Raw genomic sequence first — 57,671 nt, 5'->3', positions numbered from 1 at the left:
GCAGATAGAGCTTCCATTGCCTCTGATAAGGCACTTGCATCTTGAACCGTTGCTTCATCAAATAAAGAAAATGGCATATCGATACTCAACTCGCCAAACTTGCCTTTTAGATCCAAGATCATTTGTTGTGCTGTTTTTTTACCTACACCTGGGAACTTCGTCAAGTAAGTGACATCGCCAGTTTCCACCGCTTGGATCAAGCCAGAATGATCGTCACTCGCCATGATCGCTAATGCACTTTTCGGTCCGATCCCTGAAACACTGACTAATCGTAAAAACAATTGTTTCTCTTCGAGTGAATCAAAACCGTATAGTAAATGTGCATCTTCACGGATGACTTGATGGACATAGATTTTTACTTCTTTATCTAACTTACTACTATAGCGATAAGGGTTACCTAACGCAATTTGATAGCCCACCCCTTGCGTTTCTACAACGATATAATACGGACTGATAAAAGTCACCATGCCTCTTAGATATTCATACATTGAAATTTCCTCTTTCTTTCGCACACATACGTTCCCATATTTCTATCCATTGTAGCATACTTTGCGATTTAAAAAAAGTGTTCCCAAAAACAGAACTACGAGCTTAGGTCTTTGATAAAGACCCAAACTCGTAGCATATTTTCTCTGTGTATTAGCGATTGATAGACGCTTGACCAATCATTTCTTCATGTTGTACTTGGCCTGATTTACTTAATGAGAAATCAGCCACTTTGTCCGTATTCGTTAGAACAACTAAGACATCTGTTTGTTTACCTGCTTGTTCAACGGCACTGAGATCCATCTCTGCTAGTTGTGTCGTTGGCGAGACCTGATCGCCTTCTTTCACAAGAACATTGAACGGTGCACCCTTTAATTCGACAGTATCAAGTCCCATGTGAACAAGAACTTCCACACCGGTTTCACTTAGAATACCGATGGCATGTTTTGTTTCAAATACACTAGTTACTTTACCATTTACTGGCGAATAGATTTTTTGATTGTCCGGAACGATCGCATAGCCCTCACCCATCATTTTTTGTGAGAAAACTGGATCATTCACTTCTGTAATTGCTTTGATTTTTCCGTCTGCAACGGCGAATAACTCTTCATTGGCAGTGGCTACAGCAGTTGTTCCTGCGGCTTCAAAGTTTTGTGTAGGAATAGATACGCCTTCTGCAGTTTGTAATACACTTACTTCTTCTGGATTGACTGGATCTAATTTGTTCAAGATCCCTTTACGTCTAAATACTACAGTTAAACCAAATGGTACGATGATTGCGATGATCATTGCAATCGTGAATGGTAACCACGTTTGTGCTTGGATTGCTAAGATTCCTGGCAAACCACCGACACCGATCGCATTTGCTCGAACATCCATCAAGTTCGCAAACATTCCTGCTACACCAGAACCGATCATTGCAGCTACAAATGGATACACATATTTCAAGTTGATCCCAAACATTGCGGGTTCCGTTACCCCTAGATAACAAGAAATCATCGCTGGGATAGAAACTTGTTCTTCTTTTTTATTGCCACGATGCAAGAAGATGATTGCAAGTACAGCAGATCCTTGCGCAATATTTGACAATGCGATCATTGGCCATAAATTGGTTGAACCAAAGTCAGCAATCAACTGCATATCGATGGCATTTGTCATATGGTGTAATCCTGTAATAACTAGTGGTGCATATAAGAAACCAAATAACGCACTGAATAACCAGCTGATCGATGAAGTCAAGCCAGTATTCACGATTGATGAGATCCAGTTACCAATTGCCCAACCGACTGGACCTAACACTACATTAGCCGCGATAACAGTTGGTAATAGTGAAAACAGTGGGACAAAAATCATTGAGATCGATTGTGGGATATACTTACGGAAGAAAATCTCTAAATAGGCAAGTAAGAACCCGGCAAGCATCGCTGGAATGACTTGCGCTTGGTAACCAATCATTTGTACTTGTGCAAAGCCAAAGTCCCAAAATGGGATATCTGCAGCGGCAGTTGAAGCGACACTATAGGCATTTAATAATTGCGGTGAAACCAAAGTAATCCCTAAAACAATTCCTAAAATCTGTGTCGTTCCCATTTTCTTTGCAATACTCCAAGTGATCCCTACAGGTAGGAAATGGAAAATCGCTTCCCCAGGTAGCCATAAGAATGAATTCACACCATTCCAGAATGTTGAACTTTCTGCAATCGTTCCACCTAAACTCTCGAACTGAATGCCTTCCAACACGTTACGGAACCCTAAAATCAATCCCCCAACAATGATTGCTGGAATCAATGGTGTGAAGATTTCAGCTAGAACTGCAATTGCTCGTTGCAACGGATTAAGATTCTGTTTTGCAGCAGCTTTACTTTGTTCTTTTGAAACGCCTTCAACTCCTGATACCGCAACAAAGTCGTTATAAAATGTTGAGACATCATTTCCGATGATCACTTGGAATTGACCGGCATTGGTAAACATTCCTTTTACACTGTCGATGTCTTCGATCTCAGCTTCATTTGCTTTTGCAGGGTCATTTAAAACAAAGCGCATACGTGTCGCACAATGGCTGACCGCAGCAATATTTTCTTTCCCGCCGACTCCCTTTAACAGCTTCTCGGCATCTGCTTGATATTTCCCCATAACATAAACCCCTTTCATTTGACTTGTTTATACAAGTTACTTTGTACTCACACTATAATGTTTTTCTCAACAAATTGCAAACGTTTTATGCTAAAAACATAAATAACTTGTAATCGTTATTATCTTTGTCGTAGAAACATCTTCCTTCTATCCAAGTCCAGTTTGAAATCTCCATATAGCTGTAGTATAGTTTATAAGCGAAGAACGAACGATTGCACGTTAAACGCACATCGGACACCAAAAAATCGAAAATATTATACGGAAGATCACTATTTAACTTACATCAAAGGCGATAATACAAGTGGCAAAAAGCACATTGCTTACGCTCGAGTGTCTAATGTCGGACAAACAGATGACTTGAAAAATCAAGTTGAGTTTTTGAGAAAATATGCAAATGTAAAAGGCATAATTTTAGATGATGTAATCGTGGATATTGGCAGTGGTCTTAATTACAAGTGTAAAACATGGAATCTGTTGTTAGACGAAGTAATGGCGAAGAATGTAGACGCCATTTATGTCACATTTAAAGATAGATAAGTATAATAAAGAGATTGAAGGTGATAAAGATGTTAGTGGCGTACAAAACAGAAATTCTTCCAACAGAAGAACAAAAAAAATCATTAATCGAACCATTGGTGTTGCTCGTTTTGTAAAGAACTTTTATATTTACCACAACCAAGAAGTCTATAAATCAGGTGGGAAATTTGTCTCAGGTATAGATTTTTCAAAGTGGTTGAATAACGACTACATTCCCAACCATCCAGACAAGCTGTGGATCAAAGCTGTTTATGCGAAGTCAACGAAACACGCGATTATGGAGACAGAAAAAGCCTTTAGAAATTTTTTTCAAGGAAAAGCTAATTTTCCTAAATTTAAAAAGAAGAAGCACCAAGATGTATCGATGTATTTCGTGAAGAACGATAAAAAGACAATCATCCGTTGTGAGCGTCATCGGATAAAAGTTCCCTCTTTGAATTGGGTAAAACTGAAAGAAAAAGGCTATATTCCTAAACACGATGACAAACATAGCATAAAGAGTGGCACAATCAGCCAACAAGCAAACCGGTACTACCTGTCGGTCATCGTGGAACAGGACTGTACCGCTCAAGTACTGAACGATACTCCTACCGAAGGCGTGGGTATCGACTTAGGATTAAAAGATTTTGCGATTCTTTCCACGGGGAAAACCTATAAAAATATCAATAAATCAGGAAAAATTCGTAAAATCGAAAAACAATTAAAACGACAACAACGCAAGCTGTCGAGGAAATACGAAAGCGAAAAAAAGCGTGTCAACGAAAAACAATCAAAGAGAGGAGAAGCTACTCGCAAAAATATTGAAAAACAAGTCTTGAAAGTACAAAAACTTCATAAACGGTTGACAGATATCCGTAGGGACAGAGTGAATAAAATTGTGTTAGAGCTAGTAAAAACCAAACCAGCTTATATCACAATTGAAGATTTGAATGTCAAGGGGATGATGAAAAACCGGCATCTTTCAAAAGCTGTGAGAGAGCAATCTTTCTATGCTTTTCGTAAAAAATTAGCAGACAAATGTAAAGTCTCTACTATTGAGTTAAGACTGGCCGATCGATTCTATCCTAGCTCGAAATTATGTCATGAATGTGGGCATAAGAAAGTAGCTTTAAAGCTATCAGAGCGTACCTATCGTTGTGAGAACTGTGGGTACGTAGCAGATAGAGATTATAACGCAAGCATGAATTTGAAAGATGTGAAGGAATACAATGTGATTGCATAAGCACGCAACTTTGTATATGTACCGATGGCTTAGTCGGGAATCAACGACTGTGGAGAACGAGACAAACCGTAGTAGTGTCGAAGTGACGAGGCGGCGTTCGGTGAAACAGTAATTCTACCTACGTGAGTGGTAGAGAAATCTCGATATAGGTATTTTTGTCTATATTTTGAGTAGCAGAGGAACGATGAACAAATTCAATGAAATTTTTTTAGACTTAGAAAAGAAAATCTTAGACAAAGAGTATCCTCCTCATACTTTACTACCCAGTGAAAATCAATTGATCAAAATTTATGGTGTTTCACGGGAAACAATTCGTAAAGCACTTAATCTATTGACGACAGAAGGATATATTCAAAAGAAACAAGGAAAAGGATCGATCGTTTTAGACCGAAATCGTTTTGATTTCCCGATTGCTGGACTAACAAGTTATAAGGAACTTCAAGAAAATCAACATATCCCGAGTGAAACGATCGTAAAAACACTTGAAGAAACTGTAGTCGACAACGAATTACACAAAGTAACTGGCTGGGCAGTCAATACACCTGTCTGGCATTTAGTCCGCCAAAGAAAAATCAATGGCGAAGTCGTGATTTTAGATCGGGATTATTTATTAAAAGAAACCGTACCTACTTTAACCAAGGAACAAGCAGCCAATTCGATTTATGAATACTTTGAAAATGAGCTAGATCTCTCCATTGCCTATGCCCAAAAAGAAATCACTGTCGAACCAATCGATGCCAGTATTTCAGAGTCGATGGACCTCCATGACGATCCTTATGTCGTAATTGTCCGTGGCCTCGTTTATTTAGAAAATACTGAATGCTTCGAATACACTGAATCGATCCACCGCCTCGACAAATTCCGGTTCGTGGAATTTGCACGAAGAAGAAGGTTGTGAGAAAGCCGTTCAGCTCCGAGTAGTAAGACGGAACGTGAGAAAATAGCTTCTCATATTTTTTCACGTTTTGACTTACTATTGAAGGAGTTGGCTTTCGAACACCGTTTATCTAGGTTGTGAAAGAAGCGATTAACACTAAGGCAGAAGACAGAAAAATCGAAAATGGCTGTTTCATTTTTGATTTTTTTGGCTTGTGACCGAAGTGTTGCTTCTTGAACACCGTTTATCAAGGTTGTAAGAAAAGCGTCCTGACCTGAACAGTAAGATAGGAAATTGAAAAATAGCTTCTCATATTTTTCAAATTTTTTAGCTTAATGTTGAAGGTCAGCTTTTCGAACACCGTTTATCAAGGTTGTGAAAAAGCCCAGTAGCTCAACGTAATTAGGTAGCAAGTAAAACCTGTTCGTTAAATTTCCGCTAAATTGCTAGGCTATCCTCCCTACTTAAAGCAGATTGTTTGCTTCTATTTCAGATGGCAGTATGATTAGGAGACAAAGGGGGCTGTATCAATGAGTAAACCAACCGACACAAACAAAGAGGACTTAAAAGAAACATTATCTCCGATTTCTTATGCAGTGACACAAGAAAACGCCACAGAACGTCCATTTACTGGAGAATACGACGATTTTTATGAAAAAGGGATCTATGTCGATATTGTCAGCGGCGAACCGCTTTTCAGTTCTGCAGAGAAATATGATGCAGGCTGTGGCTGGCCAGCTTTCAGCCAACCCATCAGCAGAAAAGACGTCAAAGAAAAAGCGGATTTTTCTCACGGGATGCACCGAGTCGAAGTAAGAAGTAATGAAGCCGACTCCCATCTTGGACATGTTTTTAATGATGGACCCGCAGATAAAGGTGGCTTACGCTATTGCATTAACTCTGCTGCCTTGAAGTTTATCCCTTATGAAGAAATGGATGCTGCTGGTTACAGTGAATATAAATCAATTGTCGAATAAGTCGAATGTGATAAAATCACATCGCTCCGAAAAATAAGCCTGAACCTCCGGAAATTGTTCTAATTTCTGGAGGTTCAGGCTTATTTTTGAAGGTGCGCTATAACTTTTATATGATCAAGATCCTTAATACTCGTGCCCATGGAGATTGCCCACTTCTTCAAAACCAGCAGCCTTCCCCTTTTGATGAAAGATTTCTTGCTTGTTTTCTCGGACAATCAAGGTCATCTCTGTACTCGCTTTTTCACGGATGATCCGACTCATTTGACCTTGTTGTGGCGCCATCAACGCATGCCCTTCTTTTGCTAACACTTGCATTTCTAGTTCAATATTTTTTTGCTGTATTCGAATGATCAGATGCTCCTCTTCACGGAAAATCTCCGAAATTTTAGCTCCATCATACGTGGATAAGCGATATTCTTCCCCACCGACTTGCAAAATCGAAATGATTCCTAAAAAACGAAAACCTAAAAACGGGATCTCTGCTGCGGAAAAGAAAAAGCGAGCATCCGAATCGCTAAACTGATTGCATTGGACCCATAAATAGGTTGCGGGAAAGGAACTTCCCCAGTCCTTTTCTAAATATCCGATTCCATTTGTAAAATCAATCAATTGACCGTTCCAACTCAACGTTCCTTCTAACGAATGCTTCATGCTTAAAATTCCGTGATAGCATTCCATAAAAGATAAATAAGAGAAAGGTCCCATGATACTCGGGGCATAGCGACTCCTTTTTAACGGAGTAAACTCTCCATAAGAAATCGTTCCTTCAATCGTCAATGAGGGGCTACGTAAAGCTAGTGTGATTCCTTCCTCACTAAATGTATTCTCACCGATTTTCACAAATAAACGATCTTCGCTTGCCATGAAGACTTCACGATCAAAATGAAAGACTTCCGAAGACTCATGATTGATCACTTGGATAAACGGGCACTTTTCTCCTTGTTCTCCAATGGAGTAACCCGGAATAAATGCGTAGACTTCATCGCCGATTTGATGCTTAAAATACCAACCTTCAAAGAACGGCGCTTTTTTCGTTTCACCATGATAAAACTTATCTGTTGTAATCACCTCGTCCACTCCCTTCAGCTAGATTAAGTTTACCATGTTTTTTTATAGCTTCTAGCCGATACGCTTGACTCTAGGTCATGAACTAATGTAACCAGAAAAAACACATGATCCGTTTCTTGCTACTCGGATCATGTGTTTTTAATTTTATTCACCTAGATACAGATGTCCACGATTTTAGGACAAAAGATCTGGCCATTTTTTCAACGCCTGATTGACTGCGCCAATCGGAAAGCCGACAATACTATAGTAATCGCCAGAAATCGACTCTACGAAAGCCCCTGCGTAACTTTGAATGCCGTACGCCCCAGCTTTATCACGGTGATCGCCAGTTGCTAGATAGCGCTCGATCTCTTCATCGGTCAATTCATAAAAAGTGACTGATGCTTGGGAAAGGATGCACTCTTCTTGCGTCCCATCAGTTATTACGACGGCTGTGTAGACGTCGTGTGTCGTACCACTGAATTTGCGTAACATCCGTTTTGCCTCTTCATCATCCTCCGGTTTACCAAGGATTTCGTTTCCTAGAACTACGGTAGTATCACTAGCAATGACTAACGTTTCTTCATTATTTTGTACAGCAGCTGCTTTTTCTGCTGCCATTCGTTGGACATAAGCAACTGGGTCTTCTTTTGGCTTAGGCGTTTCATCAATATCTGCCGGTTGGATCGAAAATGCTGGCACTAATCTTCCGAGTAATTCTTTTCTTCTAGGCGACTGTGAAGCCAATACTATTTTCATCAAAAACTTCCTTTCCAAATCTCGCGGATCAATGCGGATCTTGGATTCGTTTAAACATTCGTTCCATGTCGGAATTCGTAAAGTGGATCAATACCGGACGACCATGAGGGCAGTTGAATGGATTCTCACATTTTGCTAAGTCTTTTAATAAGACCCTCGCTTGTGCTTCGTTCAAGTAGTGATTCGCTTTGATCGAGCGTTTACAGCTCATCATGATTGCTGTGGCTTCTCTGAATTTCTTCACACTTACTTCACCCGTTGTCAATAACATGTCGATCATCCCTTGAATGATCGATTCTTCTTCCCCACTTGGATACCATGTCGGATGCGCTCGCACGATAAAACTATTCTGACCAAATTCTTCCAGATAAATGCCTGCCTCTTCCAATAGTTCTTTCTTCTCTTTTAGCTTGATTGCATCACTATTAGGATAGTCTAAAACAAAAGGCACGAGTAATTCTTGCAAATCATCTGAAACATCGCCGATTTTTTCACGGAAATATTCATATTTGATCCGCTCTTGCGCAGCATGTTGGTCAATGATGTATAAGCCTTCATTGCTTTGAGCAAATAAATAGGTTCCATGCATTTGGCCAAAATATTCAAGATGTGGGAAGCGTTGTGTTGGTACTTCCTGCTCGACTTTACTGATTGCTTTCTCCAACATTCGGCTATCTTGACTCATGTCAAACTCGGGATGCAACTTGGTTTCTTCTTGCTCAAATCTTGGTTCTTCCTCTATGCTTTTCTCTTCTACTGATGCTGTTCGTTCTTCTTGTACTGAGTAGTTATCAACAGTGGATAAATGATTTTGTTGAAAGTTATCCACTAGTTTTTCTACAAAGTTATCAACACTTTCACCAGAGTTATCCACCGTTTTTTCCTCTTTTTCTGGATAATTCAGTGTATCTTCAGAAAAAACAGAAGAGTTTTCAACATTTTCCACAGACTTATCAACAGGATAGGTTGATTTTTGTGGATTTTCTTCAACGTAAAATGTACCTGTCTGGCGATCGAAATTTAAACTTTGGGGTTTCTTTGGTGGTTCCTCAAACGCATAAGAAAGATCGATTTCGATTTGTTCCGTTTTAGGTTGATCGGCGATTTTTTTCTTGAAACGTAAATTGTCTGCTGCACTAGGAATCAGATTTTCTTGACTTAGTGCTTGTTGAATCGCTTGTGCAATCAATTCAGTCAATTCTTTTTCCTTCGATAGACGAACTTCTTGCTTCGTTGGATGAACATTCACATCGACAAGCAACGGGTCCATTTTGACTTCTAAAACAGCGATTGGAAAACGACCAACCATCAGTTTAGAACCATAACCTGCCACGATTGCTTTGTTCAAGGAAAAGTTCTTGATAAAACGACCATTGATGATCGTTGAAAGATAATTACGACTCGCACGAGTGACTTCTGGTAAAGAAATGTAACCAGAAACTTCAAAATCTAGATCTTTTGCTTCAACCTTCAACATTTTTTTCGCTGTCGCCAAACCATAGATTCCGGCAATCGTTTGTTTCAAATCTCCGTTACCAGCTGTTGCTAACATCTTGTTGCCATCATGGACTAAGCGAAAAGCGATGTCGGGATGGCTCAATGCTAGTCGATTGACGATATCGCCTATATTTGCCAATTCCGTTTGTAATGTCTTGACGTATTTTAACCGTGCAGGCGTGTTAAAAAACAAATTGCTCACTGTGATTTTCGTACCTTGTCTCAATGGAGCAGGGCGATGTGTCAACACTTCCCCACCTTTTAATTCAAGATAGGTCCCTTGTGTTTCATCTTGATTGGCTGTCTCGATCGTCAATTCAGAGACAGAAGCAATACTAGGAAGAGCTTCCCCTCGGAACCCTAATGTCCGAATGCGGAACAAGTCATCACGGTTATGGATTTTACTCGTCGCGTGACGTTTGAACGCATTTTCAACGTCTTCTGCTAAGATTCCTTCACCGTTATCGATGATTTGGATTTTTCGTAAACCGGCTTCTTCTACGAGAATATCGATTTGAGAGCTATGGGCATCAATGGCATTTTCAACAAGTTCTTTCACCACAGAAGCAGGTCGTTCAACGACTTCTCCTGCGGCGATTTGATTGGCCAAGCGTTCGGATAATTCTTGGATCTTCGCCATCGATCAGCACCTTCTTCCTATAATTGTTTTTGCAGTTCGTACAATTTATTCAACGCATCCATTGGCGTCATTTCTAGTAGGTTCAACTGTTTCAATGCAGCAATGATTTGCGTTTCAGCTTCCGTTGCTTCACCAAATAAAGATAGTTGTTGACTCTCTTCATTGACCTGCTGGCTTGGTTGGTTGGTTTGTGACTTAGGGTAGTCGCTTTTTTTCGTGACAGATGCTTCAAGTGCCGAGACATGGTGTGTCGTTTCTCCTGATTCTAAAAAGGCTAAGATCGCAGAGGCACGTGACAATAATTCATCTGGTAGACCCGCAATCTTAGCTACATGGATCCCGTAGCTTTTATCTGCTGGACCGTCCATCATCTTGTGTAAAAATACCACATCGCCATCTTTTTCGACTGCACCAACATGGACATTTTTCAATTGCGGCAATTCCGTATCAAGCACTGTCAACTCATGATAGTGCGTAGAAAACAATGTCTTGGCTTCAACATGTTGATGGATATACTCAATGATAGCTTGTGCTAATGCCATACCATCGTAAGTGGCTGTTCCTCGACCGAGTTCATCAAATAAAATCAAACTGTTCGGTGTCGCATGGCGCAACGCTTGGTTGGCTTCCATCATTTCTACCATAAAGGTACTTTGTCCTGCAATCAAATCATCACTTGCACCGATTCGAGTAAAGATTCGATCAAAAATCGGCAGCACTGCTTTTTGCGCCGGAACAAAACAGCCCATCTGTGCCATCAATACCGTCAATGCCAACTGTCGCATATACGTACTTTTACCAGACATATTTGGCCCAGTGATCAACAAGATCATTTCTTCTTCCGACATGATCACACTATTTGGAATGTATTCTTGATGTCCTAATACTTTTTCTACCACCGGATGACGTCCTTCTTCGATCACCAATGTTTTTTTGTTCGTTAATTCTGGACGAACATATTGATAACGTTCACTGATCGTTGCAAAACTTTGTAAGACGTCTACAGTACTCAATGATTTTGCTAAGGTTTGCAATGGCTGGATTGCTTTTTTCACTTCTTCTCTAACAGCTAAAAAGAGTTGGTATTCTAGATCTACTGATTTTTCTTCCGCTTCTAGAATCTGTGTTTCTAATTCTTTTAATTCAGGTGTGATAAATCGTTCTGCATTGGCTAAGGTTTGTTTACGTTCATATTTTTCCAGTTCAGCATTCATCAAATTCGCTTTCGTGATTTCAATATAGTAACCAAACACTCGATTAAACCCAACTTTTAAATTTTTGATCCCTGTACTTTGGCGTTCGCGCGCTTCTAATTCTGCTAACCACTGTTTGCCATTTCTCATCGCAGAACGATAGGTGTCTAGCTGTTCATTGAAGCCATCTTTGATGACGTTTCCTTCAGTGATTTGTAAAGGTGCATCCTCTTGGATCGCTTGTTCGATCAGTTCCACTAATGAATCCATTGGCTGCATATCTGTTAATAACTCTGACCATTGTCCTTGATCGATGCCTTCAATCAACCCGCGAATCATCGGTACTTGCTGCAATGATGTTTTTAACTGGATCAAATCTCGACCATTGACGTTACCAAATGCGACACGTCCAGCTAAACGTTCTAAATCATAGACTTTCGTCAACGCACTCTGTAAATCAAGACGTTCAAAATAACTATTGATCAGCGATGCCACCATTTCTTGCCGAGCATTGATTTGATGGGATTGGATCAGCGGACGATCAAGCCATTGTTTTAGCAAACGTCCCCCCATTGCTGTTTTGGTTTCATCTAATAACCACAGAAGCGTGCCATGTTTTTTTCCAGTACGGATCGACTGGCTTAATTCTAAATTGAATTTAGAATAATAATCCATCTTCAAGAAATGATCTGGTTGGTATTCGACCGCTTTTTGGATATGTGCCAAACTTCTTTTTTGGGTGACTGCTAAATAAGTAAGTAACTTTCCAGTCGCTTCCTTTTCTAATTCATCCGTCAACTCACTCGTTAGAAAATTGAATTCTGCATTTTCTTCTACACTTTCTTGTTTTGAGAAGACTAAGCCAAGTCTTGTGCTTAGTTGTTCATATAACGTTTCACTGATCTCTGTTCCTAGAATCAATTCTTTTGTTTGTAACGCGGAAGTTTCGTTCAAGACAGCTTCTTCATCAAGTAAGCGGGCTGTTTTTAATTCACCTGTACTCAAATCAGCATAAGCAAACCCAAAAGCGGAACCTTGATTAACTACTGCCGTCAGAAAGTTGTTGTCTTTGGCTGATAATCCTTTACTATCCATCACTGTTCCAGGAGTCACTAATTGCACGACTTCTCGTTTGACCATGCCTTTGGTCGTCTTTGGATCTTCGACTTGTTCACAAATCGCTACTTTGTATCCTTTTTCGATCAAACTGTCGATATATCCTTGTGCAGAATGATGCGGTACCCCACACATCGGAATTGGATCATCCGCATTACGATTTCGACTAGTTAATGTCAGTTCTAAGATTTGTGCTGCTTTGACAGCATCTTCATAAAATAATTCATAAAAATCTCCGAGACGATAGAACAAAAAAGCATCTTGGTATTGTGCCTTGATGCTTAGATATTGTTCCATCATTGGAGTGTTCTTAGTTTTTTGAGGCATTATGCTCCTCCTCTACATACTCATTGATTTCATTTTGGATCATTTGAGTCAAGTGTTGCAATAACTCATTTGCTTCCATCAATTGACGGCGGTAAGCGATCACTAAAGGATATTCGTCGATAGATTGCGTCAAGACTTCGATCCGTTTGATCGCTTCTTTTTCTGCTTCTTTTTGTCCATAATGCGCATATTGTGCGGCATCTTTTTGCGCTTGCTTCAATGCTTCTGTTTGTTGATTCAAGTAACGACTATGTTTCACTTTATGTTCCAATTCCTGATAACGTGTGATCGTTTCATTCTTCTTTAAAAGAGTCGCCAATTGGTCGACTTCTAATTGGATCGTCGTTTTGTCCTGCACATTCCCTCTCGCTTTCTATTCTCTGTAAGGGCGGTCATCGTTGATTTGGATCAATTGGATATCTTTTGCCTGTCCCGTCTGGTCGTCGATGTCCAAGATACAACCACTTAAAAGCCCTCGACCTTGTTCCACCACTTCAAAACGCTTTGGTAAAGCCGTTAAAAATTTTTCAATCACTGGTTCACGGCGCATCCCTAAAATTCCATCATATGGACCCGTCATACCGACATCCGTCAAATACGCCGTTCCTTGTGGCAAGATTCGCGCATCGTTCGTTTGAACGTGCGTGTGTGTACCGACTACAGCAGATACTTTTCCATCTAAAAACCAGCCCATTGCTTGTTTTTCACTCGTCGTTTCTCCATGAAAATCAACAAAAATGATCGGTGTTCTTTTCCGAGCTTCTTCGACTAACTCGGTCATTTTACGAAATGGATCATCTAAATCAACCATAAATGAACGAGCTTGCATATTGATGACCGCCAGTTCCAATTGATTGACTTTGACAAAAACGATTCCTTGCCCAGGCGTTCCTTCTGGAAAATTTGCTGGACGAACCATTTTTTTCGCATCATCGATAAATTCAAAAATATCACGATTGTCCCACGTATGATTCCCCATCGTCACGACATCTACGCCATCTTGCAGAAACTTTTTATAGATTTTCTCTGTGATCCCACGACCTGAAGCCGCATTCTCACCATTCACGATCGTCATTTGTGGACGATATTTTTTCTTCAAGCGAGGGAGATATTCTGTGATCATTTCTCTACCCATCGCACCTACTACATCACCAATAAACAATACCCGCACACGATTTCCTCTTCTCTTCTAACGTATCTTATATTATAAGTGTTTTAGTAAAGAAAGGAAAGAGGTTGTAAAAGAAGCTCTTTTCTAGAATATCAAGAAAGGGTATTTTGAACTAACTAGCATCAGCTTTTTATAACTTTATTCTCTAACTATGTAAATTGATCAAAATTTATTTTTTAATTCTTTTTACTAAGTAAACAATAGACAGGGCTAAACCTATGAAGAACATGAACCAAAACAGCAATTTCAAAACCAAAACGACGTGTACGATGATGGCTCCCATGATATCACCTCCTATTTTAAAGAAGTCGGATAGTACCTATATGATAATATGATGGCCTATCGTTTATGTATCATACAAAAACCATAAGAAGAGAGGGCATTCCATCAGAAAAATCCTGTTGCATGCCCTCTTTTTAACTAAAATTATTGTTGTATGATGTTTATGACCTAAATCAAAGCTAACTCTTTCAATGCCTTCCAAATACCATCTTGATCATTCGTATCTGTCACCATTTTTGCTTCCGCTTGGACTTCTGGTACGGCATTCCCCATTGCCACCCCAATGCCAGACATACGAAGCATTTCGCGATCATTTTGTCCGTCACCAAAACTGATGACGTCTTCTGGCGCAATCCCTACTCGATTGGCTAGGTTCATGATCGTTACCGCTTTGGAACCATCGTGTGGCACCACATCGACACTATTTTCGTGCCAGCGAACAAAACGGATACGATCGTAAGCGCTGAATTGTTGGTCATAAGAGTGATCAAAGAAAGCTAACGCTTGATACACATCCTGTTTTTCAACAAAGTATTCGTCCAATTCTGGTAAGTGTGCACCAAATGAATGCATCGCATCTTCCATCATATCGATACGATTAGATGAAAAGCGTTTGATTGAATCTAAACTAACAAATGCGGTATCAATAGCCTTTTCTTGTGCTTCTTGAATAAATTTGTGTAATTGTTCTTGATCCAGCAAATTTTTATAGACTTGTTCATGATCCAAAAATCCGGCTGCACCGTTACATAGAATATAATTGCTAAATGCTAGATCACGGATAACTTCTTGTGCGTGAAAGCGACTACGCCCTGTAGCAATCGTCACTAAATGTCCATCTTTACGTAGTTTTTCCAAGGCTTCCCTTGTACTATCCAACGCCTGTTTGTTGGAATCTAACAACGTGCCGTCGATATCAAAAGCAATTAATTTGCGTGTCATTCTATCTCGCCTCTCTATAAATACTTACTTGCTTCTCTCGTTGCAAGCTTGCTTAATTCTTTTGTCAATTGTTCTTTTACCCAAAGTGGATTTGTTTTGCTATAGTCCCGCAACGCCCAACCAATAGCCTTTTGAATAAAAAATTCCTTTGTTGAACGATCTGCATCAATCGCTCGTTCGAGTAGAGCGACATCTGTCTGTTCTTTAAACCCTAGTTGCAAGGTGATCGCAATTCGTCTTAACCAAAAGTCTTCTTGACCTTCAAATAATTTGAAAACCGCCTCAACTTCTTGGTGAAGTTTTCCCCACGTGCTGTAGACTTTTTGCCAAGAATCGATACTGTCCCACCATTCCTTCTGTGAGACAAGCTCAAGTAACCATACTAAGTTATCAAAAGAAAGACGTTTGACGTTCTTTTGGACTAAATCGATCGCTAAATACTGATACTCACGTTCTTCCTGCATATAATAATCTTTTACTAATAAAAGTAAGTCTGAAATAGGTATCTTCTGGCTTTCTTTTAAAAGAGCCTTTTGTAGTAACGCTCTTTCTGGCTTAGGAACTCCTGCAAATCGGAAATGATGCTTCATGTAAGCTTCCATCTGCTGAGCTTTTTCTTTATTATTCGGGAAAACAATTGTCTCCAAGGGATGGCCTCCTTCGATTTTTAAAGGAACGAACTAGTCAACATAGGATGATTTTGATTGATTCAACCATGCATAACCTAAACCAATGACTAAACCACCACCAACGTAATTCCCAATCAACGCAAAGGATAGATTGTGGATCACATTACCAACAGTCATCGCATCCATCTGCCCACCTGAAACAAAATAAGCTAATGTAAATGCCGGGAAGTTGGCAATAACGTGTTCATAGCCTAAAAAAGCAAAAATGAAAATAATGAAAACAATCGCTAAGACTTTCCCTGCATCATCTTTCATTCGCATACTAATCAATACCGCTGTATTTACTACAATGTTGGCAAACATTGCCTCCACCAAAATAGTTGTTGTCGGTTTCGTCAATTTGACTGCAATCGACTCTAACATATAATTATCCATGGGCAGATCTTGGAATGGTGTTGTCAAGGAAATTAAAAAGCCAAATAATACCCCACCAATCAAGTTAAATAAAATACAAGTAAACAGAATTTTTGCAGCTAGACCTAATTTTAACCGCTTACGTTGGACCCCGACCGACATATAAAGCATATTTGAGGTACCAAGTTCAGCATTCATGTATAAAATCATGACTAACGACCAACTAAACATAAACGCATAAAGTATCTTTCCAAATCCATGAGCAATATGCTCACCTTTGATCGCAATCGAAAAAGCAACAGCAGTTCCAAGTGTCAAGAACAAACTGGCTAATAAAGCACGCACGGCATACCGGGCGTAACTATTTCCGATCAAATCAACTTTCTTTTCGATTGATGCCTCAATCTTTTCAAACAACGGTGATACTGGGTTCATCTCTTTTCTCCTTTAAGATTTGTTCAATTATTTTCATGCTTTTGGCATATACCCTCTTATTCTATAGACAGAACTGGGGTTTGTAAAGCTTTTTTGCTACTTATTCTCTTGACATTGATAGGTCATATCGCTTATACTGTAATTCGTGTAAAATAATGCAGCAGAAAAATAATAACTCGTCCCTAGTTTGTTGCCCCGCTTCGGGTTCAATTGTGTAACCGCGGCTGCAAAGGTGAAGATTGAAGAACAAACTATACGATTATGAATTTTTTAACGGATTATTTTACTCCAAAAAATATAGTTATCTATTGGAGGAAATTTTAATGTCTCGTTATACAGGACCATCATGGAAAATTTCTCGTCGCCTAGGTATTTCATTATCTGGCACAGGAAAAGAATTAGCACGTCGCCCTTACGCTCCAGGTCAACATGGACCAAACAGCCGTGGCAAACAATCAGAATACGGTATGCAATTAACTGAAAAACAAAAATTACGTCATATGTACGGTATGAACGAACGTCAATTCCGTAACTTGTTCGTTAAAGCAAGCAAAATCAAAGAAGGTAAACACGGGGTTAACTTCATGATCTTACTAGAACAACGTTTAGACAATGTTGTTTATCGTTTAGGTCTTGCAACTACTCGTCGTCAAGCACGTCAATTAGTTAACCATGGTCATATCATGGTTGATGGCAAACGTGTCGATATCCCTTCATACCACGTTGCAGTTGGTCAAGTGATTTCAGTTCGTGAAAAATCACAAAACATCTCAACTGTAAAAGAAGCAGTTGAAGCAACTGTTGGACGTCCAGCATTCGTAAGCTTTGACGCTGAAAAATTAGAAGGTTCATTGACTCGTTTACCAGAACGTGACGAATTGTACCCAGAAATCGACGAAGCACTTGTCGTTGAATACTACAACCAAAGCCTATAATTCAAAAAACTTTGGTACAAAAAAACCGGCTATCTTTTGGATAGCTGGTTTTTTTTAGGTTGCGAAAGAAGCGCTCAACACTAAGGCATAAGCCAGAAAAATCGAAAATGGCTGTTTCATTTTTGATTTTTTTGGCTTATGTCCGAAGTGTTGCTTTTTGAACACCGTTTATCAAGGTTGCAAAAAATCCGATTAGCTCCAAGTAATAAGAAATAATGTCCCCGTGTCTTTTCTTCGCTCGGACACACATAAAAAGATAGACCTCAAAACAACGTACGTATTTCGTTGAGTCGAGTGTTATCTTTTTATGTTGGCTTTAGCAGGTTCAGGTGCATCCATGACTCGAACAATAGCAAGAGAAATCAATTTGTATTCGCTACTTGGGTGATAAAACAGCGAAGTTTTTGATATTCTCAATTGTTCTCTGAAGATACAGCTTTTAACTGCCACTTCCCACTTGATTTAGACGAGGAAAAGAACATGTCCTCTACAGTGTGATGCTTCAAATTTCATAAACTGTCTCGCATCATTGTTTTTCCAATGAAATGTCTCCTTTAAGCAAGCAACTGCTTAATTTCTCCCTTTATCAATGGTGGATAGACATGTTAACTTGTCACTTTCACAGTTGCTGATTATTGGCACATTCATTCGTCAAACAGCTTTTTGTTACCCATGGCAAATCGATGAATGTTCACTGGCCGTTTCAACCAACAAACCAGTTCATTGACTAGGTTGGGCACCTATCTGTAGAAAGATCATGAATGATCATCCTCATTTTTCTATGTGCCAAAATATAGTTGATTATGTTATATAAAAATTATATCACGTATCAAAACACTTGCTATTCATACTTTTTCTCACATTTAGAAATATTTTTGTACTCTTACTTCTTATGTGCTTTTTCAAAATATATCATAAAGAGACTTTACATTTATTTTCTCTTCCTCTATAATTTCGTTAACTACAAAAATAAATAAGGTTAACGAAAGGAGAACGGATGACAAAATCATTAAAAGAACTTATACTCGTTGCCGAATTTGCTGCAATCATTGCAGTTCTCTCACAATTTGTTATTCCATTAGGATTGATTCCACTTACTGGTCAGACTTTTGCGATTGGCTTGACCGCCACGTTTCTTGGGAAACGTGCTGGTACTCTCGCAGTTTGTATGTACCTCTTATTAGGCTTGATCGGACTTCCCGTCTTTTCTGGCATGACTGGGGGAATGGGCATCTTATTCGGACCATCTGGTGGCTACCTTTTTGGTTTTATTCTTCAGTCTTTCGTAATTGGTTGGTGGATTGAGAAGACTAATTCTCGCTTTTTCCATGCTTGGTGTGCCAATCTATTTGGCTCTCTTCTTGCTTTATCTGTAGGAACTCTTTGGTTATCGTTTAGTAGTCATTTGTCTATTCAAACTGCTCTATTGAGTGGGTTCTTCCCCTTCTTGTTACCAGAGTTGCTCAAAAGTACGGGAGCAGCTTATGTTGGCACTACTTTAAGAAAAAGATTACGATTCAACATTCAAAAATTAGTTTAAAAAATTAATAGGATAAAAAAAGAAAAACTTTAAAAATAAGCGATATCCGCTAAATAGAGCAACTATTTTTTGGCGGATATCGCTTATTCTCATAGCCAGACACTTCTATAATCATCCAGTTATACCATTTCATTTTTCACTATCAGCTTATTATTCGTCGTATAGATGAAGGACAGAAAGAAAACAAAGGCTTGCAGTGGGAAGATCACCATTCGCTCCGTCAACCCTAAAATATTCCATCCTTGTGCCATTCCAATTGGATTCAATGCGCCAAAAAAAGTGATCAATATGGCGGTAGCAATACATATTTTTCCTAACGTACGTAGTTTTTCTTGTTTAAGATAACCAAATCCAATAAGGAATAAAGACGATATAGTAGTAAATACGACAATGATCGTCACAACAATATGCATCGTATTTTGGGAATTCATATCCGCCTTATCGCCTGTCAATGGAAATAGTTTATAGCCTACCACTGTAGTGCTTGCCATCACAAGAAAAATCAGATAACCGATCCGAGTCATCCCATGATACTTTTCAAAGGCGTTCACGACCATTCCAATGACAAACAGTAAAAAGCCTATACCATAGATAAACAGGATCATATTCAATAAATTCGCATTTGGCGCACCAACGGCGGTTAAAGAACTGATGTCTGTCGTGATTGGATCATATGATTCCCAAAGGTATTGCCCAAGAAACACATGTACAAAATAAGCAACTACACTAACCATTCCAAGAGGCATCAACCAATCGATCACTTTCATACGTTTCCCCCACTTATTCTTCTTTCAGCTATTTAAGCAACCATCCACCATCGATTGGAACGATTGCTCCATGGATATAACTCGCTTGAGGCGTCGCAAGAAATAACGTCAATTCTGCCACTTCTTCCGGCTGTGCCCAACGCTTAACAGGCGTTTCTTCTGCGACCCATTTGGCCATCTCTCCGTCACCTGCAAAATCAGCTGCATTCATCGGTGTTTGGATGGCGCCTGGTGCGATGGCTTTTACACGGATCCCTTGCGCAGCATAATCAAGGGCTAATTGCTTTGTGAACCCAATAATGGCATGTTTGGCACTCGTATACGCGATCCCACCACCGCCAGCCACCATACCTGCAATGGAGGCCATATTGATGATCGTTCCCGTTTGCTGTTCGAGCATATCAGGCAACACTTGTTTTGTTAATCGAAAGAGACTTCTTACGTTGACCTCATAGATCCGATCCCAAAGTGTTTCGTCTGTGTCTAATAAAGGCTTGTAGCCATCAAGAATCCCTGCGGTATTCAATAAGATTGAAATATCGCCGACTTTTTCATGACACGTAGTGACCGCTTGTTCAATCACTTCTTTTTGTGAAATATCACCGAGAAATGAGATAAAATGCGTAGGATATTTTATGGCTAGTTCTTCCATCTTACCTAATTTCAAATCCACACCAAATACTTTCGCTCCTTGATTTAAAAAAGCTTCTGCTTGTGCAGCACCGATTCCTTGAGCGGCACCTGTCACAAAGACGACTTGACTCGCTAAGTCCGGATAATGATTCGTCATTCAACGATCATCCAATCTTCTGCTAGAATATCGCAAACGGTTGGCGCAAAGCTAGAAAATCCTTCGTCGCTCGTTTTGATCAGAAAATAAGGCGTTACTGGACAACCATCAAATTCATCATCGGATACTAGAACAACATATAATTCAAATCCACTCCAACCTTTTCTAATAACCTTTGCACCTGTTTTTAACTGTGGCAATACTTCTTCAAATATCATGATTTTTTCTCTCTTTCTTTATTTGGATTTCTTTGATTTTATCAAATAAACGGATATAATCCGAGAGTTCAAGTTCATCTGTGACGATGAAATAGTCTAGATCCGCCCAAGGTTTGCGATGGATCTTGCTTGTGGATAGTAATAGATCGACCTCTCTTCCTCGATAATCCGCTGGTAAAAAGTACAACTGATACTCCTCTCTGAAAAAGTACCTTAGGTTTTCTTTTAGTAATTCTTCTTCAAAAAGAGGAAAGTCTGTCATCAGTAAAATAGTGACTTTTGGTAATTGTCGATCAAAAACACGCATCGTTTTTAACACGGTTAGATACCTTCGCATCAAGAAAGTCGCATTCTCATAGACCCACTCGTCTGCACGTTGTGTTGCACGATTGAAAAAATTCAGCAACCATTGTTTCAATGACTCATTTTCACTAACGAAGTGTCTAGAAAAATTGCTACCTTCCCCATCAACCATTTCCTTCGCATGAGGAAATAAGTACGCGAACAGATGACTACTTAGCAAATAGTTCTCTGCTTCTTTGGTGAATGATTCCTCGGTCAACTGCTTTTCTTCACAGTATGCTGCTAACGCATTCTTCATTTCTAATAGAGCTATAAAAGGAGCGGTTTGTTGTTTTCGGTGAAAAGCAAAAATCTGCTTACGGATTCCTGACGATTGATAGTATTCTTCTCTGGTCATCAGCACTAGAAATAGTGCACCTAATTCTTCTTTCCCTTGGAAATAGTTTGGAAAAAAAGGCGCCATCCACTGACTGAATGCTTCAAAGAGTGGATTTTTTTCAATCAACTGTCGTTTTTTATTATTTAAAACCACGAAATGTTTTTGTGATTTACGTAAGAAAAATGCACCTAACATATACTCTAATCGCCGTTTCTTGATCTCATTCAACCGAACATCAAAAAACTGTAAAATCTGGTCAGCAATTTGTTTGACGTCCTGTTGTGGAATAGTTTCGAAGGGCCAAACTTTACCACGAAATAACTGCCAAAAAGTCATATGTAGGTATAATCGAATGATTTCTTCTTCCCCACACGCAATATAGCTTCCTCTTTTGAGTTGGATACCATACCTCGAAAATTGTTCTTTCCAATCATTGATTTTCCGATGAGCAGTTGACTCACTAATATAATGCTTTTGTGAGAATTGATAGAGCGTATGAAATTCTTCAAAAAAAATGTCGTGCAATAGCTGGTATTTAAGCGTACTTTGCACGAGGTAAATCAAAAAGCGTTCACGTTCAATAGGATCCAGAGAATCATAGAAATGATAACCCGATCGATGATTCTTCGTAAATAAAGATTGCTCTTTTCCACTGAATAATTGATAATTTTTGATCAATTCAACTAAATATCTGGTTACACTTCGTGCGTCTAGTTGAACCTTTTGTGCAAGTTGTGCCGCTGTGTGCCCTACCTGATCCTCAAAGCTTTCGAGTAAGAGCACCTTGTAATATAAGTCTTTGTCAAAACGTTTTAAGTACTCAGAAGACAAATACAACGACTTCACCCCTTATCGACTATTTTCCTCATTGTAGCATATAATCCTTATTGAAACACCAAAACAGACAAGCTAAGGAGGCATTCAATTACAGTAATCCCCTTCTTTTTGTAGACGATTCACTCATCGTGCATAGTGCGATTATTCGTTCCATTTCAGTTTCATTTTTTCTGAAATTTTCAAAAAATGTTTGTTGATAGCAACAATATTTGATAAAATTCACTATTTATTTTTGATATATTTATAGTTAGGGTTGGTGTTTTGTGTCATAGGGTTTTATCAATGTGTCGACTGTTGCTCGGATTTCTTTCTATAAAGAAGTCGTTTTTTATTTTGCACTTATCACGACAACAGAAGTACACCTCTTACGGAACACTTCACCCGCTGTGTTGTTGTTTCTTTTTTATATTTCAATAAATTAATGGAGGGTATTATGGATTATTCACTTATGACCCGTCTAGCGGCGGAACTACTTGGTACAGCATTATTGATCGTTTTAGGTAATGGTGCTGTCGCAAACGTAGATTTAAAAGGAACAAAAGGATATGGCAGTGACTGGATGCTGATTGCTGTTGGTTATGGTTTTGGTGTGATGATGCCAGCAATGATTTTTGGTGGCATTAGCGGAAATCATATCAATCCGGCATTTACGATCGCTTTAGCCTCTAATGGTTTATTCCCTTGGGCAGAAGTCGTGCCTTATATCGTTGCACAATTACTTGGAGCAGCTCTTGGACAATTGATCGTGGTCGCTTGTTATAAACCTTACTATGATCAAACTGAAGATGTAAACCATGTCTTAGGAACTTTCTCAACTATCAACAGTGTTGGTTCTAAATTCAATGGTTTCGTCAACGAATTCTTCGGTTCATTCGTTTTATTCTTTGGCGCGTTAGGTATCACAAAAGCACCTTTCTTCCAAGATAACTTAGGAACAGCTCACTTAGCTCTTGGTTTCTTAGTTTGGACATTGGTCGCTTCACTAGGTGGTCCTACAGGCCCTGGATTGAACCCAGCACGTGACTTTGCACCTCGTTTGGTTCATGCGTTGTTACCATTGAAACATAAAGGTTCTTCACAATGGGATTACGCTTGGGTTCCAGTTATTGCACCAATTTGTGCCGGTGTTGTAGCAGTATTTGTCTACAAAGCATTATTTATGGCATAAAATTAATGAGTACTATAAAAACGGAAATCTTTGGAAGCAATTCCTTAGATTTCCGTTTTTTATTGATTTCAAAACTAAAATCATCCTCTGATTGGCTTAATATCCTTTAAATCATCTTGATGCCAGTTTCTTTGTTTATCGGATATCTTCAATACTTTTTTTTAATCAAGGACAGGTGGCACCTTAGCCAATCGGCATCACTCATACTTTACTTTTTGGCTTGGTACTCTTCGTGATTGGCATGATAAGTTTTATCTTTATCAAAAATAAGAATAAAATCTCGGTTAGATAAATCAATACAAAAAACCGAAGTGTATAACCATTCGCTTCGGAGCAGTTTCTACTATAGAGTAACAAAGAATATTCTTATCGTATATCCCCCTAAATAAGGGTAGGATAGGGTCGTAGTTTGTACATCAAAGAGAGAATTTAATCATTATGGACACAAGTAAGACAAAAAAACGATTAAGAATCCATTTAGACAAGTGAATTGAAAAAAGAAGTTGGCAGCTTATTATCTGATGTAACGCTAGATTACACGATCGATGAAGTAAAACCAAAAAATATATGAAAAACCACCAAGTGTCATCTAAATCGATACTTGGTGGTCTTCAAATTTTCAGTAAGCAATCACTGTTACTGCTTGTTCAAACTCTTTTTTTAAATGTTGTAACTGGTATTCTTTAAATTCTGGACGATGCGTTCGTAATAATACGCGTAATTTCATTGGATTGTAACGATCAATCAATTGATATTCATCGATAAAATCTCGTGTCAATTGCCATTCGTAATAATAGCCAAACGGCCGACAACTATACGTCGTTCCTTGGAGTACTTTATCCTCAAACCGTCGATGTGTATGCCCAAAGACGACTTGTTGAAGATTATCGTATTGATCGAGTAGTTTTCCAAATGAAGCTGAACCTAAGAACGCATTGAGTTGGTTCCAACGTTCATAAGGCGCGTTTTGGTAAACAATGAATTCTTGTTTTGGGACAAAATGTGTTGATAAGATCACATTCATTTTCTTTTTGTGTAGCGTATCCAATAATGATCGTGTTGCTTCTACTACTCGATCATTCACTTCTAGATCCGTTCCATCTCGCTCAATCAAGCGGTCATACCAGTACAAACGCTTCATCCGAACGATTTTCTTCACGTCTTTTTCTTCTGAGAATTGGTAATCATACCAACCGTTGATGCCTAATAACACGGTTTTCTCATTTAATGGAATATAGCGCTCATTCAAAAAATGGACGTCTGGAAAATGACTGATCATTGCTTCGCCAGTAACATCGGCTAACTCATGATTGCCAAAATGGAAAGTCGTTGGTAGTCGCTCTGCAAAAAATTCAGCGACTGCGACACAACGATCGACTTTATTGGCGGTATCCCCAGCCAAATGAAGCCGAGTAATCTTTTTTTGTTGTAAGACTTCCCATAAGAGCATTAATTCAGCTTCGCCAAATTGATTGATGTCCACATGTAAGTCACTGATGATCGCTAAATTTCCCATTCTTTTTCCTTCTAAATCTTAGATAGTTGATGTGACGATTTGGAGGTTATTTTTGATAATTCCTCCTGGTCCTTTCAGTTGCAGACTCTTGTAAGTTGGTTCTACTGCTAACGTCGTCGGATTATCCAAATAAACGAGTGCGCTTTTCTTGATTTTGATTGGTCCCATTTGGGTATCGACTACTTCAGAATATAAGCTTAGATCTGCCGATGTTTCTTTTTCTACAATAATCAGACGAAAAGAAGTATCGATTTGGCAAGTGATCCGGCTATTCGCAAATGGTCCATCTCCGTCTTCTACATCTAGCAATAATTGTTCATTGTCATTCACTTTTCCACGAAGCAGTTCTTCCGCTTCTTTTGATACGATAAATTCCATCTTAATCACCTCAATTTTAGCTTAATGATTTTTGTACGAAGTTGCAACTAACTTGTTTTTGGGTGACCTTCCAACCAAGCTTTTTTGGTAATTCCTTTAAGAACGATTGAAATAATTTCTCCTTTTTCTCGTTTTGCATCAGGAATCACAGCTTCTTCTCTCATTCCTAACTTGTCCATCACTCGTCCCGATTTACTATTTTTCGTATTATGATAAGCAAAGATCCTTACGAGATCCATTTTTTCAAAGCCCAATTTCAGAAGCGCTTTTCCAGCTTCCGGCATGATTCCTTTTCCCCAATACTTTTTATTTAAAGCGTAACCTAATTCAGCCGTATCATCGCCTTCTTGTATCCGCAAATCGATCGTACCAATCATCTTGCGGTTTTCTTTCCATTCAATAGCATATTTTCCAAGCGGTGATGCCATAAAAAAATTCGCAACACTGATTTTTGTATCTTCGATCGACTGATGTCGAGGGAAAACAAAGCGGGTCGTTTCTACATCATGGGCATATTCAAATATATCTTCTACGTCTTCCAATGTGATTGGTCTTAAAATCAGACGTTCCGTTTCTATGACACGATTTTCTGCAAACACTAAGTTTCGATTGATCAATAATTCCATGTGCATCCCCTACTTTTTTCTTTAGTTTAAATTACTGTATCGAAATTCACGGAAAGAAGCAAGACAAAACTTAATATCTCCTTAAAATAACAGATTAACTATAGATAAGCGAAAAAACTTAAACAATTGCTGAAAAAGAATAATTATTTGTTCACGATTTATTAACAAATTTTAGCTATTGTTATCTTAACAACTAAACAAGCGCTGGAGGTCTTACTTATGACAGAGTATATAAAAAGCATTTACTTTATTGAAGAAACGCAGAACATTGAAGGATCTTATATTGAAGTCAAAACACTATTTGTTGATGAAGACAAAGAAAAAGCATTGTCGATCTATCACAAATTAGCAAAGAAAAAACCAAACTACTTCGGATTGATTTTAAGTGAGTACAAAATCAAAGCGGAAGATAGTTATTTTTATCAACTTTTGAAACGTTGGTCAAAACTGCCAGCTGACTTTTATCGTCAAGTCAAGATCGTCAATTATCAAGCATTAGCCGAAACACATGCTTGATTCTATGCTTTAAGCTTTCTCTAAGGTTCGCCTTGTATCCTTTAATCAAATCAAAGGAGGCGATCTTATGTTCCGACAATGGCTTGCTCACTTTTTCCATGATACAACCCCACGAATCGATCCTTATGAAGTCGATAATGAATTTACCCTTACACTAGATTTTCCTAACGATCAAACAATCACCCATTGAATCAGAGGTTGTGATAGAAGTGCCTAGCTCCGAGAAATAAGCCGAGAAACCCGAAAATTGTTTTTCAAATTTTGGGTTTCTCGGCTTATTTTTTGAAGGTGCTACTTCTGGAACACCGTTTATTCAGTTGTAGGATGCAAGATGACTGATGTACCAGGCTCATTTTCTTAGTTATTCATTGAAAAATTATTTTAGCGCTTGATTGACATTTTCAATCATCAAGTTCATTGATTCAAGTCCACCACCACTCAAATACCATACATCTGGTTGCAATGAAATTACTTGATCATTTTTACCGGCATCTGTTTGTGCCACTAATTCATTGGCAGCTACGTTATCGTTGCTTGTATCTCCACCAATTGCTTTGGTACGATCAATCACAAATAAAATCCCTGGATTCTTCTCTAAAACATATTCATAAGAAACACTTTGACCATGTGTAGACGCCTCGATTTGATCATCGGCTTGTTTAAAGCCAAATAAATCATGAACGAGTCCGAAACGTGAACCTGAACCATATGCTGAAAGTTGCCCTTCATTCACTAAAGTAACTAAAGCTGTTTGATCAAGCGCGCTGGCTTTCTCTTTCACTTCATCGATTTGTTTCGTTAAATCTGTTAATTTTTCTTCTGCTTCTTTTTCTTTATCAAAAATCTTTGCCAATGTTGTCACATTTTCTTGCATCGATTCCCATGGCTTTTCTGCATCCATTGCTAAATATAGTGTTGGGGCAATTTGGCTCAACTGTTCCTGATAATCACTTTGACGACCGGAAATAATAATCAAATCTGGTTGCATCTCATTGATTTTTTCCAAATCTGGTTCTTTGATTCCTCCAGCAGATTCAACTTCTTGATATTTTTCTAAGTAAGCAGGTAAATTTTTAGTTGCCGCTCCTATGACTTTGTCTCCAACACCTAATGCATCAAGCGTATCTAATGATCCATTGTCGAACACTACAACTTTCTCAGGGTTTTGTTGCACTTCTACAGACTCACCATTGCTATCTTTGACTGTCAACATTGTATCCGTTGTGACAGTACTTGATGCTTTTGTTTCACTCGTTTGTGCTTCGTTATTTCCACATGCTGCTAATCCTAATGATGCTATGACTAAAAATCCTAAAACTATTTTCTTCATTTTGACGCTCCTTCGTAGTTTTTAGAAATAAAGACAAAATCTGCGTCCTTCGATTTCACAGATTCGAATGTCCATTTCGTATAATTGATCTAGTACTTCTTTTTTAATAATATCGTTCGTTTTGCCTTGTCTAAATAACTTCCCTTGTTTCATTGCGACGATTTCATCTGCGTAACTCGCTGCAAAGTTGATATCGTGTAACACAATGATGATCGTTTTTCCTAATTCTTGTACAAGGCGCTTTAAAATTTGCATGATTTGTACCGCAAAATTCATATCGAGATTATTGAGTGGTTCATCCAGCAAAATGTAATCAGTATCTTGCGCAAGAACCATCGCAATATACGCTCGTTGCAACTGACCCCCAGAAAGCGTGTCGATCGTTTGGTCCTTCAGTTCTTCCAACCCTAGATGCTGGAGTGATTCTTCGATGATCTGATGGTCTTTCGTTGTCAGCTTTCCTTTCGAATAAGGAAAACGCCCGAACGATACAAGCTCCTCGACTGTGATTTTCATACTGATCTCATTAGATTGTTTCAAAATAGCTAGTTTTTTTGCCATCTCTTTGGACTTCCAAGCTTTTACTTCATTGTGATCCAAGTAGATCTCACCTGCATCTTTAGGAATCAAACGACTGATCATAGAAAGAACGGTTGACTTTCCTGCGCCGTTTGGACCGATGAAGGCTGTCAATTGTTGATCCGAGATTTCCAATTGCAAGGCCTCGACGACCGTTTTTCCTTGGTAAGACTTCTCGACACTATTCAAATTGATCATCCCAGTTCCTTCCTTTCTCGAATCAATTTTGTAATAAAGTAAATACCCCCTGTGAACTCTACAACCACACTGACCGTCGTGTTCCACCCAAACACTTGCTCAACGATCAATTGTCCCCCAGTCAAAAACAAGAAAGCAATCAAAAAACTTCCTAGTAGCAAAACACCATGACGATACGTTGCAAACAAACGATAGCTGACGTTTGCGACAATAAATCCAAGAAAGGTGATTGGTCCCACCAAAGCAGTGGCTGTTCCTGTCAACAAGCTGACACAACAAAGAATAGAAAATTGAAAACGCTCTGTCTCAATCCCAAGGTTCGTTGCTTGATCCTTCCCTAGATGAAAGATATCCAGAAAATGTCTTTTATAAAAAAGGAACACCCAACAACAGCCAATCAACAATGCAGCAGGTAGGAGGTAGGCGGTCTGGACATTACCGAAACTAGCAAATAACTTCCCTTGCAACAAATCATATTCATTCGGGTCCATCACCACTTGTAAAAACGTACTGATACTATTGAAAAGTGTCCCTAAAATCATCCCCGTCATCAATAATAAGAATAAGTTAGGGGCTTCTTTTCGTAATAAAAAGAAAAACAATAACTGGCTTAAGCCAACCATCAATGCCACGTTGACTAAGAAAAAGGCTGTGCCTGTTTGCTGAAGCATCGTCACCCCACCAATCAAGAAAAAGAGGAGGGTTTGAACAAGTACATAGAGGGAATCGAGTCCTAACACAGAAGGTGTCAAAAATTGATTTTGGGTAATCGTTTGGAAACTAACGGTCGCACTGCTTGTCGCGAGTGCCACTAAAATGAACGCCATGATTTTTTTGCTTCGTAAGGCCCATGCAAAAGCCCAATTACCATACGTGTTGATAGTCAAATAGCCGATCGTCACGCCAATCACGAGTAGAGACAAAATAAAAAATAGACCAGTGATCTTTTTACCCATGTTTGCGCCCCCTTACTAACAAGTAAAGGAAAATCAAACCACCGATGATCCCTACGATGACGCTGACTGGGATTTCATAAGGAAAAATCACAAGACGAGCGATCATGTCACAGATAAGCAAAAAGATACTACCAAAAATGGCGGTAATTCCTAACGTTTTATGTACCTGATCCCCATAGAGCTTTGCTGTGATATTTGGAATGATCACTCCCAAGAAAGGAATCGTCCCAACCATGATCAAAGTGATCGCACTGGCTAAAGAAACAAGGCCAATCCCTAGTAGTTGCATGTTGCGATAATTCATCCCTAAATTCACTGCGAACGATTCACCTAAGCCTACGATCGTAAATTGATAGGCAAAAAAAGATAAGATAAGTAATAAAGGAATCGTTACATACAATAATTCATAATTTCCCCGTATGACTGTTGCAAAATTTCCTTGTAGCCATGAAGACATATTTTGTACTAACTGAAACTGATAGGCGAAAAATGTTGCAGCAGAGCCGATAATATTTCCTAGCATCACGCCGATCAATGGTAACATCAGCTGATTTTTTTGTGGAAAAAATCGTGCAAAAGATAAAAATAAGAGCGTACCTGCAAACGCAAATAAAAATGCAGTTGCTGAACGAATCCACAAAGAAGCATTCGGTAAAAAGAGCATCACCACTAAGATACCCAATCTCGCACTATCCATCGTGCCAGCTGTCGTTGGTGAAACAAATTTATTTTGAGTCAGATGTTGCATGATCAACCCACAAATACTACTCGTTGCCCCTACCAGTACTAAACAGATCGTTCGCGGAAAACGTGTCGCCAACAACAATTGCATACTCTGTCCTTCAAATCGGATAATCTCCATGAATTCCACTCGAGACACGCCAATAAATAGCGAACATATACTTAAAATAACTAACAAAACCATCAAGCGACCCACGCGCATTTCCCTTTACCTCGCTAACTGAGAATGATTCTCATTCTTATTCTAAGTGAAGCATTGAACAAAAGCAACCGTTTTTTAATGAAATAAGAGCAATCCCTATAAATTTTAGAATACGTGTACGATACAAAAATAAAATTCATTTTTGTTTCTGACCTTAAAAATGTGGGAAGCTATTTCTCAATTTCTGCCTTAATGCTTGGAGCTAAACGACTTTCTCACAACCTGGTTACACGGTGATCCAAAAGCTAACCTTCAACACTAAGCTAGAAAATGACAAAATATGAAAAACTATTTTTCAATTTTCTAGCTTACTGATCAGGTCAAAATGCTTCTGTCACAACCTCTATGTTATAATGACTTAAAACAACAAAGGAGGAAATTGGATGGCATCAGATGAATTGAAAAATCATTTGGACAAAGGAATGTATGGCACGCCCTTGGTCAACCCAGAAGAACAGCATAAATACCTAGGTACCTTTCGTGAACGTTGCTACCTCAGTATGACCGTTGCTGAAATGAATGAGCCGACAAATAAAGAAAAGTTCCTACAAGAACTAGAGAAACGACCAGAAGCATTTATTCTGATAAACGGGACCTTACCCCTGGATATCCAGAATCAATACATCCAATTGGCAACGAAAAATCAAACGAAATTCACGGTTGTAAACGATCATGTTTCTGAAGATCCGCAAAGTATTGGTCTACTGATTGCGGCCAAAGAAGCGGTGAATGAGCCCGTTATTGACGTAGAAGAAAAATATCCAACGAAACAAGAAGAAGAACAACCAAAGAAAAAAAGCTTTTGGGACCGATTATTCAAATAATTTCTAAAAGTTCACTCGATTCTTTGAGTTTCTAATCAAAATTTGTCAGCGTTCGTATGTACCTGTGGCAAAACAAAAAATCATTCACAAACTAGATAAATCTAGTGATGTGGATGATTTTTTTGTCCTACAGGTTCATGATTTATTTAGTCTCTTCTTGTCTGTTGATCACTTCAGGATACAACAGCTCTAAGACATTCATTGTCAGTCTTCTGCCTTGGCCAGCAAATGGGTAAACGTGCATGTGCATCGCTGGATTGAAGTTTGCTTCAATGATGCCATAGGCTTGGTCATCTGTTTGAGGATCGATATCTTTATCAGGAATGATCAAATCGATGCCGCTGATTTTCGCTCCTAGGGCTTCCACTGCTTGTTGGGCAATTTGTTTATACGCGTCTGAAAATACATCTGTTACGTCGATTGAATCGCCACCTGTACTGATATTGGAATTTTCGCGTAAATACACGATTTGATCTTTTTCAGGTACAGAATGGATGGTTAGTCCTTGCTCTTTTAACATCAACTGCTCAAGTTCACCTAACTGGATCAATTCCAATGGTGCACGATGGTGACTGCCTCTTAATGGATCTAGGTTTTTTTCAGCGACAAGTTCTTCCACCGTCCGTTTTCCGTCACCCACAACATTGGCAGGAACACGAAGTAAGATCGCTTTTACTTGCCCATCGATCACAAAGAAGCGATATTCTGTTCCAGGCATGAATGCTTCAACCAGTATAGAAGTATCTTCACGAAAAGCGATTGCTAAACCAGCCTGGTAATCTTCTAAAGATGCTCCTTCTTTGAAGATCGTGATCCCTAACCCATAATTGGTCGATTTAGGTTTAATAACAAAGGCTTGTTCTGCAAATCGTGGATAAGCGTTCAAAGCCTCTTCGATTGAAGTAAATTCGGCTCCTTCAGGTACACGGAATCCGGCCTCTTTTAGCACTTTTTTAGTGACTGTTTTATTTTCCATGATCAATGGCACAATGTAGCTGTCTTTACTTGTCATATTGGCATTTTTTACATATTCGATATGCTCTTGATGCTGTAGACGTAAAAATTGATCTGATTCATCTATGACCTTTACTTCGATGCCCTTTTGGATCGCATCAAACATCAGAATCTGTGTCGACAGTTCCATGTCACGAAATCCCGCTAATTGATACGAACGTTCATGACTTTCTTCTTCATACTGTTTTCCTAAAGTATAAGCAAAGTCATGCTGGCTTGTTTGTTGTGCTTGCTGATAAATCTTGCCTGCCAATGTTTCACGTGGTTCATCCAATTGTGCGATCATGTCATCGATCAATGGTAGGCGTTCGGATTGTCCTAAAGCTACAAGCATCTCTTTCATTCCTTGAAGAAGCAGTATTCCTTCATCATAAAAAGCAGTTTGATCCATAGGGTTTTCTAACGACACGTGTTCATTTCGCTGCTCGCCTTCTTCGACCCATGCATCGACTGCTACGTCATGTTCCATCCATAGCATATACATTAAGAACGATTGTAAAAACTGAACTTGTGCTTGACTGATCCCTACACGTGCGTAAGGATTTAAATCAATATTTCTCAGTTCAATATAGCGAATACCTGATTTTGCTAAATCAGCTACACGTTTTCCACCACGAAAACGGATCGGTGCATAGAATTCTTTTTCTTCGGATAACTTGCCTTCTTCCACCATTTTTTCAATATCGGTTAAATATTGTTGCATTGACGCATAGGATACTTTGACATTCGGATGGTTCGTATAACCATAGGAACTATTACGAATACTGCGTACCGGTTCTGCTGGTGCTGGCTTGCCGACAAAATAGTGGTCTTCACTTAGAGGTGACGCCCCAAACAAATAAGTGATCAACCAACGATAACGCAAGAAGTTCTGTGCTGTTTTAAAATATAATTCTGTTTTAAATGCTGCAAAGTCGGTAAACTCTGTTTGTTGTACAAACAAGGATTGTAAAAGATCATCACCAAACTCAAAGTTGAAATGGATGCCGCTGACCATTTGCTTGCGTTTGCCATATTCCTTTGCTAAATAACGACGATACAAGACATCTTCAAAATTAGAAAGCTTCGCAATCATGATCTCTTCGTCTTTTTCAGGTAAAGCCGGAGGCATACTTAAAGGCCAGATCATTTCATCATCTGCCATTGAGCGTGAAGCAACGTCGTAGATTGCTTCCAAGTATTTAAAAAGTTCGTTGATAGAATCCGTGACCGGAGTAATCAATTCGACTTGAGTTTCACTAAAATCTGTCTGGATGTATGGATGATACGTACGATCCCCAAAAACCTCAGGATGATCGGTTGTTGCCAACTTTCCAGAGAAGTTCACACGTTGCCCTTCACGTTCAACCCCAAAACGGGCTTGACTAATGAATGGTAGTGAACGAGGATGCAGTAATAATTCTTTATAGTTCATGGTTAAATGTCCTCCAATTCATATGTTTCATTATAGTAAAAACCGCCAAGAAAAAGAATGAAATTGTTTGAAAATGAGAAAAAAGGGGTGTTTTTTTTAAAAAACAGCTGATATTGTAGGAAAATGACTCCAAACTGAACAATAAGATAGCACATAGCCAGACAGGACACAGTCAAAAAAATCGCTGGTTCATTTTTGGTTTATACTCGAAATATTGTTCCTTGAATATCGCTAGTCCATTGGAAGGAGAAAAAAGAGCCTGAAACAAACGGAACCTCTTCAAAAATAAAGGGAAAACCACGGAAATTTAAAGAACGATTCCCGTGGCTTCTTTTTTATTTCTTGAAGTTGAACACCTTTGTTACAAGCTCTTTAGATGAACTTATGCTCATATACTGTTTATTCTTCTTTCAATAAGCCTTTAAATAGACCGATGACAAAGTCATTTGGATCAAAAGCTTCTAAATCATCGATGCCTTCACCCAAACCAACAAGTTTGACCGGCAGGTGCAATTCATTACGAATGGCTAAGACGATTCCACCTTTAGCTGTACCGTCTAATTTTGTTAAAACTAGCCCTGTCACATCAGAGGTTTCTTTGAACTGTTTCGCTTGGACCATGGCATTTTGCCCTGTCGTCGCATCTAACACAAGTAAGATCTCATGTGGTGCTTCTGGTAATTCTCGTTGGATCACACGTTTGATCTTCTCTAATTCGTTCATCAAATTGACTTTGTTTTGCAGACGTCCAGCTGTATCAACAAGTAAAATATCTGCTTGTTGTTCTTTGGCTTTTTCGATGGCATCGTAAACGACTGCCGCAGGATCGCCACCAGCTTTGCCTCGAACCACTTCAACTTCTGCACGTTCTCCCCAAACGACTAACTGATCGATCGCACCCGCACGGAAGGTATCTGCTGCGGCTAACAATACCTTTTTGCCTTCCGTTTTGTATTGATGTGCTAATTTACCGATACTCGTCGTCTTTCCTACACCATTGACACCAACAAAGAGGATCACTGTCAATCCTTCTTCTTGGAGGTTCAATGTATTGACTTCATCGATGCCTTCTTGCTCATAAAGCTCAACTAATTTTTCGATGATCGCATTTTGGATCTCAGCTGGTTTCTTGGCATTTCTTAGCTTCACTTCTTGGCGTAACGCTTCAGTGATCTTGATGGCTGTTTCAAAGCCGACATCTGCACCGATCAATGTTTCTTCCAATTCTTCGAAGAAATCTTCATCGACCGTACGGAAATTCGCAAACAGTTCATTCATTCGTTCACCGAACGTTTTACGGGTCTTTTCTAGACCCTTATCATATTTCTCTTGTACTTCTACTTCTTCTGGTGCTTCTTCACCAGTAAAGGCTCGTTTGATCTTATCAAAAAATCCCATAGTATACCTCCTTTACACTAAAACAAATTGTTGGATCGCTTTTGCTACCCCATGTTCGATGTTACTTGCCGTGACATGATCAGCGGCTTCTTTGACAAAAGGCACCGCATTTTCCATGGCTACACCAAGTCCTGCGTATTCGATCATCGGTAGATCATTTTCCTCATCTCCGATTGCCATGATCTCACTACGTTCAAGTCCTAAATCTTTTGCTAATAAAGAAATACCATATGCCTTAGTGACACCTTTTGGCATAAATTCTAATAAAACATTGCGCGTTTTGATAATTTCATACGACTCATAATAAGCGCTTGGAATCTCCTTGATTTTTGCATCTAGTTCTTCTTGCTCATAGGCAATGACTGCTTTGTTCAACACAAACTCATCTGTGATATCAGCTAGTACTGCTGGTTGGAATTGCAATAAGTTGTTTAATACATTGTACATCGATTGCTTTTGAGGCGCACTAGGTAATTGCAAGACGACATTATCTGATAAGACGTCTAACGGTAAGTCTAGTTCTTGTGCCAACGCATAAAGACGATGGATATCAGACACAGACATCGCTTTTTTCTCGATGATTTCACCAGTATCATTTTTCTGGACTAAGCCACCGTTGAAGGTAATGCTATAATCGCCTTCTTCGACTAAACCTAATTCTTGTAAATAGTGAGCCATCGCTGCTAACGGACGCCCCGTGCATAAAACGATTTTTACCCCTTGTGCTTTTGCTTGAGCCAAAGCTTGTTTATTCTCAGATGAGATTTTCTTTTCTTCGTTCAATAGTGTTCCGTCTAAATCGATAGCGATTAATTTGATCATTTCGTCCCCTACACTTTCGTTTCACTCATTCTTCCTTCTTCATTGATGTCTTCCATACGGACAGAGACGATTTTTGAAACCCCAGACTCTTGCATGGTCACACCGTATAAGACATTCGCAGCAACCATCGTCCCTTTACGATGCGTCACTACAATAAACTGTATATCGTCTTGGAACTCGCTGAGATAGCGACCAAAGCGTTTGACATTGGCTTCATCTAGCGCAGCTTCGACCTCATCAAGGATACAAAACGGTACAGGGCAGACACGAATAATCGAAAAGAGCAACGCAATCGCAGTCAATGCACGTTCTCCTCCTGAAAGTAAACTTAAACTTTGTAGTTTTTTACCTGGAGGCTGAACTTCGATTTCAATCCCTGTCTGCAACAAATCAGTCGGATCAGTCAACACAAGCTCTGCGCGACCGCCACCAAACATATTTGGGAAAACGATTTTGAATTCTTGGCGGATTGCTTCAAAAACTTCTTTGAAACGAGTCCGTACCTCATCATCCATTTCATCCATTGTTTCAAATAATTGATCCTTAGCCGATAATAAGTCATCCCGTTGCGCAGCCAAAAAGGTATGACGTTCATTCACTTGCTCATACTGCTCAATGGCGTTTAGATTTACTGGGCCTAAACGATCGATTTGTTGTTTCAACGAAGCAACTTCTACCCGGCTGTTCGCTACATCCGTTGTTTCTTCATAAGATTCACAGGCTTTTTCATAATTCATCTGATACTCCGTTTGCAGGTAATTCAGATGATTGTCCAAAATCATTTCCGCACGATTCTTTTGGACCTCTAACTGTGACTGCTCTGTCAAAAGTTCTTTTTGTTTACGGTTTTCAGCTAATAGGTCGGCATCCAACGCATCGATAGTCGTTTGCATTTCTTCACGTGACTGTTTGGCGTCTTCTAGAGAAGCTTTTAAGCGATCTCTTTCTGTCGCTAAATCAGCAATTCGTTGATCTAAACTTTCTTCTGTCAGTTCGTGATCAGAGAAGTCCGCAGTCAATGCATGCAGTTGTTGTTCTAGTCCTTCTTGTTTGGCTAATGCCTCATTTTTTTGTACGCGTGCGCCACGTAGTTGGATCTGTAAGTGATTGTATTGCTCTTTCAATACGGCTAATGAGGCTTGCTCCTGTGCTTGTTTTTCCTGGATCTGCGCGCGACGTTCTTCCATCTTGTCACTTTCTTGACTCAATGAACTGATTTCAGCATCGATCTCTTGGCGTTGTACTTCTAGTTCTTGCTGTTTTGCCAAAAGCTCTGCCTGTTGTTTTTGGTAATTCTCCATGAATTGTTGCAGTTCACGCGTTTCATAACTTGAGATTTGCTGTTCTTTTTCAAAACGAGTGAGTTCGTTGGCCACATTTTGTCGTTGATTTGCTACTTCTTGTTCTTCAAAGCGTAACTGTTCCCCTTGTGTCCGCAGAAGTTCTTGTTCTTCTGCCAAAACCGTGACTTCTTGTTGCAATGCTTGGACTTTCTTTTCTTGACTTTGCAACTCCTGATCCGCTTGTTGAAACTCACTCGTCAATTGTTTTAATTCTTGATTTTGTGCAAATAAACTTCCTTGATTGCCTCGCTTCGTCGCCCCACCAGTCATTGAACCACCGGCATTCATGACATCACCTTCTAGTGAGACCACACGATACTGGTAACGAATCTGTTGGGCAATGGCATTGGCACTTGCTAAGTCTTTTGCTAATAGAATCGTCCCTAATAGATTGTGAACGATTGTCTGGATCTGTTCGGGATAAGTCACTTGTTCGCTAGCGATCCCGATAAACCCGTCAACTGTTTGCGCTTGTGCAAAAATATGTGCAGGTAATTGACGAGGTTTGATTGTCGTTAATGGTAGAAACGTTGCTCGTCCGCCTTTTTGTTGTTTCAAATAAGCGATCGCTTGACGTGCATCGCCTTCATTTTCAACAATGACATGTTGCGCTGAACCACCCAAAGCTGTTTCGATTGCCAATGTATAATCAGCTGGAACATCGATCAATTCAGCAACCGCACCAACGATCCCAGAGAGGCGTTGCTTTTGTTGCAAGATCAAACGAACACCTTGATAGAAGCCAAAGTAATTTTCTTGGATTTCTTGTAAACTTTTCTGACGTGCCCGTAATTGTTGGACTTGGTTCATCAGTTGATACATTTTGGGCTGTTCTTTTGCCAAGCGCTCTTGTGCTTGTTTTCCTTTTGTTTGCACAACTTCAAGTGACGCTTTGACCTCATTCAATGCTTGCTGTAGCTTTTCATGTCGCTCTGTCAACTCGATTTGCTTGGCGGACATTTCCGCAACATTCGCTTCCACTTCCGATTGTTTGGCTAGTGTTTGCTGACTTTTAGATGTCTCTTGAACATATTGACGCTCCAAGTACTTCAATTCATTGCCGACAGTTGCTTGTTCTTGCATCAGATCGACATACTGATCGCGTAATTCTGCCAACAATTCTTTGGTTGATTTTTGGTATTTTTCCAATTCTTGTTGCGTACTCATCAGTGCTTTTTCAGCCTGTTGGATCTCTGCTTCTTTTTGACTGACTTCTTGGGTCAAAATCGCTTGTAATTCTTCAAAATGAGCCACTTTTTCTTGCACTTCAGTTAAAGAAGCTTGGTATTCTTTTGAGCTCTTTTGGGTATGCTTCGTTCGCTCAAGTAATACTTCTTTTTGTCCTTCTGTTTGCTTTAATTTTTCTGACAACGCTAATAACGTTTGTTGATTTTTTTCGATCATACGGTCGGCCTGGTTATTTTGTTTGCGTTTGTCGGCTAATAACTGTTCCTTTGTTTGGATCTGTGTCGTTAAGGATGTTAGTGATTGGTTGAACTGATCTAATTGTAGTTGTCGTTCATCCCACTCTTTTTTTGCCGCTTTGATTTCAGCAATCATCAAAGAGATATCTGTGTTAGTCAATGTTTCTTTTAATCGTAAAAACTCCTTCGCAGCCTCACTCTGGGCGGCCAAAGGAGTTAATTGCTCTTCAAGTTCATAGATGATATCTTGGACACGGCTTAGATTATCCTCTGTTTCAAAAAGCTTTTGCTCCGCCTTTTTCTTGCGCTGTTTGTATTTCAAGACTCCAGCTGCTTCTTCAAAAATCCCTCGTCGGTCTTCTGGCTTACTACTAAAAATCGCTTCGACTTTTCCTTGAGAGATGATCGAAAATGATTCTTTCCCTAAGCCAGAATCCATAAATAATTCTTGGATGTCTTTCAAACGACAAGGTTGTTTATTGATGAAAAAGTCGCTTTCACCTGTCCGACGGTAACGACGTGTTACACTGATCTCACTATACTCTAGTGGCAAGTAATGATCAGAGTTGTCTAATACGACGGTTACTTCAGCGACATTCAATTGTTTACGGGAATCAGAACCGGCAAAAATAATATCCGGCATTTTCCCACCACGAAGGCTTTTTGCAGACTGTTCTCCTAGTACCCAACGGATAGCCTCAGTAATATTACTTTTTCCGCTACCGTTTGGTCCAACGACCGCTGTGACACTATTTTCAAACTCAATGATTGTTTTATCTGCAAATGATTTAAAGCCGGCTATTTCAATGCGTTTTAAATACACGAAGTCTTTCCCTCACTTACTTAGTGCTGCTAAAGCATTCTCAGCAGCAGCTTGTTCTGCTAGTTTTTTCGATTTTCCTTGTCCAGTTCCAATCAACCGATCATCCACGTATACTTCGATCCAAAAAATACGTTCGTGTGCTGGACCTTCTTCATTGATCAAACGATATTCAATCAACACGTCTCCAGCTTTTTGCAATACTTCTTGTAATCTTGTTTTATGATCCATCTCATGGGAAAAAGCACCGGCACGCACCTTCGGAAAAATCACCGTTTCAATAAACGCATGTGCTGCGTCAAATCCTTGATCAAGGTACAACGCTCCTAAAAAGGCTTCAAACAGATCACAAAGAAGCGCTGGACGGGTTCGTCCGCCTGAGTTCTCCTCACCTTTTCCTAACAGGATGTACTGATCAAAACGACATTCCTTGGCAAATTTGGACAAACTATCTTCACGTACGATAGCTGCACGAGTTTTGGTCAATTTTCCTTCTGGGATATCTGGATACAAACGATACAGATATTCAGAAACCATCAACTCTAATACAGCATCTCCTAAAAACTCAAGACGTTCGTTGTCGGATAGTTGCAAATTGCGATGCTCATTCACATAGGATGAATGGGTAAAAGCTTGTTCAAGTAAGTTTAAATCGTGAAAAACGATGCTATACTTTTCTTTCAATTCTTTTGTTAGCTGATTGTCCATTTCCCACATTCCTTTATGGCTATTTTTTCAATACTTCCTTATTATACTGGTTTTTTATAAAATATGAAATGGTTGAGACAAAAGGTATGAAAAGCTTTATAAACCTTGTTGAAGATTCTTTTTCATAAAAGTATACTAAACCTTGTAATGTTCCTAAATCCAGCTAATTACTTATCAAAGAACAAAAAAAGCACTTTCCAAAAAACAGAAAATGCCTGTTTAAAGTTATATTAATTGTAGTTGGAATCAGCGATTATTCAGTCAGTATAATTTAGCACACGTATATTTAAACAATGTCCAAATATTTTAATAGGAGTACTTTCATTACAATATAAGCACTGAACAAATCTTGTTCTTTTTCATTTCTATGTAATCTTAAAAAATAAGGAACAACATCAGATTTTATAGGTGTGAAAGTATATCTGATCTGATTAATGCATCTTGTTAACTCGACAAACTAATTTATGTATGATCGTCCAAGATTGTTCTTTCAATATCCAAAAAGTTTACTGCCTCTTCTTCATATCCAAGCAGCCTTAGCATCTCAATAGCTATCGAGCCATCAAATTCCAAATCCCCAACGACAGACTGATACAATCGGAAAAAAAATTTCCAATAAATTCTTCCTTTTAAGTAATCTGAGTCCTTTGTTTCATCATACAAAATTCCTAACAAATCCAAAATTCTATCGTAATTTTTATCAGAAAATTCTAAAATGATTGAATTTATAATAAATTTTATTAATGCATGTTGATATTTAGGTATACCTTTAAATTTCCTAAACTGATTGAGCACATCCTTATATTGAAATAATCGGTATTCCTTTTTAAAGAGTCCTAAACAATTAGTATACATTGCTAATTCGAAATATCCCCACTCCTCTATCCTGCTCAAATAATCCAAAATTTTTTTTGATTCATTTTCATCTATCTTACCAAGTTTATAATTTGGTAATTTTTCAGCAACTGCTTTTATTTGAACAATTAGATACAGAAAAAAAATGTCGTTACTTTTTTTATATTCTTCTTGTAAGTTGTCTAGATACTCTTTTGCATGATACTCAGAAATAATTGCACTCCTAAATTTTTTTCGTAAGTGCTCTTTTTTACTTAATTGATAGTTATAATACTCCAAATAGTAGTCATCTATTTGGATATTCATTCTTTCCAAGTATTGCCAAATGGTATCTATGTCAATTCTAGCGGTATCATTTTCAAACCGCTGTAATGCGCTTATCGAATGTACCCCTTCGCTCAAATCTCTTCGCGTTATTTTTCTATCGGTTCTTAATTTTTTAATCAATTCCCCATGTTCCATATAAAATCACCAAATTTTCTACTTATTTTTGACTAACTTTGGTACAAACTATCAAATAACCTTATTATACAACTAAGATACATTATCACATTTAGTAATACACTAAATAATAACGCAGTAAGCATCTAATCTATAACACTGATAATCATATTTATTTGGTAATCACATATCTTGATAAACTAGAAATTGACCTAATCCAAATAAGGAACATTACTTGAGAAAACATTAATAAAAAGAACAAAGGTTTGTAAAGTTTCCCTACAATAATCGGAAGATAAAAACTTTAAATCTACTATAAATAGGAGGAAAAATGATTTCATCTTTAATGATATTATTTGGTTGGGAAGTTGTCAATTTGTAGCAGTTGAACAAAATTTTTTCAAAATCTATCCGTAATATCAAAAAATTACATATAATGGAAGGTCGAATAGTATGAAAATAAACAAATTCCAAGTGCTCTTAACTACCTCTATAGCAATAGTAACATTAGCAACACCATTAGTTCCTTCACTAAGTTCTGTTGTTTACGCATCAGATAGTGAGAATCAAAAAGTGGTCCAAGTAAAAAAATTTGAAGACAAAACAATTGCTGAATTAATGAACGATGCACAGTTAAGATATTCTAGTTCTCTACCTAATACACCATCAACTCAAAATAGCGTTGCTACTGCTTTTGAAAAGAAAGTAATGAATATGACAGTCAAAGATGTAAAGAACAACATCAATGATTTGCTGAAAGAGTTTGATGGTGCTAGTTATAGTTCTCGTGCAGTAGCAGGCGTAGGTGGCAAACTGCAAAATGGTGGCTGGAATATGTACTATAATACTAGCACTGGTAAAACGTCTGTCTATAATTTCTATGATAGACTTGTCATGGGAGCTGGAGGTAGTGTATTGTATAGTGCCATATTAGATGCTCTTGCTGTTACATGTGGAATTACAGTTGCTGGTGCAGTGATTGTTGCTATTTGTAACTTAATTGCAGGTGAATTAGTTAGAAAAACGGCGAGCGCCCGTGGTCTTGTGTCTAGTCACGGAAATGCCGGAACCGTTCGAGTGACGTTAACTGACGAATTATGGTCGTCAAAATATAATGCAAGCTGGTGATTACAATTTTTTCAATATCTAGTTTTACTTTTGTTGTTGTTTTTGTCGGTATAATAAAAATCGTTGCACAGTTAAATGAAATAATTGGCTTGCTACGCTCAAAAAGTAAAATCGAGACTGAGTTGATTGAAGCAATAAAAACAATAAAAGAAAAGAATCATTTTTAGCTACTATTTATCTTAGCTAAAGTAGCACAACCTTAGAGAACAGATAAACTATGACACAAAATTTTTTAAACAGTACAATACTAAACCACTCCCTCTCAAAAGATCAATAGAAACTTAAGCGACGATCTCATCTCTTTTTCTATCAGAGTGAGATCGTCGTATTTTATTATGAATACTTGTAAAATTTATCCGTTAATCGATACTTAATTGGACTATCTTTCCCTAATTTTGAATCCTATTTTTTTACAATTCAGCTTATGCCATTAAGTCATTCGCTGGTTAATCTCCGAGAAGAAGTTCTCTAAGTTAGCTTTACAATATGTGATGGAAATCGAGCGAAACTCAGGAAATCCTTCCTCACTAAACAAGTGTAAAAAGACGATCGTTAATATTTTCCCTTGATTTTTATTGGCTGTATCGCAATTCATTATATGCTTATACCTACACTAACTTCCTTCTATTTATCAGTTCATTCATATCAACTTGCCCACCTAGTTGTTCTGCCAAATCTAAATCATGGGTGACTAAGACGATCGTCACTCCTTGCTCATTCAATTCTTTCAATGCTTCGATCACAAGTTGCCGATTTCCTTTATCCAAAGAGGCAGTGGGCTCATCTGCAAAAACGATTTTAGGGATTTGCAAAAACAAGCGAGCTAAAGCTACTCGTTGTTGCTCACCACCGCTTAAACGAAATACTTTTTGGTGCAATGAATCTTCCATTTGGAACTTGCGGAGCGCAGCAATCATTTTTTCCTCTTTTTTTACTACTAACTGTAAATTTTGCTTGACCGTTTCATTATCGATCAATGCAAAGTTCTGAAATAAAAATCCTGCATACTCACGAAAGAAACGTTTTTTACTTTTACGGTGAAGGAATTGATTGTCTATCCATATTTCACCAGAATCTATGGGCTCCAGTTGTCCTAAGCAATTCAGTAACGTCGTTTTCCCTACACCACTGCTTCCAGTAATCACAGTTATTGAACCAGTCTCTACATGTAAAGATACGTTTTCAAAAATCACTTTTCCTTTGTACTTTTTAGTGATTTCTTTGGCTTCAATCATATTTGATCACCTCCAGACGTTTTCTTTTTTCTGATAAATACGTAGTGAATAAAAGTATACATAATTCAAATAATAGTAATAGAATTAAAATCTGCCACCAAGCATGATTGATGAGTAGTAAGATCAACGCAACAACGGTAGAAATGGTTAATATTATTTTATAATATCTGTGATGCCTCTGTAGCAGAGCCCAACCAGCAATATATTTGAGAAACAGTTTTTTCTTATTCATTTCCACATACAGTAAACTCAAATAAACTTGAATAAAAACAAAACCAATAAGGATCAAGAACAAAATACTAAGGGTTGTATAATATTCACGTTTCACACCCATAAGAGATTGATTGATGCTTTCTTTTACAGCAATCAATCCATAAAAATCATGTTCCATATGATTTTCTTTAATAAATGCTTGGACAAGTTGAGGGTCTCGAAACAAGTAAGTCCCATTTGAAATATCCTGTATCCATATTTCAATATTTGGTTGGATCAATGGCAATGACATGGAAACGATAATTGGATTGGAAGAAAAATTTTTTTCATAGGGTTGGAAGTTATAGTTAAAAAGGACTTGGTTTGCTTGCGTATAGAGAACTTTTAATTCCCCCTCATATGCTTTCGTCTCGTACTCAAAAGAATTTTGATAAAAATCAAGTTCATTCTCTGCTTCTTGAATGATCATTTCTGTATACATTCGCTTATTTTCAGGGATGAGCAGATAGAAAAAAGAATCATCTAATGAGTGTATCGATTGACCTTCAGCATCCTTGATAGCCAATTCTTGTACGGCATGATGATTACTTAACCAAAAAGCGTCATTTTCAATATAATTTAGTGTCGGACTACTATGACCAAGTTCATTGTCTCTTAGAAAAATCCCACCTGACTGTTCTGATTTTTCCAACAAGGGAAGTAACCGTGAATTGATCAACGCTTGTGCTTTCTTTCGCACGTCTTTACTTTTTGCCGGGTCTACAAGTAGACTTGTGTCTCTACTAAATGCTAACTGATAATAGTCAGGAATTCTTGTCCATTGGGAGAGCTGTTGTTCAAGTTCACGCGTCTCCATTACTTTATTTGATAATGTACTGGCTTGCACCGTAACAAACGTGAAGATGATGATCTTTAATAAAAGGTTCAAACTAAATAATAATCGGTAAGGTTTCCTTCCTTTTATTTTATCTGAAATCGTACCGAACGAAAAAATAATCCCACTCGTAAATAATTGAAGAACCCAAATCATTAAATGCCCCCCCAAAAAAATCGGTCGATAAAGAAACTGTAATTGTGGAAACCACCAAGAAAAAGCAACCATCAAGAGAGTAAAAATCGCACTATCAATGAAACTATCCTTGAAGGACACTATCAGCCAACGATGTCCTAACATCTCAATCACACCAATTTTCTTACGAAGAGAAGCTTTGTAAAACAGTAAAGCTAAGATCACAAAGAAAAATAGAATAAAGAAGAGTTGTCCAATACTCATTAATAAACCCGCTGTCAATAACTGGAACCATTTTATCTCCTCAATCTCCAATTTGATTCCTTGATCATGAAAATCAGCAATCATTCCAGATGGAGGGGCTTCTGTTACAATATAAGTACCCAGCGCATCTTGATGTTGCATCTCTGTGTAATCATAAAAATAGGTGGCAACATCCGATTTTATAGGTGGAAAAAAGTATTCCGAACGTTCCACCTTGTCAAAGGTATAAATTTCCTTTGTCGTCTCACCAGAAGCGCCAATTCTAAAAACCAGTTTATGTATAGCAATTTGATGTTTTTTTGCATAAGCAGAAATTTTTTGATTGATTTCCTCAATCGTCCCACTCACTTCTTCAATCACAATGCCCGAATGAGCATTTGGGATAGCACTCTTGATTCCTTCATTTCCGATAAAAGAAATGGCATAAAGGAAACTTAACACTGTAACTATAAATAACCCTCGATAGATTTTTTTCATAATGAAAGAAAAAAAGGACCTAAAATATGTTTTCAAATATTTAAATACCCGAACTGTATTTGAGATATCACTGAAGAGATTGTTGACTTCTAGTAACAACCTGACCGTAGCAGTAATCTCTATATAGCTCGGGTAATACTGTATAAAAAATTTGTCTTAGGTTCTTAAATCTCTATGCCCACCACCATCCAGAGGTATTTCCCGTAAATGCACGTGGAGCTTCTGCTCTTACTTCTACTCTAGGTCCTCCTGTGACATTAACAGTTTTTGTTCCCTTCGCCTGAACTGTGACTCTTCTACTAGATGGCGTAAATTCTCCCCATACTGTACCAAATCCAGGAATACCGGTTACTCCGCCATAAAATGTATCCATTGTGATTTTCGGCTGAATCATTACTGCTTGTTCTTGCACAATATCCATATCAAATATATTTGCATAGCTTGATATAATCAAAGGTTCATTCATTTCTGACGCACTTACTTGATCGATTGAGACAAATACTCCTATAGCAGCAACAGTTCCAATAACACTAACAACTAATTTTTTGTTTTTCATAAAATTCTCCTTTGTATGTTTTATTTTTGATTTAGTATTTCAAAATGTCGATAAAGTAAGTATATATATGAAACATACCCTCTACTCTCTTTAAATTTATTTATTTTCATATTTATTATATATTTTTCATCCTTAAAAAACAAACATTTCCTTGTTTTTCCTAATTAAAAAACATCCATAGTTTATTCGTTATGTATTAATGATTGATGGTGACAAAACTTTCACAGACCTACTTATTAAAAAAAACCGAGCCAGCCGAGAATAGGAGAATCCTATCTCGAACTGATTCGGTTTTATCATTTGTTGATTATGAACGTGAATCGGAAGTTACAGATACAACAGCCCATGGATTGACAGCATCATATGCCCAGTTCCAATCTTTGACGCGGTCGTTTACTGGTAATACTTCGTTACGGAACAATGTTGGAATAGCAAAAGCTTCTTCAAATGCGTATTCTTGCCATTTTTTGTAAGCTTCTTTTTGGTAATCTGCATCAAATGCTGCACTTGAATTGATATCATTGATCAATTTTGTGTTTTCTTCTGACTCAAAACGAGTGTAGTTGAACGCTGCATTTGCACCCCATAGTCCACTTGGATTTGGATCTGTTCCTGTACTCCAAGCTGCTTGGTAGATATCGATTTCTGGATCATCATTTTCCAAACGATCATAGAATGAGTTGAATTCGATCAGACGACCTGTTGTATATTGAACATCTAAACCAATCTCTTTCCATTGTTGTACGTAGTAATCTGCTAATGGTTGTGCTGTTTCGCCACCTGCCATTGACGCAAAGTTGATTGTCAACTTGTTACCATCTTTGTCTTCACGGATACCATCGCCATCAACATCTTTATATCCTGCATCATCCAATAATTTGTTGGCTTTATCAAGATCTTGAGTGAAGCCTTTTAGATCTGCATCGTGGAAACTTTCAAATACTGGTGGAATCAATGAAGTTGCATTGCTTCTTAAACCAGCATAGAAACGTTCACCTACTGCCGCATTGTCTAAAGCATAGCCCATTGCTTGACGTAATGCTTTGTCAGCCATTTTTGAGTTTGGATCATATTCTACACTTCCACTTTCAGCATCCCATTTACCTAGTTTGAAACCTAAGTAAGTGTATGAAGTTTGCTGACGTCCTAGATTCGTATAACCAGCGATATCTTTGTATGTGTCATACGTATCTGTTGGCATTTGGAAAATCATGTCATATAATTTTGAATTTAATGCTTCTGTTGCACTTGCTGTTGGTAATGATTTCATTGTGATTTTCTTCAATTGTGGCGTACCATTCCAGTAGTATTCATTTGGTAAGAATTCTACTGATTCACCAGCAACGATGTTACTCATATAGTAAGGACCAAATGTCACAGGGTTCTTACGAACTTGATCACTTGATTCCATGTCTTTGATAGCAATTCCTTCAAGTGTGTGTTTTGGTGCTGCATATGTCCAAATTCCACCACCTGCTTGAAGCATGCTTGGGTTCATTTCTTTATATTCGATTTTAACAGTTTTATCATCTACTTTTGTAATTCCAGAAATCGTATCTGCACTACCGCTGTTATATTCTTCCATACCAACGATGTTACGGAATGTATCATCGTAACGGATACCAGTGTATTCAGAGTTTCCGATGATTTCATAAGGGAAAATAACATCATCTGCTGTGACATCGACACCATCAGACCATTTTACGTTGTCTTTAAGTGTGATTGTTGCTGTTTTTGCATCTTCATCTAATTCTAATGAGGCTGCTCCATCGTTTGTAATCGTGAAGTTATCATCATTTGTAAACAATGGTTCATGTGAAGGCGCCATAAACGCTGCATCAAAGGCATCTTGGTAAAATTCCCATTGGAATAATCCTTTGAACTGACTATCTGTTGCTACTGCCACATCTAGCTGTCCATCTTCGATTGCTTCATCATTATTCGTTGTAGCTAATGGGAAAGTCAATTCACTTTTATCCCCATTATCTGCTGAATTATTACCTGACGAGCTAGTTCCGCCGCCATTTCCACACGCTGCTAATGCTCCCACAGATAGCAGTGTGACAAATCCAAAAATCGTTTTCTTCATATCCTATTTTCCCCCTTCACTTCTCTTATCCTAAACGTTGTCGCGCATCTGCAGAGCGCTTAAATGCTTGTCCAACGTAGTTTATACTCAACATCAACACTAAAATTAGAATTGACGCGGGTAACCAAATCCATTGTCGATTCACTAAAACTTCACCATTACTTGCATAACCGATCAATGTTCCTAAACTAGGTACATTAGCTGGCAATCCAAAGCCTAAGAAAGTCAAAGTGGTCTCGATCCCAATATTTGCCGCAAAGTTCATTGTTAAGTTGGTGATGATCAATGAACTAAGGTTTGGCATGATTTCACGGAACATGATTTTGAAATCACTTGTTCCCATCGTTTTTGAAGCACTGACATAATCACGTCTAGCTTCTGATAACGTCTTACTTCTGAATAATCGGGCTTTAGCAACCCAATAAAATGCACTCATGATAAAAATAAATGACCAAACGTTATAGCGCGAAATGATCGAAACAAACACGATAATGATCAACATGATCGGTAAAATCATAATAAAATCAACAATACGCATCAATACGTTATCAATGATCCCACCATAAAACCCTGAAAGAATTCCAAGTCCTACTCCGATGATCGACGTAATGATCGTAATCGCAAAACCGATCATCACAGAGTTTCTTGCTCCGATGATCAATTGACCGAAGACATCACGTCCACCTTCATCTGCTCCTAAAAGGAATTTTGATCCTTGAGAAGAGATGGCGCCAGGTTCAGCATACTTATCAAAAATACTAACAAACATTACTTTATCTTGGTCAATAAAGATCGCCCCGATAAAAATAACTAATAGTAAAACAACTAACAAAGCCAGTGAAAAAATGGCTACTTTATCTTTTTTGAATTCTCGTGCAATCATTCGTATACCCATTGGTGGGATACTTTCTTGCGCAACTTCTTTGTTTTTATCACTCATGATCGATTCTCCCTTCTGTTTGATTTTTTTATTGGATTCGTATACGCGGATCAACAATGCTCATGATAATATCTGACAGCAGTGTTCCGACGAGCGTTGCGATTCCTAAAATCAAGACTAAGGCTGTGATTACGGTATAATCACGTTGACCGATTGAGTCAATAAACAATTTTCCGACACCAGGATAACCAAAGATTTTTTCGATAACGACAGAACCAGCAATCAATGAAGTGATTTCATACCCCATTTGAGATGCCATCGGCAATGCTGCATTACGGAAAATGTGACGACTGAATACTTTGTTTGTCGGCACCCCTTTGGAACGAGCTGTACGTACAAAGTCTAAGGATTTCGAATCAATGACTTCACTTCGTAAATACTGGATCGTTACTGCTGTGGCTAAAAAGGCCTGTGTGATCGATGGTAATAGAATGTATTGCAATCGATCCATCCATTGAGCGAAAAATCCTCCCTGGAAACCTAAAGTCTGAGAACCACTTGTTGGGAACCAACCTAAACGATAGCCAAAAACAAACAACATGATCAATCCGAAAATGAATAATGGAACAGCAAAACTGAAGAAGTTATAAATAACAACAGCTTTGTCCAAAATCGAATTTTGGTATCGACCAGCTAACATACCTAGTGGTACAGCAATCAAGTACGTAATAATAACAGTTAAAATAGATAAATATAAAGTATTGACGATTCGTTCTCCAATCAAAGAGGAAACCGAACGCTTATACAAGAAACTTTGTCCAAAATCACCTTGTAAGGCATTTCCGACCCAACGGAAATATTGTTCATACCAAGGATCATTCAAGCCCGCTGCCTGACGCATCTGCTCGATCACAGCTGGATCTTGGTTTGGGTTGATCAATCCTGTAAACGGATCTCCAGGCATGGCTTGCGCTAGCATAAAGATCAACACACTAAGAATGATCACTTGTGGGATCATCAAAAGAACTCTTCGTAGAATCGTTTTCCACATTAGCTAGCACCTCCATCTTTCAACGCTACTTTGTGTGTAGTGGTTAGTGTACGTAAATCATACACTCGCCCTGCTGTATCGTAGTAATCTTTTTGATGTTCGATATACTCACGTTCAACATTTCGTCGGTTTTGTTTTTGTATTTCCCGATTGTCTACATCAATTCGTGGAATCGCAGATAGTAAGCGTTTTGTGTAGATGTGGCGCGGATCATTATAGATATCTTCTCGTGTACCGATTTCAACAAATCGACCTTTGTACATGATCGCGATGTTGTCACACATGTGTTTTACGACACCCAAGTCATGAGAGATGAATAAATAGCTCAAACCAAATTCTTGTTGGATGCGTTTCATAAAGTTCAATACTTGTGCCTGAACAGATAAGTCTAGGGCAGATACAGGTTCATCAGCAACAATCAATTTAGGATTCGTTGCTACTGCTCGGGCAACCCCTAAACGCTGTCTTTGTCCACCAGAAAATTCATGAGGATATTTGTATAACGCATCTTCTGGCATCCCAACGATGTCCAATAAGCCTTTGACTTTTTTCTTTTCTTCCTGATCGCTCAAGCGTTCAAAGTTACGGATCGGCTCAGCGATAATGTCCAGTACTCGTTTTTTAGGATTTAAACTAGACATTGAATCTTGAAAGATCATTTGGACGTCTTTGTTGTAGCCGATTTTTTTGCGGTTACTTCTTTTCGTGACGTCTTTTCCTTCATACATGATTTGGCCAGAAGTCACTTTTTCTAGGCCGACAACCGCTTTTCCGGTTGTGGACTTCCCAGAACCTGATTCTCCAACTAGTCCGTATGTTTTTCCTTTTTCAATAATAAAATCGACACCGTCTACTGCATAGACATGGTCTGTTACTCGGTTGAAAAACCCACTGCGAATAGGATAGTGAACTTTCAAATCTTTGATTGTAATTAATTCTGACATCTACACCTCTCCTTTTTCGTCTCTAAAGTGGAAATGTTTATAACATGAGCAACGTACCATATGATTCGGTGCGATTTCATGCAAGACTGGATTTTCTTCGTGAGCGCTTGCTGGGATCCAAGGAATCCGTGGCGCAAATCGGCAACCTGTTCGTGGCATATTTTTTAATGAAGGGACTACGCCTTCAATCACATGTAACTCTGCCTCGTGATTTCCTTCTTGTGGAATCGAATTTAGCAATGATTGTGTATATGGGTGTTTTGGATTTTCAAATAACTCTTTGACTCCTGCAACTTCAACAAATTGTCCACCATACATCACAGCAACACGATCCGCCATTTCAGCTACGACACCTAAATCATGTGTGATCAAGATGATCCCAGTTTTAGTTTCTTCTTGTAAATCTTTCAGTAAGTCAAGGATCTGTGCTTGGATCGTTACGTCCAAGGCAGTCGTTGGTTCATCCGCGATAATGATCGGTGGCTTACATGCAATCGCAATCGCGATGATCACCCGCTGTCTCATCCCACCTGACAACTCATGAGGATACTGACGTCCAACTCGTGCAGGATTCGGAATCCCTACTTGTTCTAGTAATTCTAATGCACGTGCTTGTCTTTGCTCAGCAGTCATTTTTGTATGGTAAGACAAACCTTCTTTGATTTGGTCTTCAATTCTCATCAAAGGGTTTAGTGCAGATAATGGATCTTGAAAAATCATCCCAATATCATTTCCGCGGATCTTGTTATACAATGTTTCATTTAATTCAATTAAATTTAAATCATTGTACATGATCTCCCCTGTGATCTTTGTATTGTTAGGATCTAATAATCCCATAATCGTTGTAGCTAACGTACTTTTCCCGCAACCAGACTCACCAACGATGGCTAAGATCTCGTTTTTATCTAAAGTAAAAGAAACGTCGTCTACTGCATCGTAGTATTCATCTTTTAGACGGAAGCCTGTGTGTAGGTTCTGAACATCTAATAATTGGTTATCTGACAATCGAATACCCCTCTCTGCTCCCTCGATGGAAGTTTTTAATAAAAAAAATAATCCTACACTGAATAACAACTTAGCAAAAAAAAATTAAATAAGTAGCATTCTAAGGAGTGTGTAATTAATTATTAATAATTATATAGAAAACCGTTTTATATTGCAAGATTATTTCACACTGTTGCCAGAATTGTCTGAAAAATCTTACGTAGCTATGTCAGCTCCTAAAGAAGATTAAAAAAAAATGAGGTATGTGGCTAACCTTCTCTTTATCCTACTATTTTTATAAATTAAGAATCATTATAAAAATCTGCAAAAATCACTTTTTATATAAAAAACAGTTTTAACCTAAGAGGTGTCCTATTTTATAAAAGCATAATTATACAATACATACGAAATAGATATGTTGTGAAACTACCTCTTTCTATCGAATGTTGTGACATATTTCTTCTCTTTAAAAAAACTCTTTTATTTAAATAATTATGACTGAAAAAGCCAAGAAACCATGAAATAGCTAAACTATTTCTGACTTCTTGGCTTTGAGTTGAAATTGGCTTTTGCCAATTCATTCATCAGTTGATGTGTATTTATTCAATTTATTTCAAGTGTTTGCTGATATAATCCACGGCACCGCCGACTGTTTCGATTTGTTCAGCATCTTCATCAGAGATCTCTGTACCGAATTCATCTTCCAGTTCAAGAACAAATTCCATGATACTAATTGAATCAGCTTTCAGATCATCTTTAATGTTCAATTCATCTGTCACTTTGTCTGTATCCATTTCAAAGTGATTTGAAATGATTTTAGCTACCTTATTAAATACTTCTTCGCGCGTCAATTTTTTCACCCCCACAATTCTTAGAACTACTACGTTTTCTTCACCATAGCTAATTTTACTGACAATTTTTTGGAATGTCCACCCTTTTTTCTCCATCAGCTTGTCAATTCGTAGAAAATTTAGTCCTCTTTTTTCTCAAATTGCTCCACCAGTTGTCCTACAACATTGGTTTCAAGCATTGTATGGATTTGACGGATCGTATAGCGAACTGCATCTGGTCCAGTTGCACCATGCGTTTTGATAACTGGTGCTTTCAATCCAAATAAAACAGCTCCTCCATGTTTTGAATAGTCCATTTCAGATTTCAAAGAGCGCAAACCGTCTTTTAGCAGTAATGCACCCATTTTACCTTTGATGCCTTCATTCAAGATGGCAGATTTCAATAAGGTCATCATATTCATCGCTGTGCCTTCAATGGATTTCAACACTGCATTTCCGGTAAAACCATCGGTTACTACGACGTCTGCCACACCATTTAGTAAGTCACGCGCTTCCACATTGCCAATGAAGTTCAAGCTTGTTTCATTTTGCAAAAGTTCAAAGGCTTGTTTTGTCAATTCACTGCCCTTAGTCTCTTCCGTCCCATTATTGAGCAATGCGACACGAGGTCGTCCGATACCACGAACTTTTCTTGCATAAAATGACCCTAAAATACCATATTGTAAAAGATGCTCTGGTTTGTTTTCTGCATTTGCACCTAAATCTAGCATATCAAACCCTTCGCCTTCATTGCCAATAACTGGCAATGTGGACATTAGTCCAGGGCGTTCGATGTTTTTGATGCGTCCAACAATAAACAAGCCAGCTGCTAGTAAGGCTCCTGTATTTCCTGCTGAAAAAATCGCATCTGCTTCCCCATTTTTAACTGCTTGGGCAGCTAAAACCATTGAAGCAGTTTTCTTGCGACGGATCGCTTTAACTGGTTCGTCATCACTATTGATTTTTTCGTCAGTATGGACGATTGTGATATTTTTTTCGTCTGTCAAATATTTTTTGATCTCTGATTCTTTACCGTAAAGAACAAATTCCAACTCAGGGAAATCTTTTTGTGCTAGAGCGATTCCTTCCACAATGGCTTGTGGTGCGTGATCTCCGCCCATTGCATCTACTGCAATTCTCATTATTATTTCCACTCCTTGTCATCATTTTGAAAGTATTGATAATCTGTTAATCAAAATAACGATTATCTTGTTCGCCTAATTGCAACTTGGCTGTTAATGGTTGATATTCAGGTAATAACTGCCAGTCTTTGATTTGCCAGATTGCCGCAGCTTCTTCACGGGCAACCTCTAAGACATTCCCATCTGTTACTAGATCTGCGATCGCAAATTCTGGCAAGCCGGATTGACGGAAGCCAAATACCTCTCCAGGCCCTCGTAATTCTAAATCCTTTTCACTCAAGATAAAGCCATTCGTGGTCTCTGTCATGATTTTCATTCGTTCGACACCCAGTTCATTTTTCGGATTTGCCACGAGGATACAATAAGAAGCCTCACTTCCTCGACCGACACGCCCACGCAACTGATGCAGCTGAGCTAATCCAAAACGATCCGCATCCATGATCAACATGACCGTTGCATTCGGCACATTGACACCGACCTCGATCACTGTGGTTGACACTAAGATCTGGAGTTGATTTTCTTTGAATGTTTCCATGATCTGATCTTTTTCTTGATTCTTCATTTTACCATGCAACAAGCCAACTTCATATTCTGGTGCAAATAACTCACGAAGTTTTTCGTAAATTTCCACTGCATTTTTCACATCTAACGCTTCGGACTCCTCAATCAATGGACAAATCACATACATTTGATGCCCTCTGCGCAATTCTTTATAGGTCCATTCTAGCACGCTATCTAATTGAGGTGTTCGGACCCATCTTGTTTCGATCGGAATCCGTCCAGCGGGAAGCTCGTCGATTACAGATACATCCATTTCGCCGTATGCTGTAATTGCTAAAGTTCGAGGGATAGGGGTGGCAGTCATAAACAACACATCTGGACGCCAACCCTTCTCACGCAATACTTTTCGTTGGTTCACGCCAAAACGATGTTGCTCATCGGTGATCACTAAACCCAGATTTTGGAATGCGACACCTTCTTGAATCAGTGCATGTGTTCCCACAACGATATCGATTTCCCCATTTTCTAACCGTTCTAATAGCTCGCGACGTTCTTTTGCTTTCGTTGATCCGGTCAATAACGCAACGGTCACTTCATTTGGGTCAAATAATTGGGATAAACTTTCCACATGTTGTTGCGCCAATATTTCTGTTGGGACCATCAACGCTCCTTGAAAGCCAGCAGTCACTGTCGCATATAAAGCAATCGCAGCAACAACGGTCTTTCCACTTCCCACATCCCCTTGCAACAAACGCTGCATATGGTGTGGATTACGGAGATCACGGCAAATTTCATTAGTGACACGTTTTTGTGCCGTCGTTAATTCAAACGGCAACTTTTTCGTAAATTGTTTTAATCGTTCCACATCATAAAGGATCTCTAAGCCATTCTTTTCAGACTTTTCGGCTTTTTTCAGTCCTTGTAACTGCATCTGGAAAAAAAAGAATTCTTCAAAAACAATCCGTCGTTTGGCTTGATGATTTTCCTCATGATTTTGCGGAAAATGCATACTTCTTACAGCAGTTGGACGATCAAGCAAACGGTATTTTTCAATTAAAGATAGTGGTAAATTTTCTTCAATCAAATCACCATACTCACTAAACCCTCGACGGATCAGATCGACCAGTGTCGTTTGGCGAATGGATTTGTTGACATGATAGATCGGAGAGAAATCATCTGGACTTTGCGAACCAAGGATCTTCATCCCATTTAGTGCTTTACGTTTCGCATCCCATTTCCCATAAACTGCGATTTCTTCAGATAAAATGACTTTATCTTTCAAATAGGGCTGATTGAAGAAAGAAACATTGAATACTTCATGTTCTTGCATCATTCGAAACTGCAGACGGCTTTTTTTGTAGCCAAAACGACTCATTACTGGCGGAGAGACAACTAACCCTTTTAATGTAACTTTTTCTTGGTCTTGGATTTCGTTTAGATTTCTTTCTTGGATATCTTCATAACGAAAAGGATAGTAAGTTAATAAGTCTTCGATTGTATGGATGCCTAGACTAGCCAAGCTATCCGCTCTTTTTTGACCAACACCTGCCAGCACTGTGACTGGATCAGCTAACGAACGCATAAGATTTCCCTCCTTTAACAAAAAAAGGAACTTGGTCAACGATTTGCAAATCGTTGACCGAAGATCCTTTCAAATGATTTTCTGCTTTATCTATCGGCTTCAGGCTGTATTATTCAGCAGAAAATAAATAAGGATAGACAGGTTGATCTCCTTGATGGATCTCGATTTCTAACTCAGGATATTTGTCGCTCAGTTGAGCCGCAAATGCTTGTGCTTGCTCTGCAGACCCGTCTTCTCCGGTTAATATCGTGACGATCTCAGTATCCTCGTTGATCATTTGCTCTAATGTAGCAAGTGATGTCGCTAAGATGTCTGGATTAGAGATCACGATTTTCCCATCGATCATCCCTAAGAAATCACCTTCTGTGATTTTCACTCCGTCGATCATCGTGTCGCGGATCGCATGTGTCACTTGACCACTGACAACACTTGAAAGCACATCTGTCATCGTTTCTTTATTTTCTTCTAACGTTGCTTGTTCATTGAAGGACAACATCGCTGTCAATCCTTGAGAGACTGTTTTTGATGGAACAACAGCAACTGGAAGTTCAGCCACTTCAGCCGCTTGATCAGCTGCCATAAAGATATTTTTGTTATTCGGTAAGATGATGACTTTATCTGCATTCACTTCATTGATCGCTTTCACGATATCTTCCGTACTTGGATTCATCGTCTGTCCACCACTGATCACGTAGTTTGCTCCTAGACTTTCAAATAACTCTTGCACACCTTTTCCGGCTGCGATGGCAACGATCCCGTAAGGTACACGAGGCTTCGTTTGTGCGACCGGCGCTGAAGGGGCTTGGTCATGTTCTAAGATCGTTTCATGTTGCAAACGCATGTTGTCCACTTTGACTTTCACTAGGGAACCAAATTTCTGTCCGTAATTCATGACTTCCCCAGGGTTTTCTGTATGAACGTGTACTTTGATGATTTCATCGTCATTGACCACTAACAGGGAATCCCCAAGGCCATCTAGATAGTTACGAAACTCTTCATAATCAAATGTACTATCTACAGTTGGACCTTCACCGATCTTCACCATGATTTCTGTACAGTA

General features: G+C 38.6%; 50 protein-coding genes and 1 pseudogene (2 of these 51 only partly in view). 11 read left to right on the top strand and 40 right to left on the bottom strand.

All coding sequences use genetic code 11. The features are described from left to right. A protein-coding gene (gene ruvA / locus IGJ95_RS00855; protein ID WP_010734391.1) for a Holliday junction branch migration protein RuvA crosses the window boundary here: on the bottom strand, positions 1–488 show its 5' portion. It extends 115 nt beyond the left edge of the window; only the first 488 of its 603 coding nucleotides appear in the window; its start codon is at positions 486–488; the stop codon falls past the left edge of the window. A 151-nt stretch (positions 489–639) separates the two neighbouring features. Next, on the bottom strand, positions 640–2,619 hold the full coding sequence (treP, locus tag IGJ95_RS00850; protein WP_023518932.1) for a PTS system trehalose-specific EIIBC component: 1,980 nt from the start codon (positions 2,617–2,619) through the stop codon (positions 640–642). A 222-nt stretch (positions 2,620–2,841) separates the two neighbouring features. Between treP and IGJ95_RS00845 the strand changes: the two are divergent. From IGJ95_RS00845 to msrB, 4 genes and pseudogenes are all read left to right on the top strand, one after another. Beyond that, positions 2,842–3,153: pseudogene (locus IGJ95_RS00845) on the top strand (recombinase family protein); the annotation flags it as partial. Continuing rightward, the gene (locus IGJ95_RS00840; RefSeq protein WP_010734393.1) at positions 3,134–4,378 is read left to right on the top strand and encodes an RNA-guided endonuclease InsQ/TnpB family protein; all 1,245 of its coding nucleotides are present in this window, start codon (positions 3,134–3,136) and stop codon (positions 4,376–4,378) included. The pseudogene IGJ95_RS00845 and the gene IGJ95_RS00840, both read left to right, overlap by 20 nt. 184 nt (positions 4,379–4,562) lie before the next feature. Then, positions 4,563–5,276, top strand: a complete 714-nt coding sequence (gene treR, locus IGJ95_RS00835; protein WP_010734394.1) for a trehalose operon repressor — start codon at positions 4,563–4,565, stop codon at positions 5,274–5,276. Positions 5,277–5,785: 509 nt separating this feature from the next. Further along, positions 5,786–6,232, top strand: coding sequence for a peptide-methionine (R)-S-oxide reductase MsrB (gene msrB / locus IGJ95_RS00830; RefSeq protein WP_010734395.1), 447 nt, complete (start codon positions 5,786–5,788; stop codon positions 6,230–6,232). 123 nt (positions 6,233–6,355) lie between these two features. On the opposite strand, the gene IGJ95_RS00825 is transcribed toward msrB, so the two are convergent. The 9 genes from IGJ95_RS00825 to IGJ95_RS00785 form a co-directional block, all read right to left on the bottom strand. Continuing rightward, positions 6,356–7,300 carry a tocopherol cyclase family protein gene (locus tag IGJ95_RS00825; RefSeq protein WP_010734396.1) on the bottom strand — a complete coding sequence of 315 codons (945 nt, stop codon included), beginning with the start codon at positions 7,298–7,300 and terminating at the stop codon, positions 6,356–6,358. A 174-nt stretch (positions 7,301–7,474) separates the two neighbouring features. Then, positions 7,475–8,038, bottom strand: coding sequence for a Maf family protein (locus IGJ95_RS00820; RefSeq protein ID WP_065095878.1), 564 nt, complete (start codon positions 8,036–8,038; stop codon positions 7,475–7,477). Between the two features lie 28 nt (positions 8,039–8,066). After that, positions 8,067–10,175, bottom strand: coding sequence for a DNA mismatch repair endonuclease MutL (gene mutL / locus IGJ95_RS00815; RefSeq protein ID WP_023518928.1), 2,109 nt, complete (start codon positions 10,173–10,175; stop codon positions 8,067–8,069). A 17-nt stretch (positions 10,176–10,192) separates the two neighbouring features. Further along, the gene (mutS, locus tag IGJ95_RS00810) at positions 10,193–12,781 is read right to left on the bottom strand and encodes a DNA mismatch repair protein MutS (protein WP_375148587.1); all 2,589 of its coding nucleotides are present in this window, start codon (positions 12,779–12,781) and stop codon (positions 10,193–10,195) included. Positions 12,782–12,794: 13 nt separating this feature from the next. After that, entirely contained in the window at positions 12,795–13,169 is a 375-nt protein-coding gene (locus IGJ95_RS00805; protein WP_023518926.1) for a YlbF family regulator, read from the bottom strand. 15 nt (positions 13,170–13,184) lie between these two features. After that, on the bottom strand, positions 13,185–13,982 hold the full coding sequence (locus IGJ95_RS00800) for a TIGR00282 family metallophosphoesterase (protein WP_023518925.1): 798 nt from the start codon (positions 13,980–13,982) through the stop codon (positions 13,185–13,187). 450 nt (positions 13,983–14,432) lie between these two features. Next, positions 14,433–15,206 carry an HAD family hydrolase gene (locus tag IGJ95_RS00795; RefSeq protein WP_023518924.1) on the bottom strand — a complete coding sequence of 258 codons (774 nt, stop codon included), beginning with the start codon at positions 15,204–15,206 and terminating at the stop codon, positions 14,433–14,435. Between the two features lie 14 nt (positions 15,207–15,220). Further along, complete coding sequence (locus tag IGJ95_RS00790) at positions 15,221–15,853, bottom strand: DNA alkylation repair protein (protein ID WP_010734404.1); 633 nt, start codon at positions 15,851–15,853, stop codon at positions 15,221–15,223. A 33-nt stretch (positions 15,854–15,886) separates the two neighbouring features. Beyond that, a complete protein-coding gene (locus IGJ95_RS00785; protein ID WP_010734405.1) occupies positions 15,887–16,684 on the bottom strand; it encodes a formate/nitrite transporter family protein in 798 nt (265 codons plus the stop codon). A gap of 323 nt (positions 16,685–17,007) precedes the next feature. On the opposite strand from IGJ95_RS00785, the gene rpsD reads away from it, so the two are divergent. Both rpsD and IGJ95_RS00775 read left to right on the top strand, forming a co-directional pair. After that, positions 17,008–17,619, top strand: coding sequence for a 30S ribosomal protein S4 (rpsD, locus tag IGJ95_RS00780; protein ID WP_010734406.1), 612 nt, complete (start codon positions 17,008–17,010; stop codon positions 17,617–17,619). Positions 17,620–18,616: 997 nt separating this feature from the next. Further along, positions 18,617–19,159, top strand: coding sequence for a biotin transporter BioY (locus IGJ95_RS00775; protein WP_010734407.1), 543 nt, complete (start codon positions 18,617–18,619; stop codon positions 19,157–19,159). Between the two features lie 119 nt (positions 19,160–19,278). Here the strand turns inward: IGJ95_RS00775 and IGJ95_RS00770 are convergent, their stop codons facing one another. Genes IGJ95_RS00770 through IGJ95_RS00755 form a run of 4 tightly spaced genes read right to left on the bottom strand, consistent with a single transcriptional unit; the run spans position 19,279 to position 22,453 of the window. Further along, positions 19,279–19,926: a DUF998 domain-containing protein gene (locus tag IGJ95_RS00770; RefSeq protein ID WP_438761236.1), complete on the bottom strand. Its 648-nt coding sequence runs from the start codon at positions 19,924–19,926 to the stop codon at positions 19,279–19,281. Positions 19,927–19,954: 28 nt separating this feature from the next. Next, positions 19,955–20,716 carry a 3-oxoacyl-ACP reductase gene (locus IGJ95_RS00765; RefSeq protein WP_153829974.1) on the bottom strand — a complete coding sequence of 254 codons (762 nt, stop codon included), beginning with the start codon at positions 20,714–20,716 and terminating at the stop codon, positions 19,955–19,957. Next, positions 20,713–20,934: a DUF2829 domain-containing protein gene (locus IGJ95_RS00760; RefSeq protein ID WP_438761234.1), complete on the bottom strand. Its 222-nt coding sequence runs from the start codon at positions 20,932–20,934 to the stop codon at positions 20,713–20,715. Before IGJ95_RS00760 ends, IGJ95_RS00765 begins: the two co-directional genes overlap by 4 nt. Next, entirely contained in the window at positions 20,924–22,453 is a 1,530-nt protein-coding gene (locus IGJ95_RS00755; protein WP_023518920.1) for a helix-turn-helix domain-containing protein, read from the bottom strand. The genes IGJ95_RS00760 and IGJ95_RS00755 overlap by 11 nt, the downstream gene beginning before the upstream one ends. Before the next feature lie 433 nt (positions 22,454–22,886). Here IGJ95_RS00755 and IGJ95_RS00750 point away from each other — a divergent pair, with 433 nt between their 5' ends. Beyond that, positions 22,887–23,621, top strand: a complete 735-nt coding sequence (locus IGJ95_RS00750; RefSeq protein ID WP_010734412.1) for an MIP/aquaporin family protein — start codon at positions 22,887–22,889, stop codon at positions 23,619–23,621. 619 nt (positions 23,622–24,240) lie between these two features. On the opposite strand, the gene IGJ95_RS00745 is transcribed toward IGJ95_RS00750, so the two are convergent. From IGJ95_RS00745 to IGJ95_RS00735, 3 genes are read right to left on the bottom strand one after another with little or no spacing between them, the layout of a single operon-like run. Further along, complete coding sequence (locus IGJ95_RS00745) at positions 24,241–25,137, bottom strand: metallophosphoesterase (RefSeq protein WP_023518919.1); 897 nt, start codon at positions 25,135–25,137, stop codon at positions 24,241–24,243. Positions 25,138–25,155: 18 nt separating this feature from the next. After that, a complete protein-coding gene (locus tag IGJ95_RS00740) occupies positions 25,156–25,515 on the bottom strand; it encodes an iron-sulfur cluster biosynthesis family protein (RefSeq protein ID WP_010734414.1) in 360 nt (119 codons plus the stop codon). Positions 25,516–25,562: 47 nt separating this feature from the next. After that, positions 25,563–26,141 carry a GNAT family N-acetyltransferase gene (locus IGJ95_RS00735; protein ID WP_010734415.1) on the bottom strand — a complete coding sequence of 193 codons (579 nt, stop codon included), beginning with the start codon at positions 26,139–26,141 and terminating at the stop codon, positions 25,563–25,565. A 219-nt stretch (positions 26,142–26,360) separates the two neighbouring features. Between IGJ95_RS00735 and IGJ95_RS00730 the strand changes: the two genes are divergently transcribed. Further along, positions 26,361–26,657, top strand: a complete 297-nt coding sequence (locus tag IGJ95_RS00730; RefSeq protein WP_010734416.1) for a hypothetical protein — start codon at positions 26,361–26,363, stop codon at positions 26,655–26,657. Between the two features lie 67 nt (positions 26,658–26,724). Next, positions 26,725–26,847, top strand: coding sequence for a hypothetical protein (locus IGJ95_RS00725; protein ID WP_010734417.1), 123 nt, complete (start codon positions 26,725–26,727; stop codon positions 26,845–26,847). A gap of 186 nt (positions 26,848–27,033) precedes the next feature. On the opposite strand, the gene IGJ95_RS00720 is transcribed toward IGJ95_RS00725, so the two are convergent. The 4 genes from IGJ95_RS00720 to IGJ95_RS00705 are packed head-to-tail and all read right to left on the bottom strand — an operon-like array spanning position 27,034 to position 30,663. Continuing rightward, complete coding sequence (locus IGJ95_RS00720; protein WP_153829976.1) at positions 27,034–27,987, bottom strand: siderophore ABC transporter substrate-binding protein; 954 nt, start codon at positions 27,985–27,987, stop codon at positions 27,034–27,036. Positions 27,988–28,008: 21 nt separating this feature from the next. Continuing rightward, positions 28,009–28,764, bottom strand: coding sequence for an iron ABC transporter ATP-binding protein (locus tag IGJ95_RS00715; RefSeq protein ID WP_023518917.1), 756 nt, complete (start codon positions 28,762–28,764; stop codon positions 28,009–28,011). Beyond that, on the bottom strand, positions 28,761–29,720 hold the full coding sequence (locus IGJ95_RS00710; protein WP_438761232.1) for an iron chelate uptake ABC transporter family permease subunit: 960 nt from the start codon (positions 29,718–29,720) through the stop codon (positions 28,761–28,763). Before IGJ95_RS00710 ends, IGJ95_RS00715 begins: the two co-directional genes overlap by 4 nt. After that, on the bottom strand, positions 29,713–30,663 hold the full coding sequence (locus tag IGJ95_RS00705) for an ABC transporter permease (protein ID WP_153829978.1): 951 nt from the start codon (positions 30,661–30,663) through the stop codon (positions 29,713–29,715). Before IGJ95_RS00705 ends, IGJ95_RS00710 begins: the two co-directional genes overlap by 8 nt. Positions 30,664–31,046: 383 nt before the next feature. Between IGJ95_RS00705 and IGJ95_RS00700 the strand changes: the two genes are divergently transcribed. Then, positions 31,047–31,487 (top strand): YueI family protein, encoded by a 441-nt coding sequence (locus tag IGJ95_RS00700; RefSeq protein ID WP_023518915.1) that lies wholly within the window; start codon positions 31,047–31,049, stop codon positions 31,485–31,487. A 142-nt stretch (positions 31,488–31,629) separates the two neighbouring features. Here IGJ95_RS00700 and gshAB read toward each other — a convergent pair whose 3' ends face one another. The 6 genes from gshAB to IGJ95_RS00670 form a co-directional block, all read right to left on the bottom strand. Then, a complete protein-coding gene (gene gshAB, locus IGJ95_RS00695; RefSeq protein WP_153829979.1) occupies positions 31,630–33,915 on the bottom strand; it encodes a bifunctional glutamate--cysteine ligase GshA/glutathione synthetase GshB in 2,286 nt (761 codons plus the stop codon). A 399-nt stretch (positions 33,916–34,314) separates the two neighbouring features. Then, entirely contained in the window at positions 34,315–35,313 is a 999-nt protein-coding gene (ftsY, locus tag IGJ95_RS00690) for a signal recognition particle-docking protein FtsY (RefSeq protein ID WP_010734424.1), read from the bottom strand. A 12-nt stretch (positions 35,314–35,325) separates the two neighbouring features. Further along, positions 35,326–36,135, bottom strand: a complete 810-nt coding sequence (locus IGJ95_RS00685; RefSeq protein ID WP_010734425.1) for a Cof-type HAD-IIB family hydrolase — start codon at positions 36,133–36,135, stop codon at positions 35,326–35,328. Positions 36,136–36,143: 8 nt separating this feature from the next. Beyond that, positions 36,144–39,725 carry a chromosome segregation protein SMC gene (smc, locus tag IGJ95_RS00680; protein WP_438761230.1) on the bottom strand — a complete coding sequence of 1,194 codons (3,582 nt, stop codon included), beginning with the start codon at positions 39,723–39,725 and terminating at the stop codon, positions 36,144–36,146. Positions 39,726–39,737: 12 nt separating this feature from the next. Further along, positions 39,738–40,430 carry a ribonuclease III gene (gene rnc / locus IGJ95_RS00675; RefSeq protein WP_010734427.1) on the bottom strand — a complete coding sequence of 231 codons (693 nt, stop codon included), beginning with the start codon at positions 40,428–40,430 and terminating at the stop codon, positions 39,738–39,740. Positions 40,431–40,892: 462 nt separating this feature from the next. Continuing rightward, positions 40,893–41,747, bottom strand: coding sequence for a helix-turn-helix domain-containing protein (locus IGJ95_RS00670; RefSeq protein ID WP_153829980.1), 855 nt, complete (start codon positions 41,745–41,747; stop codon positions 40,893–40,895). Between the two features lie 432 nt (positions 41,748–42,179). Here IGJ95_RS00670 and IGJ95_RS00665 point away from each other — a divergent pair, with 432 nt between their 5' ends. Then, complete coding sequence (locus tag IGJ95_RS00665; RefSeq protein ID WP_023518912.1) at positions 42,180–42,854, top strand: hypothetical protein; 675 nt, start codon at positions 42,180–42,182, stop codon at positions 42,852–42,854. 608 nt (positions 42,855–43,462) lie between these two features. Here IGJ95_RS00665 and IGJ95_RS00660 read toward each other — a convergent pair. The 12 genes from IGJ95_RS00660 to IGJ95_RS00605 all read right to left on the bottom strand — a co-directional run. Beyond that, positions 43,463–44,089, bottom strand: a complete 627-nt coding sequence (locus IGJ95_RS00660) for an ATP-binding cassette domain-containing protein (protein WP_023518910.1) — start codon at positions 44,087–44,089, stop codon at positions 43,463–43,465. After that, entirely contained in the window at positions 44,082–46,016 is a 1,935-nt protein-coding gene (locus tag IGJ95_RS00655) for a DUF1430 domain-containing protein (RefSeq protein ID WP_309296178.1), read from the bottom strand. Before IGJ95_RS00655 ends, IGJ95_RS00660 begins: the two co-directional genes overlap by 8 nt. A gap of 208 nt (positions 46,017–46,224) precedes the next feature. Next, positions 46,225–46,608, bottom strand: a complete 384-nt coding sequence (locus tag IGJ95_RS00650) for a hypothetical protein (protein ID WP_010734432.1) — start codon at positions 46,606–46,608, stop codon at positions 46,225–46,227. A 307-nt stretch (positions 46,609–46,915) separates the two neighbouring features. Then, positions 46,916–48,697 carry an oligopeptide ABC transporter substrate-binding protein gene (locus IGJ95_RS00645; protein WP_023518908.1) on the bottom strand — a complete coding sequence of 594 codons (1,782 nt, stop codon included), beginning with the start codon at positions 48,695–48,697 and terminating at the stop codon, positions 46,916–46,918. 25 nt (positions 48,698–48,722) lie between these two features. Continuing rightward, positions 48,723–49,637 carry an ABC transporter permease gene (locus IGJ95_RS00640; RefSeq protein ID WP_010734434.1) on the bottom strand — a complete coding sequence of 305 codons (915 nt, stop codon included), beginning with the start codon at positions 49,635–49,637 and terminating at the stop codon, positions 48,723–48,725. A 28-nt stretch (positions 49,638–49,665) separates the two neighbouring features. Next, entirely contained in the window at positions 49,666–50,628 is a 963-nt protein-coding gene (opp4B, locus tag IGJ95_RS00635; protein ID WP_010734435.1) for an oligopeptide ABC transporter permease, read from the bottom strand. Beyond that, positions 50,628–51,572 (bottom strand): ABC transporter ATP-binding protein, encoded by a 945-nt coding sequence (locus IGJ95_RS00630; RefSeq protein ID WP_010734436.1) that lies wholly within the window; start codon positions 51,570–51,572, stop codon positions 50,628–50,630. Before IGJ95_RS00630 ends, opp4B begins: the two co-directional genes overlap by 1 nt. Next, positions 51,573–52,577, bottom strand: a complete 1,005-nt coding sequence (locus IGJ95_RS00625) for an ABC transporter ATP-binding protein (RefSeq protein ID WP_010734437.1) — start codon at positions 52,575–52,577, stop codon at positions 51,573–51,575. A gap of 587 nt (positions 52,578–53,164) precedes the next feature. Further along, positions 53,165–53,407: an acyl carrier protein gene (acpP, locus tag IGJ95_RS00620; protein ID WP_023518907.1), complete on the bottom strand. Its 243-nt coding sequence runs from the start codon at positions 53,405–53,407 to the stop codon at positions 53,165–53,167. A 119-nt stretch (positions 53,408–53,526) separates the two neighbouring features. After that, positions 53,527–54,528 carry a phosphate acyltransferase PlsX gene (gene plsX / locus IGJ95_RS00615; RefSeq protein ID WP_438761227.1) on the bottom strand — a complete coding sequence of 334 codons (1,002 nt, stop codon included), beginning with the start codon at positions 54,526–54,528 and terminating at the stop codon, positions 53,527–53,529. A 46-nt stretch (positions 54,529–54,574) separates the two neighbouring features. Then, on the bottom strand, positions 54,575–56,611 hold the full coding sequence (gene recG / locus IGJ95_RS00610) for an ATP-dependent DNA helicase RecG (protein WP_023518906.1): 2,037 nt from the start codon (positions 56,609–56,611) through the stop codon (positions 54,575–54,577). A 109-nt stretch (positions 56,612–56,720) separates the two neighbouring features. Continuing rightward, positions 56,721–57,671, bottom strand: partial view of a DAK2 domain-containing protein gene (locus IGJ95_RS00605; RefSeq protein WP_062805886.1) — the 3' portion only. The gene runs 732 nt beyond the window's last position; only the last 951 of its 1,683 coding nucleotides appear in the window; its start codon lies beyond the right edge, outside the window — the gene reads right to left on this strand; it ends in the stop codon at positions 56,721–56,723.

Source organism: Enterococcus sp. AZ156, from assembly GCF_051714165.1.
Taxonomy (GTDB): domain Bacteria; phylum Bacillota; class Bacilli; order Lactobacillales; family Enterococcaceae; genus Enterococcus_B; species Enterococcus_B pernyi.
This window is presented reverse-complemented; position numbering and strand designations above follow the sequence as displayed.

Excerpts from the sequence above, each read along its gene's own strand:
- treP (WP_023518932.1), bottom strand. The coding sequence starts at position 2,619 with ATGGGGAAATATCAAGCAGATGCCGAGAAGCTGTTAAAGGGAGTCGGC.
- IGJ95_RS00840 (WP_010734393.1), top strand. The coding sequence starts at position 3,134 with ATGTCACATTTAAAGATAGATAAGTATAATAAAGAGATTGAAGGTGAT.
- treR (WP_010734394.1), top strand. The coding sequence starts at position 4,563 with ATGAACAAATTCAATGAAATTTTTTTAGACTTAGAAAAGAAAATCTTA.
- msrB (WP_010734395.1), top strand. The coding sequence starts at position 5,786 with ATGAGTAAACCAACCGACACAAACAAAGAGGACTTAAAAGAAACATTA.
- IGJ95_RS00820 (WP_065095878.1), bottom strand. The coding sequence starts at position 8,038 with ATGAAAATAGTATTGGCTTCACAGTCGCCTAGAAGAAAAGAATTACTC.
- mutL (WP_023518928.1), bottom strand. The coding sequence starts at position 10,175 with ATGGCGAAGATCCAAGAATTATCCGAACGCTTGGCCAATCAAATCGCC.
- mutS (WP_375148587.1), bottom strand. The coding sequence starts at position 12,781 with ATGGAACAATATCTAAGCATCAAGGCACAATACCAAGATGCTTTTTTG.
- IGJ95_RS00795 (WP_023518924.1), bottom strand. The coding sequence starts at position 15,206 with ATGACACGCAAATTAATTGCTTTTGATATCGACGGCACGTTGTTAGAT.
- IGJ95_RS00785 (WP_010734405.1), bottom strand. The coding sequence starts at position 16,684 with ATGAACCCAGTATCACCGTTGTTTGAAAAGATTGAGGCATCAATCGAA.
- rpsD (WP_010734406.1), top strand. The coding sequence starts at position 17,008 with ATGTCTCGTTATACAGGACCATCATGGAAAATTTCTCGTCGCCTAGGT.
- IGJ95_RS00775 (WP_010734407.1), top strand. The coding sequence starts at position 18,617 with ATGACAAAATCATTAAAAGAACTTATACTCGTTGCCGAATTTGCTGCA.
- IGJ95_RS00770 (WP_438761236.1), bottom strand. The coding sequence starts at position 19,926 with ATGAAAGTGATCGATTGGTTGATGCCTCTTGGAATGGTTAGTGTAGTT.
- IGJ95_RS00765 (WP_153829974.1), bottom strand. The coding sequence starts at position 20,716 with ATGACGAATCATTATCCGGACTTAGCGAGTCAAGTCGTCTTTGTGACA.
- IGJ95_RS00760 (WP_438761234.1), bottom strand. The coding sequence starts at position 20,934 with ATGATATTTGAAGAAGTATTGCCACAGTTAAAAACAGGTGCAAAGGTT.
- IGJ95_RS00750 (WP_010734412.1), top strand. The coding sequence starts at position 22,887 with ATGGATTATTCACTTATGACCCGTCTAGCGGCGGAACTACTTGGTACA.
- IGJ95_RS00745 (WP_023518919.1), bottom strand. The coding sequence starts at position 25,137 with ATGGGAAATTTAGCGATCATCAGTGACTTACATGTGGACATCAATCAA.
- IGJ95_RS00740 (WP_010734414.1), bottom strand. The coding sequence starts at position 25,515 with ATGGAATTTATCGTATCAAAAGAAGCGGAAGAACTGCTTCGTGGAAAA.
- IGJ95_RS00735 (WP_010734415.1), bottom strand. The coding sequence starts at position 26,141 with ATGGAATTATTGATCAATCGAAACTTAGTGTTTGCAGAAAATCGTGTC.
- IGJ95_RS00730 (WP_010734416.1), top strand. The coding sequence starts at position 26,361 with ATGACAGAGTATATAAAAAGCATTTACTTTATTGAAGAAACGCAGAAC.
- IGJ95_RS00725 (WP_010734417.1), top strand. The coding sequence starts at position 26,725 with ATGTTCCGACAATGGCTTGCTCACTTTTTCCATGATACAACCCCACGA.
- IGJ95_RS00720 (WP_153829976.1), bottom strand. The coding sequence starts at position 27,987 with ATGAAGAAAATAGTTTTAGGATTTTTAGTCATAGCATCATTAGGATTA.
- IGJ95_RS00715 (WP_023518917.1), bottom strand. The coding sequence starts at position 28,764 with ATGATCAATTTGAATAGTGTCGAGAAGTCTTACCAAGGAAAAACGGTC.
- IGJ95_RS00710 (WP_438761232.1), bottom strand. The coding sequence starts at position 29,720 with ATGGGTAAAAAGATCACTGGTCTATTTTTTATTTTGTCTCTACTCGTG.
- IGJ95_RS00705 (WP_153829978.1), bottom strand. The coding sequence starts at position 30,663 with ATGCGCGTGGGTCGCTTGATGGTTTTGTTAGTTATTTTAAGTATATGT.
- IGJ95_RS00700 (WP_023518915.1), top strand. The coding sequence starts at position 31,047 with ATGGCATCAGATGAATTGAAAAATCATTTGGACAAAGGAATGTATGGC.
- gshAB (WP_153829979.1), bottom strand. The coding sequence starts at position 33,915 with ATGAACTATAAAGAATTATTACTGCATCCTCGTTCACTACCATTCATT.
- ftsY (WP_010734424.1), bottom strand. The coding sequence starts at position 35,313 with ATGGGATTTTTTGATAAGATCAAACGAGCCTTTACTGGTGAAGAAGCA.
- IGJ95_RS00685 (WP_010734425.1), bottom strand. The coding sequence starts at position 36,135 with ATGATCAAATTAATCGCTATCGATTTAGACGGAACACTATTGAACGAA.
- rnc (WP_010734427.1), bottom strand. The coding sequence starts at position 40,430 with ATGGACAATCAGCTAACAAAAGAATTGAAAGAAAAGTATAGCATCGTT.
- IGJ95_RS00670 (WP_153829980.1), bottom strand. The coding sequence starts at position 41,747 with ATGGAACATGGGGAATTGATTAAAAAATTAAGAACCGATAGAAAAATA.
- IGJ95_RS00665 (WP_023518912.1), top strand. The coding sequence starts at position 42,180 with ATGAAAATAAACAAATTCCAAGTGCTCTTAACTACCTCTATAGCAATA.
- IGJ95_RS00660 (WP_023518910.1), bottom strand. The coding sequence starts at position 44,089 with ATGATTGAAGCCAAAGAAATCACTAAAAAGTACAAAGGAAAAGTGATT.
- IGJ95_RS00650 (WP_010734432.1), bottom strand. The coding sequence starts at position 46,608 with ATGAAAAACAAAAAATTAGTTGTTAGTGTTATTGGAACTGTTGCTGCT.
- IGJ95_RS00645 (WP_023518908.1), bottom strand. The coding sequence starts at position 48,697 with ATGAAGAAAACGATTTTTGGATTTGTCACACTGCTATCTGTGGGAGCA.
- IGJ95_RS00640 (WP_010734434.1), bottom strand. The coding sequence starts at position 49,637 with ATGAGTGATAAAAACAAAGAAGTTGCGCAAGAAAGTATCCCACCAATG.
- opp4B (WP_010734435.1), bottom strand. The coding sequence starts at position 50,628 with ATGTGGAAAACGATTCTACGAAGAGTTCTTTTGATGATCCCACAAGTG.
- IGJ95_RS00630 (WP_010734436.1), bottom strand. The coding sequence starts at position 51,572 with ATGTCAGAATTAATTACAATCAAAGATTTGAAAGTTCACTATCCTATT.
- plsX (WP_438761227.1), bottom strand. The coding sequence starts at position 54,528 with ATGAGAATTGCAGTAGATGCAATGGGCGGAGATCACGCACCACAAGCC.
- recG (WP_023518906.1), bottom strand. The coding sequence starts at position 56,611 with ATGCGTTCGTTAGCTGATCCAGTCACAGTGCTGGCAGGTGTTGGTCAA.